Here is a 57273-nt window from a genome sequence, read left to right as displayed (position 1 = left end):
GCCATGCCGTCCGGCTTATGCTTGCCGGGTATGAGCGTCACCTGCTTGAGCGAGGCCGATTCGATTGTCTCACCGGGATAGATGACCCGGTTGGGGATCAGCACGGCCTCGCCGACCGCCTGGCCGGCGACGATCTGGTTCGCCGACTGGCCGGTGGTGTCCTGCGCGATAGCCGGCATGCCGGCGGCCACCAGGACGATGGCCAGCATGGCGCGGCGGAGTGCGGAGGAGATCGGCCCGGCCATCATCCGTTACCTGATGTTCTTGGAGACAACCGAGGCCATGTCGTCGGCGGCCTGGATGACCTTGGAGTTCATTTCATAGGCGCGCTGCGCCGAGATCAGCTCGGTGATTTCCTTGACCGGGTCGACGTTGGATGATTCCAGATAACCCTGCTGGATCGTGGCGAAGCCGGGGTCTCCAGGGACGCCGACATTGGCCGGGCCCGAGGCAGCCGTTTCCTGGAAGAGGTTGTCGCCGAGCGGGGCCAGGCCCGCCTCGTTGGCGAAATTGGCGATCTGGAGCTGTCCGAGAAGCTGGAGGTCGGTCTGACCGTCCAGGCGGGCAAAGACCTGGCCGGTCTTGTTGACGATAACCTCGATGGCGTCGGTCGGCACGGTGATGGCCGGGATGACGTTGGCGCCGTCCACCGTCACGAGCTGGCCGGTGGCGTTGGTGTTGAAGGCGCCGGCGCGGCTGTAGAGCGTGCCGCCGTCGGCGCCCTCGATCTGGAACCAGCCCCTGCCGGTCAACGCCAGGTCGAAGCTGTTGCCGGTGCTGGCCAGTTCGCCCTGCGTGTGGACGTTGCGCACGGCGGTCGTCTTGACGCCAAGACCGATCGAAACGCCTTCCGGCACCAGCGAGGTGTTGGAACGGTTGGGCACGCCTTGCGTGCGGTCGACCTGGTAGAGCAGGTCGGAGAATTCGGCCCGCGCCCGCTTGTAGCCGGTGGTGTTGATGTTGGCGATGTTGTTGGCGATGACTTCCAGGTTGGTCTGCTGGGCGTTCATGCCGGTGGCGGCGATGGCGAGTGCTTTCATGACGCGGTTCCTAGATACTCATGCGACTGATCTCGAGGTAAGCCGAGACGACCTTGTCGCGGATGGCGATGGTCGTCTGCAGCGCCTGCTGGGCGCTCAACACCGCATCGACAACCTGACGGGTGTCGGCGTCGCCCTTGAGCGCCTGTATCGACATCTGCTCGGCACCCTGCAGCGTGTTGACGGTCTTCGTCGCGGCCTGGCTGAGGACGTCGGCGAAGCTGCTGCCGATGCTTTCGCTGGCCTGCGTCCCGACACCGCCTTGAAGCAGGCCCGGCGCGGCCGAGTCGGTGCCGTCGATTGCCGGTTTGAACTGTAGTGCCCCAATACCGCCAATCATTACTGGTTCCTCATCAGGTCGATGGTCATGGAAATCAGATCGCGAGCCTGCTTGATGACTTGCAGGTTGGCTTCATAAGAGCGGTTCGCCTCGCTCATGTCGGCCATTTCGACCAATGTGTTGACGTTGGGCATCTTGACGTACCCTTTGGCGTCGGCGGCTTCGTTGCCGGGCTGGAATTCGATCGGGAAATCCGAAGGATCGCGATTGATGCCGCTCACTTCCACCAGCGAGCCGCCGGTTGCGCGGTCGACCTCGGATTGAAAGGTGATCGTCTTGCGGCGATAGGGATCGGCGCCGGGCGTGCTGCCGGTCGACTGGGCGTTGGCGAGGTTTTCCGAGACCACGCGCAGGCGCTCCGACTGGGCACCAAGGCCGGAGGCCGCGACTTTGAGGGCTGCGGTGAGGGCGTCCATGGTCAGCTCTTCACCACCATCGTCATCATCGAATGGAAGGCCTTGACGATCGCCGTGTTGAGCTCGAAGGAGCGGCGAACCTCGCCGGCTTTCATCAGCTCCTGCTCGAGAACGACGGTGTTCTTCGACGGCATGATCGCGCCGTCTGGATCCTCCGGCTTGACGTTGAAGCCGGCATTGGTGGTTTCGGCGCCGAGATGGCCCGTCTGCGTGGCAGCCAGCGTCACCGCGGTGCGGTCGAGGACCTTTTCGAACGGCTCGACATCATTGGCCGTATAGCCCGGCGTGTTGGCATTGGCGATGTTGGAGGCAATCGCCGACTGGCGCACGGTCAGCCATTGCGACTGCCGCGTGGCAAGGTCGAAAAGATTTACGGGTTCCATGGGAATCTCCCGGACAAGTACGCACAAGACTAGGCGGCCAGTCTTGCGCGGACCTTGCGCGGGCGGGGCTGTACGGCCCGGCTCCGTTACTTCGAGAGCTGGATCACCTTGTCTGTGCTGGTGACGATCACCCACTTGCCGCCGCGCTGCTCGATCGAGGCGACGCGGCTCGAATCCGGCAGGACGGAGCCGCGCTGAACGACCCACAGACCCGTATCGTCCTCGATCATGGCGCGGCCGTTGGCGACATGCACCATCTTGAATTCGGAAGCGGCGGCCGGGAAGGGCTGGTCGGCGGGCGGCGGGGCGGGATCATCCTGCACCGTGCCGGTCGCAAACAGGTCGATATCGGGATTGGGAACGTCCTTGGCCGTCAGCGGTCCGCTGCGTTGAGCCACAACGCCACCGCCCTCACGTCCGGAATTGCTGCCGCTGCCGCCGAACTTGATGGTCTGGACGCCGAACTGCTCCTGGTTGAAGAAGATGTACCAGGGGAACAACGCGCAGATGAGGCCGAGCGTGATGCCGAGCGCGGCGATGACGAAATCGCTGCGGCGGTCGGCGCTCCTGTCGGCCAGGCGCGGGAACTGGGCTTTCGGTGGCTCCGGCCACTCGGTGCGGGGAAAAAGCCCGTCGAGCACGGAATCGCGGCTGGCCTGCGCGACATCGGCGCTCCCGGCGGCGGATGTCCGCGGCGGATGCGGCCTGTCAGCTCTGTTCAGGAGAGCCGCTGTCTTCTGTGTCTTGGCATTCGCGACCTTGTCCTTGGCGGATCTTGCCGCGTCGGCCTCGGCCCTTTCCGCCGCCTCGGCCTCGGCAAGCATGTCGCGCAACATGCGCTCGGTATATTGGAGCTCAGTCTCCTTGATCGCCATTCAGCTTCCCCTTGAGATGGCGGGCGAGGTCGGCGAACGGATCCGCCGACGCGCGGTCCCTCGGCGATTGCGTAAGCGCCTCATAGATCAGCGGCACCTGGCGCACGGCGTTGTCGAGCTCGGCATCGGCGCCGCTTTGGTAGGCACCCAAAAGACGGATGTCGCGCGTATCCTCGAAGCGCGCGATCATCGATTTCAGCCTGGTCACCAGCACGCGCTGTTCCGGGCTCCAGGCCTTGTCGGCAAGGCGCGAGATGGACGACAGCGGATTGACCGGCGGATAGCGGCCCTGCTCGGCAAGGGCGCGGTCGAGCACGACATGGCCGTCGAGGATGCCGCGCACCGAATCGGCGACCGGGTCGTTGTGGTCGTCGCCGTCGACCAGCACGGAAATAATGGCGGTGATCGAGCCTTTTCCCTCGGCGCCCGGGCCGGCGCGTTCGAGCAGCTTCGGCAGGTCGGTGAAGACCGAGGCCGGATAGCCGCGTGCGACCGGCGGCTCGCCCGTTCCGGTCGCCACCTCGCGTAGCGCATGCGCGAAGCGGGTGATGGAATCCAGCACCAGGAGCACGCGATGGCCCTGGTCGCGGAAATGCTCGGCCACGCACATGGCAGTGTCGGGCGCACGCCGGCGCATCATGGCGCTTTCGTCGCTGGTGGCGACCACGGCGACGGTCTTGGCCATGCTCTCGGCGCCGATCGTATCCTCGAGGAACTCGCGCACCTCGCGGCCGCGCTCGCCGATCAGGGCCACGACCACGGTATCGAAGGCCTCGGCGCCGGCGAGCATGGCAAGCAGCGTCGACTTGCCGACGCCGGAACCGGCGAAGATGCCAAGCCGCTGGCCGAAGCAGAGCGGGGTGAAGATGTCGATCACCCGCACCCCGGTGAGGAAGCCGGTGCCGACGCGCTGGCGCGACAAGGCGCCCGGCGTCGCGCCATGCGTGACATCGGCGGCATTCGGCCGGATCAGCGCGGGACCGCCGTCAATGGGGCGGGTCAAGGCGTCGATGGCACGCCCGCGCCAGGAGACATGCGGCGTAACGGTGAGCGGGCCGCGACGAAAGACGGCGCCGCCGATACCGGCATCGGCGCTGCGCTCGAAGGGAGCTATCACCACCTCGTCGCTGCCGATCTTGACGATCTCGCCGCGTCGCGCGCCGGCCTTGCCGCGCTGCTCGACGATGTCGCCGAGCCTGGCAATCCCGGACAGGCCGCGGACCTTGTAATGCGTCGGCGATATCTCGGCGATGCGGCCGCCGCGCGCAAGCAACGCCTGCGGATCGTCGAACCGGCGCCAGATGCGTTCGAGCGCGGCCAGCCGGTCCGTCCTTCCGGAATTGGCCGGGCTCTCGGAAGCGCGCAACAGGGACGAGCCGGTCGTCATGCCGTCACTTCGAGCCGAGCGTCTTGATGGCGTCGTCGGTGGAGGAATCGGTCTGCCGCATCAGCGCCGCCGTGTTCTCGAAAGCGCGCTGCACTTGGATCAGCCGGGTCATTTCCAGCACCGGGTTTACGTTCGACTCTTCCAGAAACCCTTGTGCGACACCGAGGTCCGAACGATCGGTGACCGGTTCGGGCGTGCGCGCCGGAACGATGCCCGAATTGCCGTAGCGGACGAAATTCTCGCCGGGGTCGAAATTGTAGAGACCGATCGCTCCGACCAGCTGGTCGTTCTGCCTGAGCGAGCCGTCGGCGCCTGCCTTGGGCGGCCCGTTGCGCGGATCGAGCTGGATGGGAGCGCCGCCGCCGTCCAGCACCGGATAGCCTTCGATCGACATCAGCTCGCCGTTCTCGTTCATGGAGAAGCGGCCGTCGCGCGTCATCACCGTGCCGGCGGGCGTATCGATGGCGAACCAGGCGTCGCCCTGGATGGCGAAGTCGAAGGGGTTGCCGGTTTCGGTCAGCGCGCCATGCGCGCCGGAAAGATAGGTATTGCCGGAGGAGGCGAAGGAGACCGACTTCGGCCCGGTGCCCGAGACCACGTCCTCGAACTTCACGCCGGTGGCGCGAAAGCCGATGGTCGAGGCATTGGCGACGTTGTCGGCGATGGTGTCTAGACGGCGCTCGAGCGCGATCTGAGAGGAAAGGGCGACGTAAAGACTGTCCTGCATGATCTCAGAACTTCAATTGCTGCATGGCCAGCATCAGATCCGTGGAGATGCCGACACTGGTGGGCTGCGCGAAGAGCACGCTGACCGACGTCACCGCCGTCGAGGTCGGGTGGGCGACCTCGTACATGCTGGTGAAGCGGGTCAGGAACTTGCTGAGCTTCTCGGGGTCGGTGAAGTCCTTGATGTCGAGCTTCTGCCCGAAGAGCTGCGCCTGCTTGTCGATGTCGGCGGTGGCGAAGGAATCAGGCAGGCCGAGCGCGGTGCGCACCACGCTGGCCAAAGCGGTGTCTGCCAGCACGTCGTACCAGCTGGTGATGTCGGGCGCCTTGCGCTGGAAATAAAGCGCCAGCCGCACGCCCTCGTTGGTCTTGCCGGCATCCTCCTCCAGCGTCTGGCGCATGTAAATGTCGACGGTCGGCTGCTGCGCCTGAACATAGGTGGTGGTGTTTGCGCCGTATTGCTCGAAGTTGAAGGCAGAGGCCAGCCCGGCATAGGCCTTGTTGGTCTGCTGGTTGGCGACGCTGTCGGGATCACGCGCGCCGCCTTGCAGGACCGACTTGATCAGGTCCTTGTCCTCGGTTGCTGAATCCAGGCCGTAGGCCGCCAGTGCATAAGTATAGAGCCGGTTGTTCGACATCAGATCGTCGACAGATTTCACCTTGGTGATGTTGGCGAGATAGTAGGTCGTCTCGCCCTTCACATAGTCCGAATTCGGGTCAAGGCCGGCGATCTGGGCCTGGATGGCGTAGTTTTTCGTCACCAGCTGCTGCGCCGGGTTGTAGACGGTCGCATTGGCGCCGTCCGCCGCGAAATTGAAAGCTTTGACGAACTGGGCATAGCGCTTGTCGGTCAGCTTGTTGGCGAAGCTGTCGGGATCGGAAACGCCTTCCTTCAGCGCCTTGACCATGAAGGCCTTGGCGTAGTCCATGTTCTCCAGCCCGTAGGCCTTCATGGCGTATTTGAACAAGCGATCATTGTTGACGAAATCGTCGATCGATTTCACCTTGGTGATGTTGGCCAGATAGTATTGGGTGTCGCGATCGACCGTCGGCTGCTGCTCGATGCGGGCGATAGACTTGGGGATGTCTTTGGCGATCAACTGGTAGCTGATATAGGTACTGAGCAAGGGCATGCCTCCGGCCGAAGCTATCCCGGAACAATAACGTCACTTCCTTGCGCGAAGCTGAATCGTGTCCGGTGCCCTCGATTCAAGCCTCACACAAGGCACGGGGACTATCCCTGATCCACGACGTGACATGCGGAAGGACCTGCCGTGGGCATTCTGATCGGACTTGTGGTGACGCTCGGCTGCGTTCTCGGCGGCTTCATGGCCATGGGCGGCCATCTGCACGTGCTGCTGCAGCCCTGGGAAGCGGTGGTCATCTGTGGCGCGGCCCTCGGCACCTTCCTGGTCGCCAATCCGATGAAGACGGTCAAGGACACCGGCAAGGGCATTCTCGAGGCCTTCAAGCAGGCGGTGCCAAAGGAGCGCGACTACCTCGAGACGCTGGGCGTCCTGCACAGCCTGATGCGCGAACTGCGCTCGAAATCGCGCAGCGAGGTCGAGGCGCATATCGACAATCCGGAGGAGTCGGCCATCTTCCAGGCTTTCCCGACCGTGCTCAAGAACCATGACCTGACGAATTTCATCTGCGACTATTGCCGCATCATCATCATCGGCAATGCCCGCTCGCACGAGATCGAGGCGCTGATGGATGAAGAGATCCAGACGATCCGCAGCGACAAGCTGAAGGCCTATCACGCGATGGTGGCGGTCGGCGACGGCCTGCCGGCGCTGGGCATCGTGGCTGCCGTGCTCGGCGTGGTGAAGGCGATGGGAGCGCTGGACCAGTCGCCCGAGATCCTCGGCGGCCTGATCGGCGCCGCGCTCGTCGGAACCTTCCTCGGCATCTTCCTGTCCTATGCGGTGGTCGGTCCGGTCGCCACCAAGATCAAGACGGTGCGCGAGAAGAAGAACCGCCTCTACATCATCGTCAAGCAGACGCTGCTTGCGTATATGAACGGCGCCTTGCCGCAGGTGGCGATCGAATTCGGTCGCAAGACCATCTCCTCCTATGAGCGTCCGACGATCGATGCCGTCGAGCAGAGCACCATGAACGCCGGCTCCGCCGAGAAGAAGGCGGCCTGAGCATGCTCGATCCGAGACAGGGCCGCCTGCCGCCATGACCAGTCCGGCCAGTCCGTCAGAAACGCGGGCCTTGATCATCGAGCGTCTCGTCGGCGACAGTGGCGAGGCGGCGCAGGTGATCGGCGTCGGCCGCGGCATGGCCGAACGGGCGGTCCCGGTGCTGCAAAAGGCGCTTGCAAGCGAGCTCGGCGCGCCGGTGACCGTCGACCTGCAGGCGGTGGAGGTCGGCCGCGTTCCCGAGGCGCGTTCGCGCGCCGGCGATGCCTTTGCGCTGACCATCGTTTCGTCGCCGACCTCGGCCGACGCCATGACGCTGGTGATGGATGCGCATGCGGTCGCCGTCATGGTGAGCGCGCTGTTCGGCGGCGATCCCGACCAGCCGGTGGCGCCGATCGAGCGCGACCTGTCGCAGATCGAGGCCGATGTCGCGACCACCGTGTTCCAGGAGGTCGCGACGGCGCTCAACGGATCGGGCCGGCGCTCATTGGATTTGCGTCTGCCGGTGCCTCGCGCAACGTCTGGCGGCGAAGCGAGGCGGCGCATCCTGCGCGACGGCGCCGCAGTCCGCATCGTGTTTGGCATCTCCACGCAGACCGATACCGGCATGATCACGGTCATGATCCCACAGCGCATCCTTCTCTCGACGCGTGGCGCAAACGCCAAAGTCGAGGAAGGCGAGAGCAGCGAATTCGACTGGCGTGCCCGTTTCTCGGAAGAGGTGATGCGCTCGACCGTCCGGCTCGAAGCGACGATGCCGCTCGCCCGGCTGACGCTCGGCGACCTCGCCGCGTTCGAGCCCGGCCAGGTGATAGAATTCGAGGAGAATGCGCAGCTCAACGCCAGACTCAGCGCCCGCGACAAGACATTGTTTGTCTGCGAGTTCGGCAAGCTCGGACAGAACTACACCGTCCGCATCAGCCATCCGCACGATGCCGGGCAGGATTTCATCGACGGACTGATGCCGGGCTGACGCCAGGCCCGGTTTTTATGGAGACGACAGATGGCACAAACCAAGGTGGAAGCCGAACCCGACCAGCCCGACGAACAGCTCGACCGCGCCATCGAGGAACTGCGCGGCGTGCTGCGGGAGGAGGAAAAGCGCCCGGACGACGCCTTTCAGTCGGGCGCCAATTCCTCGATCATCATGACCATTCCGGTCGACGTGCAGATCATCCTCGGCAGCACGGAAATGCCGGTCTCGGAGCTGATGGCGCTGCAGAAGGGCTCCACGGTCGCGCTCAACCGCCGTATCGGCGAGCCGGTCGACGTGGTCGTCAACGGCCGCAGAATAGCGCGCGGCGAGATCACCGTGCTGGAAAGCGATCCGACGCGCTTCGGCATCAGGCTCACCGAGATCATCGCCGCGACGAAGAGCGCCTGAGAATGGTCGGCGGGCGGACCAATCGGCAGCGAGGGCAACACGCATGACGACGGCATTGGCGCTGACACGTCCGCAAAAGGCGGCAGCCATACTGGTGGCCATGGGCAAGCCCGCGGCCAGCCGGCTGCTCAAATTCTTCAAGCAGGATGAGCTGAAGGCGCTGATCGAGGGCGCGCGTCTCTTGCGCACCATCCCGCAGGCCGATCTGGAGCGCATCGTCGCCGAGTTCGAGGCCGAGTTCACCGAGGGTGCGGGCCTGCTCGATTCGGCCGACCGGATGGACACGATCCTCAACGAATCGCTGTCGCCCGAAGAGATGAGCGCCATCATGGGCGAGAAGAAGTTCGAGCCGGTCGCGGAAGGGCCCGCGCCGATCTGGCCGGACCTCGAGAAGCTCGAACCGGCAAGGCTCGGCGCCTTCCTTGCGGGCGAGCATCCGCAGACGTCCGCGATGGTGCTTTCGAAGCTGGCGCCGCAGGCCGCCGCCAATGTTCTGCTCACCATGGAAAAGCCGATGCGCAGCCAGATCATCAAGCGCATGGTGACGATGGCCAACATCCCGGACGCGGCATCCAGGATCGTCGAGAACCAGCTGCGCGTGAGCGTGCTGTCGCAGAAGGCCAGCAGGGACACCACGGCCGGGCAGGAACGCGTCGCCAGCATGCTCAACGAGATGGCGAAGCCGGAACTGGACGACCTGATGCAGGACCTGGAGGAAGCCGGCACGCCCGATCTCGCTGGCGTCAAGTCGCGGCTGTTCGCCTTCGACGATCTGCCGCTGCTGCCGCAGAAAGCCCGGGTTCTGCTCTTCGACGGGCTGTCGACCGAACTCGTCACGCTGGCGCTTCGCGGCGCGTCGCCGGAGCTGGCCGAATCGGCACTGTCGGCGATCGGCGCGCGCTCTCGCCGCATGATCGAATCCGAGCTTGGACAGGGATCGGAAGGCATTGCGCTTGCCGACATCATGGCGGCCCGCAAGAGCATATCGAGCGCCGCCATCCGGCTGTCGCGCGAAGGCGCCTTCGAGCTGCCTTCGATGCAGGCAGCCACCGCCGAAGCCGCCTGACGACAGCCACACGGTCAGAGCGTCATGGCGGAAGCGGTCGACAAGGATTCCAAAACCGAGGAAGCCACAGAAAAGAAGATCCGCGACACGATCGAACAGGGCAAGCTGCCCCATTCGCGCGAGACCGCGATCTTTGCGTCCTTCCTCGCCATCCTGGTTTTCGCGGTCTTCTACGCCAAGGATGCGATCGTCGACCTCGGCATGTTCCTGTCGACCTTCCTGGAAAAGCCGGAAGCTTGGCCGATGGACACCGAGACCGACGTCATCTCGCTCTACAGGCAGGTGATGAGCGAGATCGGCCGCGCCGTCGTCAGCCTGCTCGTGCTCCTGACGGTTGCCGGCATCGGCGCTTCGGTTTTCCAGAACCTGCCGCAGATCGTCGGTGAACGGATCAGGCCGCAGCTGTCGCGCATCTCGATCGCCAAGGGCTGGAGCCGGATGTTCGGCGTGCAGGGCTGGGTCGAATTCCTGAAATCGCTGGCAAAGCTTGGCTTCGCGATCGCGGTGCTGAGCTTCACGCTCTCGCAAGATCATCGCAAGCTGCTCGCCGGCATGATCACCAACCCGGTCTCGTTCGGCCTGGTGATACGCGGCATCTTCGTCGACATTTTGGTGGCGATCGTTTTCGTCATGGGCCTGATCGCGGTGGTCGACATCGTATGGTCGCGTTTCCACTGGCGGCGCGACCTGCGCATGACCAAGCAGGAAGTGAAGGACGAGCTGAAGCAGTCGGAAGGCGATCCGATCGTCAAGTCGCGGTTGCGCTCGCTGGCGCGCGACCGGGCGCGCAAGCGCATGATGACGGCGGTCCCGCGCGCGACGCTGGTGATCGCCAACCCGACGCACTATTCGATCGCGCTGAAATATGTGCGCGGGGAGGATTCCGCTCCCATCGTGCTCGCCAAGGGGCAGGATCTGGTGGCGCTCAAGATCCGCGAGATCGCCAGGGAGAACAACATCCCGATCTTCGAGGACGTGACGCTTGCGCGCTCCATGTACAAGCAAGTTTCGGTTGATAGCGTGATCCCGTCGCAATTCTACCAGGCGGTCGCCGAATTGGTGCGGATCGTCTACTCGAAGAAGGCCTCGCGCAAAGCAACCCAATGAACGGACGCCGCTAATCCATGGACCGGCAACCACACGCCAATTCCCGCGAGCTGATCGTCGCCAGCGCCATCGAGCCTGTTGTGGGCGAGTTGAGGCTGATCGACGTTGCCGACTATATCGCCTTCATCCGGCTCGAGCATTTCGCCTGCCTGTCGGACCTGGTGGATTCGGCGGCCGAGCTTTACTTCCGGCCGGGCACATTGCGGCTCGGCCATGGCGGCGAGGCGCATGTCGACTGGAGCGGCAGTCCGCGCATCGTGCTCGATCTCGAGCTGCGGCCGCGCGGCGTGACGGTCTATTTCCAATTGACGCTGACCGAGCGCGGGCCTTCCGTGGTGGTCAACTACGTGTCGTTCGAGAAGCCCGGCGAGACGCCTGAGCACAACACTGCCTTGCTCGAGGACGCCGTGGAGGAGGCCCGCATCCGCAGGACCGAGCCGCTGGCTTTTCCGTAACGATCTGATTGCAGCCGAGCCAATTTCGCTGCGGCACGTTTACAACGCCGCAGGCTCGGTGTTGCTACTCGATCAGGCCGAGCCGCAGCGCCTTGGCGACCGCCTGGTTGCGGTTGACCGCGTTGAGCTTCTGCGTCGACTGGGTGAGGTACTGGTTGGCAGTGTGCACCGAGAGCTTGAGAAGCTTGGCGATCTCTTCGCTGGTGTTGCCGTTGGCGGTCAGCTTCAGGCATTCGAGCTCGCGCTTGGAGATCGAGCGCATCCGGCCGCTGTCGCTGGGGCGGATGCGGGCGACGGCCGCGAAAAGCGCGAAGGAGCGAGCGTGGATCTCGCACAGCGTGTCGTTGGACAACGCCATCTCAGAGCCCAGGAAGACGACCAGCCCGCATTGCCCGCGGTCGGCATGCACGGGAAGGGCGATGCCATTGGTACCAGGCGCCAGCGGAGCAGTCGGCTCGGCCCAGGCGAGCGACTGGAAGATCTGCCGCGATCCGGCGATGCTGTCATCGGCCCACCAGCGCGGCGCCGTCGAGATGCGGCTGTGGCGCACCACATCCTCGCCATTGGCGCCGGAGATGAATTTGGTCGCGACCGCGGTGCTCGGATAGTCGGAATCGAAGCACGCTACGAGACGCGCGCGCTCAGGCGAGGGGCTGACGAAATAAAGGCCGAAGGCCGAGGCGTTGATGTCGACCGCGATCCAGCGGCAACGGCGCACGGCATCCGGAATGGTGGCCGCATGATGCGTCTCCGAGCCCAGCGAGAAGGCGCCGAAGGGATTGCGCTGATCGTTGAAAAGGGCGGCGGCCGCCTCTTTGACCTGTGCGTGCTTCAAATGATGCCGCTCCTGATCGCCGTCGCGATCGCCATCGCGCGGTTCGAGGCCGCGAATTTCTGGATGGCGTGCGTGATGTAGCTGTTGACGGTGTTGGACGAGACGCCGAGGATGACGGCCACCTCGTCGGTGGTCTTGCCTTCCGAAACCCAGAACAGGCATTCGCGCTCGCGGTCCGACAACGGGTCCTGCATGGATGCCGCCGCGATCAACTGCGGAATGCTGGAAAGCGCATAGCAGCATTTGAGCTGCGCCTTCATCAGGGCGGTCAGGTCGATCTTGCCTGCCTCGGCGGCCGAGAACAGCACGAACAGGCGCTGGCGGCCGACATTGAGCCGCAACGAGTAGATTTCGGCATGGCCGAGCACGTCGAGCAGGCGGGCCTCTTCGCCGGTCAGCAATGCGCCGGCGTCGGGCGCGTGCGCCGCCACCAATGGCTTTGGGCGCACCCCGGGCGCCACGGTCAGAGGGCCAAGCGCCAGGTTGGCGATCAGCCTTTTGCCGATCAGCTCTATGGCATCGAAGATCCAGTTCGAGGACACGATGCGCGCGTCGTTGCGGTCCTGGTCATGCACAATGGCGACCAGCATATAGCTGTCGGCGCCGATGTCGGCCGCAAGCTGCATGAAAAAACCGGTGAGATCGCCGCGGGACGTCAGGTGCGGGCCTGAAGCATCGGGTTGGAGAAGCGCGGCGGGACTGCTCATTTCCAATTCTTGGATTCTTGCCGGAATCGATCCTTGTGCCCGGTGCTGGCGAAGCCGGCGGCCGGACCCGAAACACATCACGTTTACGAAGACACACTCACGGACGCGAACGGCGCCCCAACCGCGCCGAATCCCTCCAGGGAACGCGAAACCGTCCGCGTCTGGTGCCGGCCTGGCGCCGGAACTTGAGACTTTGGGTGGTCGCCGCGCCCCCCGTGGACCGGCTGATTCGGGTCTAATCTACCCGCAGATGAATCCGACATCAAATGCGATTTGACAAAATCGAATCCGATGGACTCACGTTGCGACTCAGCAGCCGGTTTTCGCGTTGCTTGGCGGTGGTTCCAAAGCCGAATGAGGCGATGATTTCCCGGCCGGGTCGCAAAAAAAGACGCCCCCGGTTGCATCCGGGGGCGTCTGCCTTTCGGTTCGAATTGCGGTTTAGCGATCTTCGAAGCCGGTCAGCACGCCGACGGCGTTGATGCCGATCTCTTCGACCGCATAGCCGCCTTCCATGACGAACAGCGTCGGCAGGCCGAGCCTGGCGATGCGGTGGCCGATCTTGGGGTAGTCGACGCTCTTCAGCTTGAACTGGCTGATCGGGTCCTTCTCGAAGGTGTCGACGCCGAGCGAGACGATGACGACATCGGGGGCGTAGGCGGTGAGCTTGCCGCAGGCATCCTCCAGCGACGCGCTCCAGCCGTCCCAGTCGGTGCCGAAGGGCATCGGGTAGTTGACGTTGAAACCTTCGCCTTCGCCTTCGCCGCGCTCATCGGCGTGGCCGAGGAAGAAGGGATACTCGACCATTGGGTCGCCATGCAGGTTGAGCACCTGGATGTCGCCGCGGCGATAGAAGATCTCCTGCGTGCCGTTGCCGTGGTGATAGTCGACATCGAGGATCGACACGCGCCTGGCGCCCTGGTCGCGGAACCATTGCGCGACGACGGCGGCGTTGTTGATGAAGCAATAGCCGCCCATGAAGGCAGCACCCGCATGATGGCCGGGCGGGCGGCAAAGCGCGAAGGCGGTGCGCTCGCCGCCCTTGACGAGGGCGGCGGCGGTCAGCGCGACATCATAGGATGACTTGATCGCCGCCCAGGTGCCTTCGACGAAGGTGGCGCCGGCATCGAAGGAATAATAGCCGAGCAGGGCGTCGACGCGCTTCGGCGGAACGTCGCCGCGCAGGCCGCGCGTCGGCCAGGTGAAGCCCATGGCCGAGCCCGTGAAACCGGCGGCGACCCATTCCGGCCAGACCGTCGGCAGGAAATCGATGTAGTGGGCATCATGCACGCGCTTGGCGGCGGCGAAGTCGTGCTCGACGGGTCCGATGATCGGCCCGAGCTTCTCGCTCTCCACCCGCGCCTTGATGAATTCGGCTCGCGACGGTTTCTCGAAACCGGGCACGATGGCCGATGTGACCAGTTCCATCTGGCCTGAATGACCGGCGTGAAGCGGCGAAAAGACAGTCTTCATGGAATTCCCCTGGAAGTACGAAAACAGTTGGAGGTGCGAAATCAGTCGAGGTTGAGATAGGGGGTCACGAGAGCCAGCCACATGGCTTCCACATCGTCCTCTATGAGGTCGAATGTCTTGCGATCCCGCTTCAGTCCGACAAGCCTGCAGGCGTGCCCGACCTCCATCATCACCAGGCCCAGCCGCTTGGCGGTCTTTTCCTCGAGCGCCGGGTTCACATGCTGCAGCCAGGCTGCGTACAGCGCGATGATCTCCTTGTCGTATCCATCCTGGATCGGCCTCAGGTCGGCATTGCCGGATATCGCCTCGATCACCGGCATCAGCGTGACGTTGTCGAGATAGAGCCTGGATGTGTCGATGAAGAGCTTGCGCACTTCGCGCTGAAACTCGTCGCGGTTGGTGGGCTGGGCAACTTTGATACGCTTGGCAATCACCTCGGGAAAGGAAGACAGCCAGCGCCTGCCGAGTTCGAGAAGGATGGCTTCCTTGTTGGGGAAATATTGGTAGACCGAACCGACTGATAGGCCGGCGCGCTGCGCGATGGCGAGCGTCGTCGGGGTCTTGGTTCCTTGCTCGCGGGTCAGGATCAGCGCTGCGTCGAGAATCCTGTCGACCACCTTGCTCGACCGTTGCTGCCGTGGCTGCTTGCGCGGCTCGAGCGCTATTTTGGTCTTGCGGTCGAGACTGCGCTTCACTGCTCGTTGCCCCCATTCCCCGCTCGGCCTCACGCGGTGCAGTCCACTATACATGCCAAATTCCGGCTGTTGACAAACGCGAATAAACAGTCGCATTCTTTATCCACGCTGTCTTCAACGATAACAAGGGGAATTTCGAAGACGGCGCATCGGCATCGACTTTGTCCCACGGCGCCGCCCCGGTGGAGCGGCGGCTCGCAGGACTTCGCGCTGTCGGTCCCTCAGCAAATGTGGAGTCGCGATGTCGGTTGGTGGTGCGGATCTGGTGGTCGTCAACGGTCGAGTGCTGACCATGGACGATGACAATCCTGCCGCCGAGGCTATCGCCGTCAAGGACGGCGTCATCATCGCCATCGGCAGCCGCGCTTCCATCGAAGAACTCAAAGGACCGGCGACAAAAATTGTCGACGCCCAGGGCGGCTCGGTGCTGCCGGGTTTCATCGAGGCGCATATGCATCTGTTCGGCGGCGCGGCCGAGCTCGACAATCTGCATCTGGCGGGCGTGCATGGCTTCGACGCGCTGCGCGACGCGATCCAGGATTTCGCCGCGAAGCGCCCGGACGCCAAGCTGCTGATCGGCGCCGGCGTCGACTACGCGATTCTGCCCGAGCCGGTGACGCGCCACGATCTCGACCGCATCATTCCTGACCGGCCCTTCGTCATGTCGGCATCCGACCACCATACGATGTGGGCGAACACCAAGGCGCTGGAAGAGGCCGGCCTGCTGCATGGCAAGGAGGTCGGCCAAGGCAACGAGATCGTCATGGGCGCGGACGGGCTTGCCGCAGGCGAGCTGCGCGAGAGCGAGGCGTTCGGGCCGGTCCTCGACCACTACGGGGCAAATCGCGCGCGGCTTGGCCTGGAGGGAGTCGAGCCGGATCCTCATCCTTCGCCAAGCGAGCTGGCGGCCGATCGCGATCTGATGCATCGCGGGCTTGAATGGTGCGCCAAGCAAGGCATCACATCGATCCAGAACATGGACGGCAACTTCTACCAGCTCGAGCTGCTGGCCGATCTGGAAAAAGAGGGACGGTTGCTTTGCCGCACCAAAATCCCGTTCCACTTCAAGAACTTCATGAAGCTGGACATGCTGGAAAAAGCCTCGCGGATGGCCGCAACCTACAAGTCCGAGTGGCTGTCCTCCGGCATGGTCAAGGTCTTCTATGACGGCGTGCTGGATTCCTGGACCGCGGTGATGGTCGACGACTATGCCGACCGTCCCGGTTGGCGCGGCGAGCCGCTGTTTTCGCCGCAGCATTTCGCCGAGGTCGCGGTCGAGGCCGATAGGCGCGGGTTGCAGATCGCCGTGCATTCGATCGGCGATGGCGCGGTTCGCGCGGTGCTCGACGGCTATCAGGCGGCGGCGAAGAAGAACGGCAGGCGCGACAGCCGCCACCGCGTCGAGCATATCGAGGTGATCACGGCGCCCGACGTGCCGCGCTTCGCCGAACTTGGCGTTCTGGCTTCGATGCAGCCGGCGCATCCGCCGGGGGCGATGAACTTCCCGCTGGAGCCGACGATCTCGCGCATCGGCCGCGACAAGTGGCCGTCGAGCTATGCCTGGCGCACGCTGAAAAACGCCGGCGCGCGCGTGGTGTTCGCGTCCGACTGGCCAGTTTCTCCGGTCGATCCGATCCTGTCCATCCAGGCGGCAGTCATGCGCAAGCCTTGGGCGGAAGGCATGCCCGACCAGAGCTTCTCGTTGCGAGAAGCGATCCAGGGTTACACCGTCGAGGGCGCCTATGCGGAGTTCATGGAAGATCGCAAAGGTCGCCTGAAGACCGGCTATCTCGCCGACATCGTCGTCTTGTCGGCCGATATCGAGGCGACCGCGCCGGAAGCGCTGCACACGGTGCGCCCGGTCACCACCATCTGTGGCGGCAGGGTCACCTATCAGGCCTGAGGTGCGGCATGGGAATTGCATTTGAAAATCAGGTAGCAGCTCCGCAGTTGCCAAGCCCCACGGCTTATGGTCACAATCAAACAGGAACACACCTCCGGAAAGAGCAGGCTCTCTCAATGGGGTAATCGTGCCGGAACAACCGGGTAAGAACGCGATCGAAGTTCGCGGTGTTCGCAAGGTTTTCGGAACCGGCGAAAACCAGGTAGCCGCCCTCGACACGGTTTCGGTGTCGATCCGCGAAAATGAGTTTTTCACGCTGCTCGGTCCGTCTGGATGCGGAAAGACGACGCTGCTGAGATTGATTGCCGGCTTCGATTTCCCGAGCGCCGGCGAGATCCTGCTGCACGGCCAGGACATCGCGCCGCTGCCACCGTTCAAACGTCCGGTCAACACCGTCTTCCAAAGCTATGCGCTGTTCCCGCACATGACGGTGGCGCAGAATATCGGCTTCGGGCTGGAGATGCTCGGCAAGCCGAAAGCGGAGATCGAGGCCCGCGTCGCCCAGATGCTGAAGCTGGTCAAGATGGAGGCGCTGAAGGCGCGCCGCACCAGCCAGATCTCCGGCGGCCAGCAGCAGCGCGTGGCGCTGGCCCGGGCGCTGGCGCCGCAGCCGAAGGTGCTGCTGCTCGACGAGCCTTTGTCGGCGCTGGACTACAAGCTGCGCAAGGAAATGCAAATCGAGCTGAAGCGGCTGCAGCACGAGACCGGCATCACCTTCATCTTCGTGACCCATGACCAGGAAGAAGCGCTGACCATGTCCGACCGCATCGCGGTGATGTCGGCCGGCAAGATCCTGCAGGTCGGCGCGCCGCGCGACATCTATGACCGGCCGGCCGAACGTTTCGTCGCCGACTTCATCGGCGAGACCAATTTCCTGCCGGGCACGGTGGTATCGAAGCAGGCCGGCGTGGCGACAGTCAAGTTCGCCAGCAACGCGACGATCAGCGCCGGCTATCCGGAAGGCTTCGATCCGACCGGCGAGGTGACGCTGGTGGTTCGTCCCGAGCATGCCGATCTGGTCCCCGATCCGGCCAAGGGCACGATCGCCGGCACGCTCTCCAACATCGTCTATTTCGGCACCGACACGCACTACCACGTCAAGCTCGATGGCGGCGGCGAGAATTTCATCGTGCGCCACCAGAACAGCCGTTCGAGCGCGGTGACCTACGAGACCGGCGTCAAGGTCGGCATCCAGTTCGAGGAGGACGCCGCCCGCGTCCTGAAAGACTGATGACGACAGCTGCTCTCTCCTCAGGCCCGCCCTCCAAGGCCGCGTTGTTCGAAGCCAAGGCGGTGAAGACCAGCGCGCGACGCAACCGACTCCTGTCGCTGCCGGCGCTGATCATCATCGGCATTTTCGGCGTGCTGCCGCTGATCATCATCTGCGTCTATTCGTTCCTCGTCGCCGCGCCTTATGGCGGCGTGCAGTGGCAGTTCTCGACCGACGCCTATCTGAACTTCCTGTTCCAGCGCGACATTTTCGACGACACGCTGCAATTCACGCCGGACTTCCTGATCATCTATCTGCGTTCGTTCCTGTTCGCGGCGGTGACGACTGTCATCTGCCTGCTGCTCGGTTTTCCGACCGCCTATTTCATGGCGACGCGGCCGCCGGCGCAGCGCAATTGGTGGGTGCTTCTGATCACCATCCCATTCTGGTCGAACCTTCTGGTCCGCACGCTGGCGATCATGTTCATCATCCGTGACGAGGGCCTGATCAACAACGCGCTGATCGGGCTGGGGGTGATCGATAAGCCGATCACCATGCTCTACACCAACTTCGCCATCCAGCTCGGCCTGCTCTACGCGTTCCTGCCGTTCATGGTGCTGCCGCTCTATTCGAGCCTCGAGAAGCTCGACTTCCGGCTTATCGAAGCGGCCTACGATCTTTATGCGACGCGCCGGCAAGTGCTGTGGCGGGTGATCATTCCGCTGTCCAAGCCCGGCATCATCGCCGGATGCCTGCTCGTCTTCATCCCGGCCCTCGGCGCCTATGTGACGCCACTCATCCTCGGCGGCGGCATCCACCTGATGATCGGCGACCTGATCGCCCAGCAATTCGGCTCGGGGCGCAACTGGCCGCTCGGCTGCGCGCAGGCGCTGATCCTGATGGCCGCCGTGCTGGTTGCGCTTTACTTCTATGTCCGCAACACGTCGGGCAAGGTGCAGCATGGCTGAGCCCCGCGTCATGGATATCAAGGACCAGCCGGGGTTCCGATCGATCGCCATCATCTGCCTGCTGGTGCTCTATGTGCCGGTGCTTATCCTGATGATCTTCTCGCTGAACAGCGGCTCACTGGTCACGCATTGGGAAGGCGTCACGCTCGGCTGGTACGGCAGCGCCTTCCTCAACGAGGAATTCCATGCCGCGGCCAAGAACACGCTGATCATCTCGGTGACCGCGACGATCGTCTCGACGATCTGCGCGACGCTGGCGGCGATCGGAATGACCCGGGTGAAGCCGTGGCGTGGGCTGGCGGCGGCATTCATGGTTATCAACCTGCCGCTGATGGTGCCCGAGATCATCACGGCGGTTGCGACGCTCTCCTTCTTCGCGCTGATCGCCGGTGCGTTCAGGCTGAATTTCGGCATCGGCAATCTGATCCTCGCCCACACCGTGTTCTGCATCCCCTTCGCCTATATGCCGATCCGGGCGCGGCTGGAGGACATGGACCTGACGCTGGAATATGCCGCAGCCGATCTTTACGCGACGCCGTGGAACGCCTTCAGGCGCATTACGCTGCCGCTCTTGGTTCCCGGCGTTATGTCGGGCGCTGCGCTCGCCTTCATCGTCTCCTTCGACGATTTTACCATCACGCAGCTCGTCGCAGGTCCCGGCCAGACGACACTGCCCCTCTATATATGGAACCAGATCCGGCGGCCGATGACGCCCGAGATCAACGCCATCTCCACCATCCTGCTTATGGTGTCGATCCTGTTCGTCTCGGTCTCTTTCCTGATTGCGCGCCGACGCGCCAAATGAGCTCCAACACACAACAATGGGAAGGCAAGGAGAACATAAAATGTCTGGAAAACTGATGGCGGCCGTTTCCGCGGCAGTGCTTTTATGGGCAGTGCCGGCGCTCGCCGACGGCGAACTGCACATCTACAATTGGGGTGACTACACCAATCCGAAGCTGATCGAGAAGTTCGAGAAGCAGTACAACATCAAGGTGACGCTGGACGATTACGACTCAAACGAAACCATGCTGTCCAAGGTGCGCGCCGGCAATTCCGGCTACGACATCGTGGTGCCGTCGGACTACACCGTGAAGATCATGATCGAAGAGGGCCTGCTCGAAAAGACCGAGCCCAACGCGATGCCGAACGGCAAGAACCTCGACCCGCGCTTTGTCGACATCTACTGGGACAAGGGGCGCCACTACACCGCGCCGTGGCAGTTCGGCACGACAACGTTCTCGGTCAATACCGACAAGTTCAAGGGCGACATCGACACGTTGGCCATCCTGTTCAACCCGCCGGATGAGCTCAAGGGCCAGATCAACGTCCTCGACGACGTCAACACCGTCATGCATGCGGCGGAGCGTTATGCCGGCGTGCCGCGCTGCGGCGCCGACAAGGCCAATCTGAAGAAGGTCAACGACATCCTGGTGGCTGCCAAGCCGTCGTGGAAGACGTTCAGCTACGACACCATCACCAAGATCACCTCGGGCGACGTGATCGTCACCGAGCAATGGAATGGCGCGGCCTATCGTTCGCGCCAGAAGATCCCGGCAATCAAATATGCCTATCCGAAGGAAGGCATCGAAGGCTGGATGGACAATGTCGCGGTGCTGAAGGGCGCCAAGAACCTGGAGAACGCCAAGCTATTCCAGGACTTCGTCATGGCGCCTGAGAACGCGGCGCTGATCTCGGACTTCGCCGGCTACGACAACGGCATTGCCGGCAGCCACAAATTCCTGCCGCCGGAGTTCGCCAACTCACCGGAACTTAATCCGCCGGCCGGCGCCCCGACGCCGGAATTCGTGCCGCCATGCCCGCCGGAAGTGGTGGAGATCTATAACAAGATCTGGACCAACCTGCGCAAGTAATTTTGCAGGTGGGCATGAAAGGAGGGGAGGCTCCGGCCTCCCTTTCTTGTGACTGTGCATGTCGTTCGCCCAAACCGGCGCACGCATTTGGGTGACATGCATCGAGGAGGAAATCTTGTCGTCTTACCGCAACTCCGATCCGCGGCCGCCGATTATGCAGGGCTCGCCGCCCAAGCTGTTGTCGCCGAAGCTCGATTGGGACCGGCCCCCCTGGAATCGCTGGGCCTTTCAGCACATCCGCGAATTCCTGCCGACGGTCGAGGTGTGGCGCGGCAGCGGCCACCGCCGTCGCCTGGAGCGCGCGGAGGTGGACCTCGACGAATTGCCGGTGGTCGATAGCAACGGAGCGCCGACGACGCTCGCGGGCTTGCTGGACGAAACCTTTACCGACGGCTTCCTGGTGCTGAAGAACGGCAAGGTCGCCTATGAGCGCTATTTCAACGGCATGGACGAGCGCACGCTGCATCTGTCGCAGTCGATGGCGAAATCGGTCACGGGTTCGGTGTGCGGCATACTGGTCGGGCGCGGCCTGATCGATCCGGCGAAGCTCGTCACCGACTATCTACCGGAACTCGCCGAAACCGGCTGGGCCGGGGCCACCGTGCAGCATGTGCTCGACATGACGACGGGCGTGCGCTTTTCCGAGGAATACACCGATCGCTATTCCGAGATCGGCCAGGTCGATGTCGCAACCGGCTGGAAGCCGGTCCCACCGGGCGGCGATCCGGAGTTCGCGTGGCCCTCGCACATGTTCGAGCTGATCCTGCGGCTGAAGGACCAGGTGCGCCCGCATGGCGAGGCGTTCGAGTACCGCTCGATCGAGACCGACGTGCTCGCCTTCGTCATGGAGCGGGTGAGCGGCAAGCGCCTGGCGCAGCTCGTCTCGGAGGAGCTCTGGCAGAAACTCGGCGCCGACGAGAGCGCCTGCTTCACTGTCGACAGCGCCGGCTATGCGCTGGCCGATGGCGGCTTCAACGCGACGCTGCGCGACTATGGCCGCTTCGGGCAATTGATCCTCGACAATGGCGGCGGGGTGATCCCGGCCGACTGGATCGAGGCGACGCGCAGCGGCAGGCATGGCCCGAATTTCAGCCCTAGCCTTCCGGACGGGAGCTACCGCAACCAGTTCTGGATCGAGGATTCACACTCGCGCTCGCTGATGTGCCGCGGCGTGTTCGGCCAATTGATCCATATGAGCTGGGAACACAGGATGGTCGTGGTGAAGCTTTCGACCTATCCGGATTTCACCAACAAAGCCTATTCCGTGGCGACGCTGAAGGCCGTCCATGCCATAGCCGCGGCGCTGGCCTGAAAACCCCCAACATAGCAGCCGCGAGAGCATCATGACCGGCAAAACCGCGTTCGAGACACAGTATGGCTTTGCCCGCAAGGACGTGCGGCTTGAGACCTGGCGGCTTTCGCCGTTCAACCGATGGTCGTTCCAGAATGTCGGCGAACTGGTGCCGAGCGCGCATGTCGCGGCGGCGCCCGGCGGCGAGGAGCAGGCAAAATCGGTCGGCACGTTGCTCGAAGAGAAGGTTTCGTTCGCCGGCGGCAGCGAAACCGTCGGGAACTTCTTGAAGCGCTCCGATACGGACGGGCTGACGATCCTGAGGGGCGGCAAGCTGGTCGGCGACTGGTCGGCGCCGCATATGCCGTTCGGAGCGCGTCACATCATCTTTTCGATCAGCAAGTCGGTGACCGCCATTCTTGTCGGCATATTGGAAGGCGAGGGGCTGTTCGATCCCAACGCACCCGTGACGCACTACATCCCGGAGGCCAAGGGCTCCGCCTATGGCGATGCGAGCGTGCGCAACGTGCTCGACATGACGGTCAGCCTCGATTTCGAGGAAGCCTATCTCGATCCGGAAAGCGCGTTTGCCCGTTATCGCCGTTCGACCTTGTGGAATCCGGGCGGCGGGTCGGAAAGCCTCGCGGCATTCCTGCTGACGCTGCAGCGTCTCGTTGAGCCGCACGGGCAGACCTATCGCTACCGCTCGCCCAATTCAGACATGCTTGGCATCCTGGTGGAGCGGGCATCAGGCAAGCGTGTCAGCCAATTGCTCAGCGAAAAGCTGTGGCTGCCGCTGGGCGCCGCAAGCGAAATGTCTGTGACGGTCGACATGGAAGGCACGGCGCGCACCGCCGGCGGCATGTCGATGACGCCACGCGATCTTGCCCGTATCGGCGAGATGATGCGGCAGGGCGGCACGGCCAACGGCCGCCGCATCGTCCCGGAAGCCTGGGTGCGCGACACGGTCGCCACCGGCGGCAGCTTTGAGGCCTGGCAGCGCGGCACGATGGCGTTCCTGTTCCCAAAGGGGCGCTACCGCAACAAATGGTACCAGACCGGCCATGACAGCGGCGCCTTCTGCGGCATCGGTATCCACGGCCAGTGGCTTTACGTCAATCCGAAGACGGAAGTGGTCATCGCCAAGATGTCGTCGCAGCCGGAACCTGTCGATGATCGGCTCGACCTCGACCTCGTCAGCTTCTTCGAGGCGCTGAGCACGATGGTCTGAACCGTTCGGCGGGTCGCATTCATAGCTGTTTCCTGTGGACCTCCAGGGGTAGTTGAAAACGGCGTGGTTGGCGCGGCCGGCATCCCGGCCTATGGTCGCCGCTCTTTTCGACAGGAACGAGCATGGCATCGGACATCAAGCGCATCGCAGCAATCATCGCGGCCGAGATCGGCGCACGGCCGGAACAGGCCGCGGCGGCGATCGGGCTGCTCGACGAGGGCGCCACGGTGCCTTTCGTGGCGCGTTACCGCAAGGAAGTCACCGGCGGGCTCGACGACACGCAGTTGCGCGATCTTTCCGAGCGGCTCGCCTATCTGCGCGAGCTCGACGCGCGGCGCGAGACGATCGTCAGCTCCATCCGCGAGCAGGGCAAGCTGACCGAGGAGTTGGAGGCCAAGATCGCCGCGGCCGCCACCAAGGCCGAGCTTGAGGATATCTACCTGCCCTACAAGCCGAAGCGGCGCACCAAGGCCGAGATCGCCAGGGAACGCGGGCTCGGGCCGCTCGCCGAAGCCATCCTCGCCGACCGCTCCAAAATTCCGGCCGAGCTTGCGCTCGCCTATGTCACGGAAGAGGTGGCCGACGCCAAGGCGGCGCTTGAAGGCGCGCGCGACATCCTGTCCGAGCAGTTCGCCGAGAATGCCGATCTGGTCGGCAAGCTGCGCGCCTATATGAAGGAACGCGCCTTCCTGCGCGCAAAAGTCGTCGACGGAAAGCAGGAGGCCGGCGCGAAATTTTCCGACTATTTCGACCATGTCGAGCGCTGGTCGGGCGTGCCCAGCCACCGTGCGCTCGCCATGCTGCGTGGCCGCAACGAAGAGGTGCTGTCGCTCGACATCGAGGTCGATGCCGACGACGCCTCGCCGGTGAAACCGGTCGAGCGCATGATCGCCAATGCCTATGCCATCGGCGGCACGCTGCCCGGTGACAAATGGCTGATGGAGGTCGCCGGCTGGACGTGGCGGATAAAACTGTCGCTGCATCTGACGCTCGACCTGATGCGCGACTTGCGTGAACGGGCCGAGGAAGAGGCGATCCACGTCTTCGCCCGCAATCTCAAGGACCTGCTGCTCGCCGCTCCCGCCGGCTCGCGGCCGACGATGGGTCTCGACCCCGGCATCCGCACCGGCGTCAAGGTGGCGGTGGTCGACGGCACCGGCAAGCTGGTGGCGACCACGACGGTCTATCCCTTCCCGCCGAGGAACGACATTCGCGGCACGCAGGCCGAGCTTGCGGCGCTCATCCGCCAGCACAAGGTCGAGCTGATCTCGATCGGCAACGGCACCGGCAGCCGTGAGACAGAGAAGCTTGTTGCCGACATGCTGTCGGACCTGCCGGCTGGCGCCGGGCCGAAGCCGCTCAAGGTGATCGTCAGCGAAGCGGGTGCTTCCGTCTATTCCGCGTCGGCCACGGCAGCAGCGGAGTTCCCGGGCCTCGATGTCTCGCTGCGCGGCGCGGTGTCGATCGCCAGGCGCCTGCAGGATCCGCTGGCCGAGCTGGTCAAGATCGAGCCGAAGTCGATCGGCGTCGGCCAGTACCAGCACGATGTCGACCAGTACCGGCTCGGCCGCTCGCTCGAAGCGGTGGTCGAGGATGCGGTGAACGCCGTCGGCGTCGACCTCAACACGGCGTCGGCGCCGCTTTTGGCGCGCGTGTCGGGATTGGGGCCGTCGCTGGCCGAGGCGATCGTTGCGCATCGCGATGCGGCCGGGCCGTTTGCCAGTCGCAAGGATCTGCTCAAGGTGGCGCGGCTCGGGCCGCGCGCCTTCGAGCAAAGCGCCGGCTTCCTGCGCATTCCGAATGGCGCGGAGCCGCTCGATGCGTCCTCGGTGCACCCGGAAGCCTATGGCGTGGCAAAGAAGATCGTTGCCGCTTGCGGCCGCGACGTGCGCGCGCTGCTAGGTGACAGTGCCGCGCTCAAGGCGCTGGATCCACGCGTCTTCGTCGATGAGCGCTTCGGCCTGCCGACGGTGCGCGACATCATCGCCGAATTGGAAAAGCCCGGACGCGATCCGCGCCCCGGCTTCAAGACCGCGACTTTTGCCGAGGGCGTCGACGACATTAAGGATTTGAAGCCAGGCATGCTGCTCGAAGGCACCGTCACCAATGTCGCGGCCTTCGGCGCCTTCGTCGACATCGGCGTGCACCAGGACGGGCTGGTGCATGTCTCGCAACTCGCCGACCGCTTCATCAAGGACGCGCATGAGGTGGTAAAAGCCGGCGACGTGGTGAAGGTGCGGGTCGTCGATGTCGACATCAAACGCAAGCGCATCGGGCTGTCGATGCGCAAGGATGGCGGCGAAGGCGGCGCGCTGCGTGGCGGCCAGCGCGATCACGGCGGCGGCAAGCCCGCCCCGCGCTCGCCGGCGCCGCAGCGCCAGCCGGAAAAGCCTTCGCAGGGCGCGTTCGGCGCGGCGCTCGCCGAGGCGATGAAGCGGAAGTAGCTACCAGGCGAGGACAGCCGGCTCCTTGCCGATCTGGGCCAGCAGCCAGTCGCGAAAGCTGGCAACCGGCGGATGTCCTCGCTTGTCATTCGGCACGACCAGATAATAGGCGCTGCGGCTCTGCATCGGTTGGCCGGGCGCCGGCAGCAACTGGCCGCGCTGCAATTCGCCTGAGATCAGGATTTCCGGCAGCAGCGCCACGCCAAGGCCGGCCATGCAGGCCTGCGCAACCGTTCCGAACTGCTCGAACTGCATGCCGGGCCCGGTCGGCGCCTCGAGCCCCTGGTGTTCGAACCATTCACTCCACGCGCCGGGGCGGGTCGCCATATGCAGCAGCGGCAGGCGGCTGATGTCGGCCGGGGTGGCGATGTCGCGGGTGGCGAGAAATCCGGGCGAGACCACCGGCATCACGGTCTCGCGCATCAGAAGCGTGCAGTCAGCGTCCGGCCAGTCGGGCATGCCGTGATGAATGGCGGCGTCGAGCCGTTCGCGGGCGAAGTCGAACCGTCCGATGCGGGTGGCGAAGTTGATGGTGATATCGGGGTGGCGCGTTACGAAATCCGGGATCAGCGGCATCAGCCAGCGCGTGCCGAAGGTCGGCAGGATGGCAAGGTTCAAGGCGCCGTTATGCCGATTGCTCATCAATCCGAGTGCTGCGTCGCGCAACTGGCCAAGTGCGGAGCGCACCGCTTCGGCATAGATTTCGCCCGCCGCGGATAAGCGGACATTGCGGCTGTCGCGCTCGAATAGCCGCCGGCCGAACTGTTCTTCCAACAGGTTGATCTGCCGGCTGACGGCGCCCTGAGTCAAATCGAGCTCGCGCGCGGCGGCGGTGAAGGAGCCAAGCCGCGCCACCGCCTCGAAGGCGGCAAGCGCGGGGGTGTTCGGCAAGAGGCGGCGCTGAACGTTCATGATCCATTACTAACGCTCATTGATCCGCGATGCAATTTCGTTTGATTTTTCGCGTGCGCAAGCGGATAAGCCGGACACATCAAAAATACTGGGAGCCCGAGGCCATGGCCGCCGATAAGAACGCTTTCGTGTGGAATGATCCCTTCCTGATCGAGGACCAGCTTTCCGAGGATGAGCGCATGGTGCGCGACGGCGCAGCCGCCTTCGCCGCCGACAAACTCGCGCCGCGCATCGAGGAAGCCTATGCCGACGAGAAGACCGATCCCTCGATCTTCCGCGAGATGGGCCAGGCGGGTCTGCTCGGCATCACCATCCCGGAGGAATATGGCGGGCTCGGCGCCGGATACGTGACCTATGGGCTGGTGGCGCGCGAGGTCGAACGCATCGATTCCGGCTACCGCTCGATGATGAGCGTGCAGTCGTCGCTGGTCATGTATCCGATCCATGCCTATGGCTCGGAAGTGCAGCGCAAGAAATACCTGCCGAAGCTGGCGTCGGGGGAATGGATCGGCTGCTTCGGCCTGACCGAGCCGGATGCCGGCTCCGACCCGGGCGGCATGAAGACGCGCGCCGAGAAGACCGCCAACGGCTACAAGCTCTCCGGCTCCAAGATGTGGATCTCCAACGCGCCGATCGCCGATGTGTTCGTCGTCTGGGCGAAGCTGAAGGGTGAGAACGGCAAGGACGAGATCCGCGGCTTCGTGCTGGAAAAGGGCATGAAGGGCCTGTCGGCGCCGAAGATCGGCGGCAAGCTCTCGCTGCGCGCCTCGATCACCGGCGAGGTGGTGCTGGAAGGTGTCGAGGTCGGCGAAGAGGCGCTGCTGCCCAACGCCAGGGGTCTTGGCGGCCCGTTCGGCTGCCTCAACCGGGCGCGTTACGGCATCTCCTGGGGCTCGATGGGCGCCGCCGAGGATTGCTGGCACCGGGCGCGGCAATACGGCCTCGACAGAAAACAGTTCGGCAAGCCGCTCGCCGGCACGCAGCTCTTCCAGAAGAAGCTCGCCGACATGCAGACGGAGATCGCGCTTGGACTGCAGGGCTCATTGCGCGTCGGCCGGCTGATGGACGAGGGCAAGATGGCGCCGGAGATGATCTCGATCGTCAAGCGCAACAATTGCGGCAAGGCGCTCGACATCGCCCGCCAGGCCCGCGACATGCATGGCGGCAACGGCATCCAGATCGGCTACCACGTCATGCGCCACGCGCAGAACCTGGAGACGGTGAACACCTATGAGGGCACGCATGACGTGCATGCGCTGATCCTCGGAAGGGCGCAAACCGGCATCCAGGCGTTTTTCTAAGCCGGCAAGGCTGCTTAAATTAGTTGCAGCGCAACATCTCTGCTTGGAGAATGGCCAGCATCTATGTCAGGGTTCGGCGGAGTGAAACGCCGAACTCCGGGGTACCATGGCAATTCTGGCAGCCGTTCATCACCTGACCCACTACAAATATGACCGGCCGGTGGTGCTTGGTCCCCAGGTGATCAGGCTGCAGCCGGCGCCGCATTCGCGCACCAAGGTGCTCAGCCATTCGCTGAAGGTCGAGCCGAAGAACCACTTCGTCAACCTGCAGCAGGATCCCTACGGCAATTTCCTCGCCCGCTTCGTCTTCCCTGAGCCGGTGACCGAACTCAAGATCGAAGTCGACCTAGTCGCCGACATGACGGTCTACAACCCGTTCGATTTCTTCGTTGAGGAGAGCGCCGAGACCTTTCCGTTCGACTATCCGGAAGAAATCAAGGAAGACCTCGCCATCTACCGGACGCCAGAGCCGGCGGGACCCTTGCTGTCGAAATTCCTGGAAAGCATCGACCGCAGCCCGACAAACACCGTCAATTTCCTGGTCGATCTCAATGCTAGGCTGCAGCGCGAGATCGCCTATATCGTGCGCATGGAGACAGGCGTGTTCTCGCCGGAGGAGACGCTTGCCGCTGCCAAGGGCTCGTGCCGGGATTCGAGCTGGCTGCTGGTGCAGATCCTGCGCAATCTCGGCATCGCCGCACGCTTCGTCTCCGGCTATCTGATCCAGCTCAAGCCCGATCTGGTGTCGCTCGATGGGCCGTCCGGAACGTCGGTCGATTTCACCGACCTGCACGCCTGGTGCGAGGTCTATATTCCAGGCGCCGGCTGGATCGGTTTCGATCCGACTTCCGGCCTGCTCACCGGCGAGAGCCATGTGCCGCTGGCAGCGACGCCGCATTATCGCAATGCAGCACCCATCTCCGGCATGGCGAGCTTCGCCAATGTCGATTTTGGCTTCGACATGCGGGTCGACCGCATCGCCGAGCATCCGCGCATCACCAAGCCGTTCTCGGATGAGAGCTGGAAAGCGCTCGATGCTCTTGGCAACAAGGTCGATGCCGTTCTGCGCGAGCAGGACGTGCGGCTCACCATGGGCGGCGAGCCGACCTTCGTGTCGATCGACGATTTCGAATCCGCCGAATGGAACACCGCCGCCGTCGGCCCGACCAAGCGTGACAAGGCGGACCAGCTCATCCGCCGGCTGCGCGAGCGCTTCGCGCCGGGCGGTTTCCTGCATTATGGCCAGGGCAAGTGGTATCCGGGAGAGAGCCTGCCGCGCTGGACCTTCTCGCTCTACTGGCGCACCGACGGCGAGCCGGTGTGGCGCGACCCGTCGCTGATCGCGCGCGAGAATGGCAATGCCGCGATCGGTCCCGAACAGGCCGAAAGCCTGCTCACGGCGATCGCCGGCGAGCTCGGCATCGACAAGGCGATGGTGAGCGAGGCCTATGAAGATCCGGCCGAATGGCTGCTCAAGGAAGGCAAGCTGCCGGACAATGTCGATCCGTCCAATTCGAAGCTGGAAGACCCGGAAGAGCGCAGCCGCATGGCGCGTGTTTTCGAGCGCGGGCTGACCAAGCCGTCGGGTTATGTGCTGCCGGTGCAGCGATGGAACAGCCAGGCCGCTGGCCAGCGCTGGCGCTCGGAGAAATGGAAGACGAGGCGCGGCCGCCTGTTCCTGGTGCCGGGCGACTCCCCGGTCGGCTATCGCCTGCCGCTCGGCACACTGCCTTATGTTCCGCCGGCGCAATTCCCGTATATCGTGCCGGTCGATCCCTCCGTGCCGCGTGGCGCGCTGCCGACGCGCGAGGCCATCTTGCCCCAGCCGTCGCCAGCTGAATTGGAAGGCGCGGACGAAATGGCACGCCGCCAGCAGACCGTGTCTTTCACCGCTGCGAGCGCACAGCAGGACCGCGTCGAGCAGCAACTGACGGAGATCGGCGGCGCGGTGCGCACGGCGCTCACCGTCGAGCCGCGCGACGGCCGGCTCTGCGTATTCATGCCGCCGGTCGAGGCGTTGGAGGACTATCTCGAACTGGTGGCGGCGGCGGAGAACGCGGCGAAGGCCATCGGCCTGCCGGTGCATATCGAAGGCTACGCCCCGCCGCACGATCCGCGCCTCAACGTCATCCGCGTGGCGCCGGATCCCGGCGTCATCGAGGTGAACATCCACCCGGCCGCCAACTGGACCGAATGCGTCGCCACCACTACCGCGATCTACGAGGAAGCACGGCAGTCGCGGCTCGGCACCGACAAGTTCATGATCGATGGCCGCCATACCGGAACCGGCGGCGGCAACCATGTCGTGGTCGGCGGCGCGACGCCCAATGACAGCCCGTTCCTGCGCCGGCCCGACCTGTTGAAGAGCCTGGTGCTGCAATGGCAGCGGCATCCGTCGCTGTCCTATATGTTTTCCGGCCTGTTCATCGGTCCGACCAGCCAGGCGCCGCGCTTCGACGAGGCGCGGCACGATTCACTTTACGAGCTGGAGATCGCGCTGGCGCAGGTGCCTCATCCGGACAAGGGCAATGCACCGTTGCCATGGCTGGTCGACCGGCTATTCCGCAACCTCCTGACCGACGTGACCGGCAATACGCACCGTTCGGAAATCTGCATCGACAAATTGTTCTCGCCGGACGGCCCGACCGGCCGGCTGGGACTGGTCGAATTCCGCGGCTTCGAGATGCCGCCCAATGCGCGCATGAGCCTCGCCCAGCAGTTGCTGGTCCGCGCGATCATCGCCCGCGCCTGGAAGAACCCGCTCGACGGACGCTTCGTGCGCTGGGGCACGTCGCTGCACGACCGCTTCATGCTGCCGCATTTCGTCTGGGCGGATTTTCTCGACGTGCTGGAGGACCTGCAGCTCAACGGCTTCGACTTCCGCCCCGAATGGTTCGCGGCCCAGCTCGAGTTCCGCTTCCCCTTCTGCGGCGAGGTTCAGCATGCCGGCGTGAAGCTGGAGCTCAGGCAGGCGCTGGAGCCCTGGCATGTGATGGGCGAGCAGGGCGCGATCGGCGGCACGGTACGCTTCGTCGATTCCTCGGTCGAGCGGCTGCAGGTGCGGACGGAAGGCCTCAATCCGGAGCGTCACGCCATCGTCTGCAACGGCCGCATCGTGCCGATGAAGGTTACCGACACCAGAGAGGTCGCGGTGGCCGGCGTGCGCTTCAAGGCCTGGCAGCCGGCCTCCGGGCTGCATCCGGCGCTGCCGGTCAACACGCCGCTGGTCTTCGACATCTATGACCGCTGGTCGGGCCGCTCGGTCGGTGGCTGCGTCTATCACGTCGCGCATCCGGGCGGCCGCAACTACGACACCTTCCCGGTCAACGGCAACGAGGCCGAGGCCCGACGCCTCGCCCGCTTCGAGCCACGCGGCCATACGCCGGGCGGCTATGTGCTGCGCGACGAAGAAGCCTCTGAAGAGTTCCCGATGACCCTTGACCTCAGGCGGCCGGCGAGACTCTGATCGACAATGGCCAAGGGGAATCAGAAACGGGCGGGCGGCAGGCCGCGGGCGCAGAGCCTGCTGGAACGCTACCGGCCGATCGAAGGCGTCGTCGACGAGATGGTCGACGCGTCGGGCAGCCCGCGTCCGGCCTGGCGCTCCTTCATCGACGCACTCGACGTTTTGGGGGCGGAGCGGCTTGGGCAGCGTTTTGCCCGGGCCGACCAGTATCTGCGCGACGCCGGCGTCTATTACCGCGTCTATGACAAGGCAGGTGCCAATGAGCGGGAATGGCCGCTCGCCTATGTTCCGCTGCTGATCGATGAGCAGGAATGGGCCGAGATCAGCGCCGGACTGGTCCAGCGCGCCGACCTGTTCGAGGCGATCCTGGCGGACATATACGGGCCGAACCGGCTGATCGAGAAGGGCATCTTGCCGGCCGGGCTGATCGCGGCGAGCCCGGAATATCTGCGCCCCATCGCCGGCGTGAGGCCGGCCAGCGGGCATTTCCTGCACATGGTCGCCTTCGAGCTCGGCCGTGGCCCGGACGGCCGCTGGTGGGTGCTGGGCGACCGCACCCAGGCGCCGTCGGGCGCCGGTTTCGCGCTGGAGAACCGTGTCGCCACGACGCGGGCGCTGTCGGACATCTATGGCGAGATGCATGTGCACCGCCTTGCCGGCTTCTTCCGCCGCTTTCGCGACGCGCTGAACGGCATGGCCAAGGATTCCAGCGGTCGTGTCGCCATCCTGACGCCGGGGCCGCTCAACGAAACCTATTACGAGCATGCCTATATCGCCCGCTATCTCGGCATCATGCTGCTCGAGGGCGAGGACCTGACCGTCTCCGGCGGCAGGCTGATGGTGCGCACCGTTTCCGGCCTGATGCCGATCGGCGTCTTGTGGCGGCGGCTCGATGCGGCCTTTGCCGACCCGCTGGAGCTCAAGCCGGACTCGCAGATCGGCACGCCGGGGCTTGTCGAGGCGATCCGGCGCGGCACGGTGTCAGCCGTCAATGCGCTGGGCTCGGGCCTGATGGAGACGCGGGCGCTGCTGTCCTTCCTGCCCAGGATCGCGCGGGAACTGCAGGCTGACGACCTCAAGCTGCCGAACATCGCCACCTGGTGGTGCGGGCAGGAGAGCGAGCGCGCCCATGTGCTTGCCAATATCGACCGCATGGTGGTCGGCCCGGCGCTGTCGACCAGACTCGCCTTCGAGGATGACGGCGCGACCCGGCTCGGATCATCCCTGTCGGCCGGCGAGCGGGCCGAGCTCGTCGCGCGGATCGAAGCGGATGGCGCCGGTTTCGTCGGCCAGGAAGCGGTGACGCTGTCGACCACACCGGTGTTTGTCGGCGGTTTGCTGGAACCACGACCCGCCAGCCTGCGCGTCTATCTGGCGCGCACGCCGGAAGGCTGGACCGTGATGCCCGGTGGCTTCGCCCGCGTCGGCTTCTCGCTCGACCCGACGGCGATCGCCATGCAGCGCGGCGGCCAGGCCGCGGATGTCTGGGTGGTCAGCGACAGGCCGGTCGAGCGCGAGACGCTGCTGCCGCAGGAACATGAGAGCTTCACCCGCAGCATGCCGGGCAGCCTCCCCAGCCGCGCGGCGGAGAACCTGACCTGGCTAGGACGCTATATCGAGCGCTCGGAAGACACGTTGCGCGTGTTGCGCGCCTATCACGTGCGGCTTGCCGAGACGTCCGATCCGGACATGCCGCTGCTGGCCGATATCAGGGACTATCTCGAGCCGTACGGCATCGACGTCGGAACGGCGATACCGCCGGGGTTGATCGGGACCTTGGACAGCGCGGTCTACAGTGCTGGCCAGATTCGTGACCGCTTCTCGCCCGATGGATGGCTGGCGCTTAAGGATCTGTCGAAGACTGTTCACAAGTTCGCGGAGACGGTAGCGCCCGGAGACGACGCGACGCGGGCGATGACGGTCATGCTGCGCAAGCTCGCCGGCTTTTCCGGCCTGCTGCATGAGAACATGTACCGCTTCACAGGCTGGCGTTTCCTGGAGATCGGCCGCAGGCTGGAACGGGGTATCCAGATCGCCCGCACGCTCAGCCGGCTGACCAGGAAAGGGGCGCCGGAGGGCGCGCTCGACATGATGCTGGAGATCGGCGACAGCGTCATGACCCATCGCCGGCAATATCCGGTGCAGGCCGGGCGGCGCACGGTCATCGACCTGCTGGCGCTCGACCCGCTCAATCCGCGCTCGGTCCTGTTCCAACTCGAGCGGCTGAAAACCGAGATCGGCATGCTGCCTTCGGTCGGCGGCGAGGGGCATATGTCGACGGCCGCCAAGGAAATCCTGCAGCTCAACACTGCAATCGCAGTGAGGGAACCATCGGACATGACGGCGGATGTGCTTGATGATCTCGCGACCGAGATCGGCAATCTCTATAACAGCCTCGCCAAAGCCTATTTTGGTTAGCATGCTGTACGATATCAGGCTTCACCTCAGCTACGACTATGACGCCGCGGCCGGTGGCAGCCGGCATCAGGTGCGGGTGCTGCCGCCGACTATCGCGGGCGTGCAGCGCGTCGTGGTCGCCTCGCTGTCTTTCGTGCCAAACCCATCCGAGCGCACGGATTTTTTCGATTTCTTCGGCAACAACGTCACCGCGATAGCCTTTCGTGATGTCCATGACGGCCTCGACATCAAGATGAGCGCGCGTGTGTCGGTGTCGCGTCCGGAACCCGGCCTTGACGTCTCGCCGGATCTGCAGCAGCTCAAAGAGGAACTCGGCTCGGTCCGCTCCTTGTCGCCATCCGCGCCGCATCATTTCCTCGCCGGCAGCGATCATGTCGGCATCGATGCCGCGATCACGGCCTATGCGCGGGAAAGCCTGGCCGGCTCAACGGTGGCTACGGCGGCCGATCTGTGCAATCGCATCCATCGCGATTTCACCTATGACGGCAAGGCGACGACGGTGCAGACGCGGGCGGGCGACGCCTTCGCGCTGAAGCGCGGCGTCTGCCAGGATTTTTCGCATATCATGATCGCCGGCTTGCGCGGGCTGGGCATCCCCGCCGGCTATGTCAGCGGCTTCCTGCGCACGATCCCGCCCAAGGGAAAGCCGAGGCTCGAGGGCGCCGATGCCATGCATGCCTGGGTCAAGGTTTGGTGCGGCCGCGATGCCGGCTGGCAGGAATTCGACCCGACCAACGGCATGCGGGCGAGCAACGACCATATCACCGTCGGCTATGGCCGCGACTATTCCGATGTGGCGCCGATCGTCGGCGTGCTGAAGACGACGGGCGGGCAGGTCGGCGAGCAGGCGGTCGACGTCATTCCGGTTGCCATGGAAAAGGTGTGACGGCAATCCCGATTGCCCTATAGACGCTTCTCAACTGCGCCTGCCGTCGGTATCCTGGGTATGGGATTGACGGGGGGCGCGCCTGCGTGGGTGTGGTGTGCGGCGACAGGGTTTGGAAGAGGTCAGCATCATCATTGCGGCGCACAATGCCGCTCAGACAATTGCTCGGACGCTCGCTTCGCTGGTCTCGGAAAAGGAGGTCATCGGTGAAGTGCTGGTGGTCGACGATTGTTCCTCCGACGCCACCGCTGCCGTCGCCACGGAGACGGCGTTGCGGTTTGCCTTGCCGATGCGCGTCATCAAATCGAGCTGCCGCGACGCCGGGGGCTCCAGGAATTCGGCTCTGGAGCAGGCCCGTTGTCCCTGGGTCTACATGATCGACGCCGACGACCGTCATCTGGAAGGCGGCCTGCGTACATTGCTGGCCACGGCCACCAAGGCCCAACCCACGGCCGACATGGCGGTCGGCGCCTTCCGTCGGCGGGCCGACGGCGAGGAGCGGTCGACCAAGATGCCGGGCGTCTACACAGCCAGCGGGCTTGCCAATGCCTGCGCCTATCTCGATGGGCGGATACGGTCGATTGCAGTCGGTAGCGCGCTGGTGTCGCGGCGGGTCATTGGCGAAACGAGATTCCCGGTCGGGCTTGCCTATGACGAGGACACGCTGTTTTGGGCGCGCGTCATCGCCAAGGCATCGGTTGCCGTCGTGAGACAACCGATCTTCATCTATTTCGTGTCTGCGGAGCGCTCCGACGATCGTTTCACGGTCAGATCTGCCGGGCGCTTTTTGGAATGGCGCCTGGCGCTGCGCCGGCTCCGGTCCTGCGGCATCGCGGAGCGGTCGCTGAAGGTCAGGGAAGGCCTCGTTGCCTTGAAAATCGCGCGCGTTCATAACGCGCGCGGCGATTTCGCCAAGGCGGCAAGATTCCTCAACGTGGCCGAGGCCGCGCCACCGGCGGGCGCGAACGTCTGGCGTTGCATGCGCTATCGATTGAAGGTGACGCTACGGCGCCGGTTCTCGGCGCCAGCCGCCCAACCGCAACGGGCCTGATGGCCGAGAGGCCCGACCTCACGATTATCTGGCAGCCGGCAATGGATCCTCAAGCCCATGCCGGCCGGTAATACCTTCCACCCATGTTGGTGAAGGAAGGCTGTTGGATAGCGGACGTATCGGTCAGCCGGCAGGGCTGACGCCCTTCTGGAACAAGTCACCGGCGCGCGGCTTTATCTACGGGTCATTTCGCGGAGCCGGCATGTTGCAGCATTTACAAGCGTCATCAGACCGTTTGGCGCGGGACGATGAAACCCGAAGGAACGGCACCAGCAGCTTGGCCGGGAGCACGTCGCTCAACTATGTAACCGATGCCGATCCCGGCATCCGCAGATTGAGGAAAGGCGCGGGATTCTCGTATCTAGGCCCCGATGGCAGAGCCGTCGACGAAACGACTCTTGCCCGCGCCAAGGCGATCGTCATTCCGCCGGCTTGGACGGATGTATGGATCTCGCCCGATCCGGACGGCCATATCCAGGCAACCGGCAGGGACCAGCGTGGCCGCAAGCAATACCGCTACCACCCGCAATGGACCGAGGAACGCGACGGCGTCAAATATTCCAGCCTCGTGGCCTTCGCGGAAAGCCTGCCTGGCCTCAGGCGCCAGATCGATGCCGATCTGCGCCGGCGCGGGCTGCCCCTGGAGCGCGTCGTCGCCTCGGTGGTCTGGCTGCTCGACAACACCATGATCCGCATCGGCAACGCGGCCTATGCGCGCGACAACAAGAGTTTCGGGCTGACCACGCTGCGCGACCGCCATGTCGAGATCAACGGCTCCAGCCTGCGCTTCGCCTTCAAGGGCAAGTCGGGCAAGGAATGGAAGCTGAAGCTGGTCGATCGCCGCATCGCCAAGGTCGTGCGCGGCGCCCAGGATCTGCCTGGGCAGAAGCTGTTCCAGTATCTGGGTGAGGATGGCGACCGGCGGCCGGTGCGTTCGGAGGACGTCAACCGGTACATCCGCGAGGCGTCCGGCGCCGAATTCAGCTCAAAGCATTTCCGCACCTGGGGCGGCACCATCCATGCCGCGTCGCTGTTTGCCGGGACCGAGCTGCCGGAAAGCAAGACGCAACAAAAGCGGGTGATCAACAGCGTCGTCGACAAGGTCGCCGAGCGGTTAGGCAATACCCGTGCCGTCTGCCGCAAATGCTACATCCATCCGCTGGTGTTCGAGGCATGGACCGAGGGACGCCTGCTTGACGAGATGGCCGAAGCCAACAAGCGCAAACGGCTGATACAAGGCCTCGACGAGGAAGAAACGCTGGTGCTCAGATGGCTGCAGGCGCATGGCGCCTGACGGTCAGGCGCGAGGGACAGCCAAGTCCGTGATTACCCGCCGAATTTTTTTATCGACCTTGTGTCGGGAAGGGTCCTAGTGTCGCGTCCTTTGATACGGAAAGGACCTGCCATGCTATATGCCATCCTCTGCTACGCCTCCGAAGACGTCGTCTGCTCCTGGAGCAAGGAACAGGACGACGAGGTCATGGCGAAGATCCTCGACGTGCAGGACAAATACGCCAAGGCCGGCCGGCTCGGGCCCGTGGCGCGCCTTTTGCCGACGACGGCCGCGACGACGCTCAGAAAGGTCAAGGGCGAGGCGGTCGTGCTTGATGGCCCCTTCGCCGAGACCAAGGAACAGTTCCTCGGCTTCTACACGCTCGAATGCCGCGACCTCGACGAGGCCGTCGAATTCGCCCGCGAGCTGTCCGAGGTCAATCCGAGCGGGGGCTCCTATGAGATCCGGCCGGTCTCGGTCTTCAATCCGACAAAGGTCGCGGTATGACGGACCTTGCCTGGATAAGCACGGCGATCAGCAACGCCCGTCCGCAGGCGATGGGCGCGCTGCTGCGCTACTTCCGCGATCTCGACGCCGCGGAAGAGGCTTTCCAGGACGCGTGCCTGAGGGCGCTCAAGAACTGGCCGAAGAACGGGCCGCCGCGCGATCCGGCGGCCTGGCTGATCTTCGTCGGCCGCAACAGCGGCATCGACGCGGTGCGCAAGCGCGCCAAGCAGGCGCCGATGCCGGAAGAGGACCAGATCTCCGATCTGGAGGATGCCGAGGGCGACATGGCCGAGCGGCTGGACGGCGCGCATTACCGCGACGACATCCTGCGGCTTCTGTTCATCTGCTGCCATCCGGATCTGCCGGCGACGCAGCAGATCGCGGTGGCGCTGCGCATCGTCTCCGGCCTCACCGTCAAGCAGATCGCGCGCGCTTTCCTGGTCGGCGAAAGCGCCATGGAGCAGCGCATCACCCGCGCCAAGGCACGCATTGCGGACGCCGGCGTGCCGTTCGAGACGCCGGGCCCGGTCGAACGCTCGGAGCGGCTCGCCGCGGTCGCCGCGATGGTCTATCTGATCTTCAACGAAGGCTATTCGAGCAATGGCGGCGAAGCGCCGGCCCGCGCGCCGCTGTGCGAAGAGGCGATCCGGCTCGCGCGCCTGCTGCTCAGGCTGTTCCAGGCCGAGCCGGAGATCATGGGGCTGACCGCGCTGCTTTTGCTGCAGCACGCACGGGCGCCGGCGCGCTTCGACGAGCATGGCGAGATCATCCTGCTCGAGGATCAGGACCGCTCGCTGTGGAGCCGCAAGATGATCGACGAGGGCCTGGCGCTGGTCGACAAGGCGCTGCGCCATCGCAAGCCCGGCCCCTACCAGGTGCAGGCGGCGATCGCGGCGCTGCATGCGCGGGCGGCGACGGCCGAGGATACCGACTGGACCGAGATCGACCTGCTCTACGGCCTGCTGGAGCAGATGCAGCCGTCGCCGGTGGTGACGCTGAACCGCGCCGTCGCGGTCAGCAAGGTACGCGGCCCGGAAGCCGCGCTTGCCATGATCGAGCCGCTGGAAGAGCGGTTGTCAGGCTATTTCCACTTCTTCGGCCTGAGGGGCGGGCTGCTGATGCAGCTTGGCCGCAACGAGGAGGCGCGCGTCGCCTTCGATCGCGCCATCGCCTTGGCCAACACCGCAGCCGAGGCGGCGCATATCCGCATGCATATCGATCGGCTAATCAAGGAAAGCGCCGAGCGGACTCCCGCCAAAAAAGCGCATTGATCCTCCGGCTTCACCCTCTGGCCCAATTTCGCGATCGGGCCTTGGACCATGCCGGGGTGGCGGTTTTTCACCGAAACGAGTAATGCCACGTCATCAAAGCGCCTAGGCGTTCCTATCGGCACGTCAAGGACATGGCGCATGGCTCCATTCCCACCCTTCGAGGTGGAACCTGAAAGGGACAAAAATGACATTGGCGAAGGAAACGGCTTCACTTCTTGAGAAACTCGGCGTCGCCAAGGAGGCGCTTTCCGGCGGCGACCTCATCGTGCACAGCCCGGTGACGGGCGAGCAGATCGCGGCGCTGAAGCAGATTTCGGCCGCCGATGCCGGCAAGGCCATCGATGCCGCGCACAAGGCTTTCCAGGCCTGGCGCCTGGTGCCGGGCCCGAAGCGCGGCGAACTGGTGCGGCTGCTGGGCGAAGAACTGCGCGCGCATAAGGACGAGCTCGGCCGGCTGGTGTCGATCGAGGTCGGCAAGATCCCGTCCGAGGGTCTCGGCGAAGTCCAGGAGATGATCGACATCTGCGATTTCGCCGTCGGTCTTTCCCGCCAGCTCTATGGCCTCACCATCGCCACCGAACGCCCCGGACATCGCATGATGGAGACATGGCATCCACTCGGCGTCGTCGGCGTCATTTCGGCCTTCAATTTCCCGGTCGCGGTGTGGTCGTGGAATGCGGCGCTCGCCTTCGTCTGCGGCGATGCGGTGGTGTGGAAGCCGGCGGAAAAGACGCCGCTGACCGCGCTTGCCTGCGAGGCGATCTTCAAGCGCGCCGCAAAGCGTTTCGGCGCCGATGCGCCGGCGGGTTTGCTGCAGGTGCTGATCGGCGATCGCGTCGCCGGCGAGGTGCTGGTCGACCATCCGAAGGTGCCGCTGGTCTCGGCCACCGGCTCGACCCGCATGGGCCGCGAGGTCGGTCCTCGGCTCGCCAAGCGCTTTGCCCGCGCGGTGCTCGAGCTTGGCGGCAACAATGCAGGCATCGTGACGCCCACCGCCGATCTCGACATGGCGCTGCGCGCGATCGCCTTCGGCGCCATGGGCACCGCTGGCCAGCGCTGCACGACGCTCAGGCGCCTGTTCGTGCATGACAGCGTCTATGACGCGCTGCTGCCGCGGCTGAAGAAGGCCTATCAGAGCGTCTCGGTCGGCAATCCGCTGGAAGGCAAGGCGCTGGTCGGTCCGCTGATCGACAAAGCGGCCTTCGACAACATGCAGAAGGCGCTCAAGGAGGCCGAGGCGCATGGCGGCAAGGTGACGGGCGGCGCGCGCGTCGAAAACGGTCATCCGGACGCCTATTACGTGCATCCGGCGCTGGTCGAGATGCCCAGCCAAGTCTCGCCGGTGACGGAAGAGACCTTCGCCCCGATCCTCTACGTGATGAAATATTCCGATTTCGACGAAGCGCTCGAATTGCACAATGCCGTGGGCGCCGGCCTGTCGTCGTCGATCTTCACCCGCGACCTGCAGGAATCGGAGCGCTTCCTCGGCGTCGACGGATCGGACTGCGGCATCGCCAACGTCAATATCGGCACCTCGGGCGCCGAGATCGGCGGGGCTTTCGGCGGCGAGAAGGAGACGGGCGGCGGCCGCGAGAGCGGCTCGGACGCCTGGAAGGCCTATATGCGCCGCGCCACCAACACGGTGAATTTTTCCAAGGCGCTGCCGCTCGCGCAGGGCGTGTCCTTCGACATCGATTGAACAAGCGAGCGGTTCGGCTTGGAGAAGCCGAACCGCTCGATATTGCTCCTCAGAAAGCCTTGCCGGTCGCCGGGTCGAACAGGCGCAACGCGTCTTCGTCGAACGCAAACCTGCATCGCTCGCCCTTTGCAACGCGGGCCTGCGGCGGCAGGGTTGCCGTCAGCCTTTGTGCGCCGATCCGGGCGGTGGTGACCTGTTCGGGGCCTGTCAATTCGACGACCTCGATCTCGACCGGCAACGACAGGTCCGTGCCGCTGCCGGGCCCGAGGCGGAGCGCTTCCGGCCTGACGCCGACAATGACCTGGGCCCCGTCACCGGCTGCGCCTGTGAAGCGTGCCGGCAGCGCCAGACGCGCATCCGTGCCGGTGATGGCGAGCTTGCCGCCCTCGACGGTGGCTTCCAGCATGTTCATCGCCGGCGCGCCGACGAAACCGGCCACATAGAGCGTTGCCGGCTGGTTGTAGATCTCTTCCGGGGTGCCCAACTGTTCGATGCGGCCGTCGCGCATGACGGCGATCCGCGTCGCTAGCGTCATCGCCTCGATCTGGTCATGGGTGACGTAGACGACCGTGGTCCTGAGCATCTCATGCAGGCGCTTCAGTTCCGTGCGCATTTCCAGGCGGAGCTTGGCGTCCAGATTGGAGAGCGGCTCGTCGAACAGGAAGACCTGCGGCTTGCGCACCAGCGCCCTGCCGATGGCGACGCGCTGGCGCTGGCCGCCGGACAATTGGCCAGGCTTGCGGTCGAGCAGGGTCTCGATCTGCAGGAGTCTCGCGGTCTCGCGCACGGCCTTGTCGCGCTCGGTGGCGGGAACCTTGCGCATCTCCAGGCCGAAGCCGATGTTGCGGCTGACGGTGAGGTTCGGATAGAGCGCGTAGGATTGGAACACCATGGCGATGTCGCGGTTCTTGGGATGCACGCCAAGCACTGAACGGCCGCCGATCAGCACGTCGCCGCTGGTTGCTTCGGCGAGACCGGCGATGATGTTGAGCAAGGTGGATTTGCCGCAACCCGAGGAGCCGAGCAGCACCAGGAACTCACCATTTTCGAGCGCGATGTCGATGCCTTTCAGCGTCTCGACGCTGCCGTAGTTCTTGCGGACGTCGCGGATCTCAAGCGCGCTCATGGACGGCATCCTCGAATTGGGTCGGCCCGCCATAGTCGCGGGGCAAGGTTGAGATGGCGCGCGAGGCCACGCGGATGGCGGCGGACAGGCACTTTTCAAGGGAGCGTTCCTGTGCCAGGGCGGCCAGGAAGGCGGCGTTGAAGACGTCGCCGGCGCCGATCGTGTCGACGACAGCGACGCGCGGTGCCGGCACTTCGATGAGACCACCATCGGCGCCGATGGCGATCGCGCCGCCCGGTCCGCGTTTGACCACGACGATCGCCCCGTCCTTCATGCCGTTGCGGATCTTGCGCGCGGCCGCTACGGGACTTGCGAGGCCGGCCAATGTCGTCGTCTCGACCTCGTTGAAGAGCGCCAGTTCGCAGCGCGACAGCCAGCCGCGCGCCGCCGCGCAGTTCGCCTCGGTCCAGCCGTCGATCGGCCATCCCGTGTCGAGCGCGACGGCGATGCGGTGCGCTTCGGCCCAGTCGAAGAGCGCGCCATAGTCGCGCGTAAGGTCGTCGGTGAGAAAGGAGCCGCTGAGCAGCGCATAGCCGCCGGCGAGCCGGTTGCCGTCGAGCACCGAAAGCACATCGTCCAGGCTGAACCGAGGCAGGTGGCCGCGCGTGGTGAAGAAGGTGCGCTCGCCATCAGGATGGGTCATGCCGACCGACAATGTCGTGCCTTCAGGACGAACCGGCCATTTCTGCGCGCGGTGCCCGAACGCCTCGCGCAGCCAGCGGCCGAACTGGTCGTCGCCGAGATTGGCGGCGATCTCGAAGTCGATGCCCAGCGCCTGCCAGGCAAGCGCGGTGTTGCCGGCCTGGCCGCCGACGCGCAGGTCGTCATGGTCGACGACGGTCTCGGTGCCGGCCTTCGGCCAGGGCGCGACCGGGCCGACGATCAGGTCGACATTGACGTTGCCGATCACCGCGAGCGGCCGCATCATTCGCTCCTGGTGATCTTGGTGGTGCGCACCGGCGTTCCGGCATTCTCGACGCGGGAATCGGCGAAGGCGATCATCAGGCGTTGCGCCACGGGCAGCATGGCGAAGATCGCCGCCAGTCCGGAGGCGGGTTTGAAGGCCAGGGTCACGGCGCCCGCGACCGGCGGCTTGCCCGAAGCGTCGAACACGATCAGCGGCGCGCCGGTCTCGACGACGGACAGGGCCATCGCGGTGACGAGGTCGGCGGTCGGATCGTTGCCGCGGAAAAGGACGACGCCGATCTTCGGCCCGAGCATTTCCATCGGCCCGTGGCGAAGCTGGCCGCCCTCGAGGGAAAAGCAGGGCAGGCGCGACAGTTCGGTGAAGCCGAGCGCAAGCGCTTCAGCCACGCCTTGAAGCTTGCGGCCGGAGGTGACGATGGTCGCGACCTTGCTCAGCGCGGCCAAGGCTGCATCGATCTCGACCGTTTCGGGCGCCTGGAGCGCCGCGAGCGCGGCGGCGGGGTCTTCGCCAAGCGCTGCGAGGATCGCCAGATGTAGCGCGAAGGTCACTGTCAGGCTGCGGGTCGCGGCAAAGGCAAGCTCGGTGCCGCCGGCGCCGACAAGGCAAGTCACCGTGCGGCCAAGAAACGAGCCGGCCTCCAGCGTCAGCCCGAAGGTGTCAGCCTGCGGAACCGCTTCGGAGAACCAGCGCAGCACCTCGGCGCTCTCGCCAGACTGCGAGGTCACGAGCACCGTCTTGCCGGCAAGCGGCAATGGCTGTCCGAGCTGCTCCGACAGCGGCAGCGCGATGGCGTCGATGCCATGCGCGCGATAGAGCGGCTCGACGGCGCGGGCGACGGCATGCGAGGCGCCCATGCCGAGCAGGACGAGTCGGCCGGTCTTGCTGATGGAGGCGGCGACCTTGGCGGCTGCCTCCCGATTGCCCTCGAAGGAGGCGAGCGCATCCTCATGCTGGCGCGCCATCTCGCGGTCGATCGCAAGCAGGCCGGAGGGACGTGGTTTTTGAGCAGTCATCATTATCCTTTCACGCCGCCGCTGGTGAGGCCCGAGATCAGCGCGCGCTGCATGACGAGGCCGATCAGCACGGGCGGCAAGGCCGCCAGCACGCCGGCGGTGGCGATCAGCCCGTAATCGGAGACGCGGCCGCCGGCGAGATCGGCGATGGCGACGGTTAGCGTCTTTGCCCGCTGATCGGAGGTGAAGAGCAGGGCATAGAAGAACTCGTCCCAGGCGAGCAGCACGGCAAACAGCGCCGATGTCGCGACCACGGGCGCCGCCAGCGGCAAGGTGATGATGCGCCAGGTCTGGAACAGGCCAGCCCCGTCGATCATCGCCGCGGCCTCGATCTCGCGCGGGATGGAATCGAAACCCGATTTCATCAGCCAGGTGGTGAAGGGCGCGAGGATGGTCAGATAGATCAGCGCCAGGCCGAAGACGTTGTTGAGCAGGCCGAGCCAGGACAGACCCATGTAAAGCGGCACGGAGAGCGCCACCGGCGGCAGCATATAGGTGGCGATCACCATCGACAGCGACCAGCCGACCGAAGGCGTGCGCGAGACGGCCCAGCCGGCCGGCACGGCAAGGACGATAGCGGCAAGCGTCGCCATGCCGGCGACTTCCAGGCTGTTGCGCAGCGAGGCGGTAAAGGCAGCACCCGCGCTGTTTTCGGCCGTCGACAGGAGCTGCGCGTAGCGCGAGAAGTCGGCCGCCTGCGGCCACCAGCGCAGCGGCTTGGCGGCGAGGTCGGCCGCCGGCGATATGCTCATGACGAAGAGCCAGGCGAGCGGCGCCAGGATGACGATGGCGAGCAGGATGGCGCAGATATAGACGAAGGCGGTGAAAACCGGGTTCCTGCGTTCCATCAGGTAGCGCTCCCCGCAGTCTTCCTCACCAGCGTCGCATAGGCGAAGGCGAGCACCGTGACGAGCAAGGTGACGATCAGCGCCAGCGATGCGCCGGAGCCGGCGCGCTGGAAGGAGAAGGCTTCCTGGTAGACGAGGATCGACAGCGAGCGCGTGCTGTTGGCCGGACCGCCGCGGGTCATGACCCAGATGATGTCGAAGACCTTGAAGGCCTCGATGGTGCGCAGCACCAGTGCCACCATCAGCGGGCCGGCGAGATAGGGCAGGATGACGAAGCGGAAGCGGTTGAACGGCCCGGCGCCGTCGACAAGTGCTGCGGCGGTGATGTCGCGCGGCACGGCCTGCAGGGCGGCCAGCGCGATCAGCGCGACAAGTGGAAAATTCTTCCAGCAGTCGGCGACGATCAGCGCCGCGAGCGCCGTGCCCGGCTCGCCCAGCCAGGAGCGGTAGTCATCGATGAGGTGGAGTTGCGTCAGCGCCGCGTTCAGCGCGCCATATTCCGGATTGTAGATCAGCCGCCAGAGCGTGGCGTTGACGACGGTGGGCAGCGCCCAGGGCAGGATCATCAGCCCGCGCAGCACGGCGCGGCCGCGGAACTCCTGGTTGAGCAGAAGCGCTGCCAGCACGCCAAGCACCATTTCGGCGGCGACCGAGACGACGGCGAACCAGGTGGTGGTCGAGAGCGTGCGGGTGAAGTTCGAACTCGTCAGCATCTTGGTGTAGTTGTCGAAGCCGACGTAGTTGCCCGCCGTGCCGACCAGCTGGGCGTCGGTGAAGGAAAGCCTGACCGTATCGACCAATGGCCAGCCGATGACGGCGACCATGATCACCAGCAGCGGCAGCATCAACAGCCACGCGCGAGTCGTCATCCAGGTGCCCGACATCAGAGGCGCCTCTTTCCCTTCATCCGGTCAGAAACAGCACAGGCGGCGCTCGTGGATGAGGCCGCCCGCGTCGAGGAATGCCAGATCAGAGGCCGCTGTTTTCGGCGGCGGTCTTGAGCGCGTCTTCCGGCGTCGTCTGGCCAAGCAGCGATTCCTGGATCGCCTGCTGCAGGGCCGTCGACAGCTGCTGGTATTTCGGCGTGGTCGGGCGCGGATACATCGCGGCGAGACCCAGCTTGGCGGCGGCGATCAGCTCTTCCTGGCCCTTGGTGACGCCCGGGTCGTCATAGGACGAGGCCCAGATCGGCAGCGAGAGCTTGGCATACTGGTTCTGCGTCGCCTGCGAGGTCATGAACTCGATGTATTTCCAGGCTTCGTCGGGGTGCTTCGACACCGCCGTGATGCCAAGACCCATCGAGCCGTTGACGGCCGAGACCTCGCTGGTGCCGGCGACGCCGGGCGCCGGCACGACGCCGACCTTGCCGGCGACCTTGGAGTCCTTCGGATCGTTGGCCATGTTGTACATGTAGGTCCAGTTCAGCGCGAAGGCCGCGTCGCCGTTCTCGAACACCTTGCGGACGTCCTCTTCCAGGAATTCCTTGGAGTTCGGATTGGTGAGGCCCGATTTGTAGCTGTCGACCATGTATTTCAGCGCCGATAAGCCACCGCCATTCTGGAAGTCGGGCTTGCCGTCCTTTAGGAAGTCGCCGCCATAGGCGCTGACCAGCGTGGTGTAGTCGCAGACAGCGGCTTCAGCCTGTGACCAGCTCCAGGCGATCGGCGTCTTCAGCAGCCCCTTGTCCTGGATGATCTTGGCCTGCTGGCCGAGCTCTTCCCAGGTCTTCGGCGGCGCCTTGATGCCGGCCTTTTCCAGGATTTCCTTGTTGTAGAACAGGTATTTGGTGTCGAGGATCCACGGCATGCCATAGTACTTGCCGTCATATTGCACGGTGGTCCAGGCGCCGGGCAGCACGCCCTTCTTCATGTCGTCGGTGATCTTCGAGGATACGTCGACCAGCACCTTGTTGGTCGCGTATTCGGCCGGCCAGATCACGTCGAACAGCACCACGTCATAGCCACCGCCCGAGCCTTGGGCGAGCACGGTCTTGTCGTGCAGGCCTTCATAGGGAACGAATTCGAGGTTCACCTTGATGTCGGGGTTGGCCTTGGTGAAGGCCTCCGTCATCGAGCGCACGTCGGCCTCGCTATAGGCGGCCTGCGCCATGAAGAGGGCGTTCAAGGTGGTCTCGGCGAAGGCGTGGGGGACGAACAGCCCGCCGACGAACACCGCGCCCAGAAGTGTCTTACCGATCGATTTCAGCATTTGTCTTTCTCCCATTTCGACAGCTGCAAGTCGGCGGCGAAGCTTATGCCGCCGCTTTCTCGAATTGCATCGCGTGTGACCGGATCTGTCCTGAACGGCGCGCGGCGGGAGCTTGAGGCTTTGCCGTCTTCTTGTGGAGCCGCCCGGGTTTCACCTATTAAGTCAATTCGCTTGACTTAATTAGTCGATCAATCCTTTAATCGAGTCAAGAGGGGAAAAGACGGTGCACGATATCAGCCCGATCCGCGCCAAGAGCGGCACCAACCAGGAAGGCACCAGCGCGCACAACCGCCGTGTCATGATCGAGGCGCTGCGGCTCAACGGCGCGCTGTCGCGTGCTGACCTGGCGCGAGCGACGCAGCTTACCAAGCAGGCGGTTTCCAACATCATCGAGGATCTCGAGCGCGATGGGCTGGTTGTCGCGCTGGACGCGGTGCGCAAGGGCAGGGGGCAGCCCTTCACACCATACCGGCTGGTGCCCGAGGGCGCCTTCGCCATCGGGCTGCAGATCGACCGACATTTGACGCGCGTGGTGGTGGTCGACCTCGTCGGCAAGGTCATCGCGCGCGCCGAGGCAGGTCTGCCGCTCGACGAGCCATCAGCCGGCGTCAAGACCATCCTCGGCCTGGTCGACCGCGTCAGGCGCGAGCTGGCTTCCTTGTTCGCCCAGTCCGAGCGGCGGCTGGTCGGCCTTGGCGTCGCCATGCCGGGGCCGTTCGGCCTAAGGGAATCCGACGACACATGGATGATGCCTGCCTGGCAGCAATTCCCGCTGCTCGAGACGCTTGCCGCCGGCACCGGACTGAATGTCGGGCTGCAGAACGATGCGGCGGCCTGTGCAACGGCGGAGCGCATCGTCGGCGCCGCGCATGGCGTCGATCACGCGGTCTGCCTGTATGTCGGCTACGGCATAGCCGCCGGGCTGATCCTCAATGGCGAGCTCTACAATGGCGGCAGCGGCAATGCCGGCGAGATCGGCAGGGCGCTGCTGTCGCCGGCCGGTCCAGGCTCGACGCCGTTGGAGCACCGCGCCTCGCTCGCCTCGCTCTACCAGCATCTCGGCCTCGATCCCGCCGAAAGGGGGCTTTACGAGAAGCTCGGCGCGCTGGCGCTCGCGCAGGACGCAAGGGTCATGAGCTGGGTCGAAAGAGCCGCGTCCGACCTGCGCTGGAGCGTGCATCTGATCGAAACGATCTTCGATCCGCAAACCGTCATCCTCACCAGCACCGCGCCCGAGGCGCTGGCCCAGCTTCTGCACCAGGCCATGCATCCGCTTCTGCCGTCGATCGCGGATCGGCCCGCCCGCCGCCTGCCGCGGCTGCAACTGGGCACCACCGATCCCTGGGCGATCGCGGTGGGCGCCGCCGCCGAACCGATCAGCCGGGCCTTCGACCCACGTTTTTCCGCTATCCTGAAGGCCGGATAGAACGCTGACGATTAGCCGGTCGCCTGCTCCATACAGGTGGCCAAAGCCGCGTCGATGATGGCGAGCTTGACCGCCTGCGCGGTGAGGTACTCGCTGTAGAATTCGTTCGAAATCCACATGACGGAATGGCCGCGCCGCCCAAGCCAGCCGACGCTGCCGAGCGCCTCGGCGTCGCGCAGCTTGCGCGCAAGGTGGGTACGCGACAGCTTCAGCCACCTGGAGAAGTCGCCGATCGACAGCACGCCAGTCGGAATGCGCTCCTGGCCGGCATCCTGTGGGTCGACGCCGGCGATCAGCCAATCCATGACGACGCCGCCATTGTTGAGCCATGTGAACAGCGAAAAAGTCTGTTGCGGCTCCCGCACCGGCACCGAGGAGATCAGCCCATCCGCGATCAGCGGCTGCAACCGCACCAACATTTGCGGCCGTGCCTGGAACATTTGCAGCCGGCTCCCGCCGTCAAGAGCATCAAGCGTGATCAGATGCATATGAAGCCAGCCGATCAACAGCTCCAGGGTTGTGGCGGGCAGGTGCAAGGGGCGAATGCGGCCGTCGTCGGCCATTGGACCGACTTCGATGAAATTATAGTGCTGCATTTCCTTGATGAAGGCTGGGCCGTGTTTCGGCTTGCAACTGCATGCTGAACGGTGACGTCGACAAAACGCGCCGCCGTCAGTTCCTTCCGGTAGTCGCTGGGATCCCTGCGGAAATGCAGGGCAAGACAGATATGCGCCATCAGCCAGCGCTGCTGGGTGGCAAAGACCGAGGACGCGCGCGGGTTTCCTTCATAGGCCTGCTGCATCGCCCGGGCCTGTGCCTGGACGGCGGCATTCAGCGCCGGATGACCGACAATGTCTTCGAAGTTCAGCGCCATCCCCCCAGACTCCGCCAAATATCGCAATATGCGGATGCGGATAGCAGTTTTGGCCGGCGCCTGCCAGCGCAACCAGCGGTATTTGTCGGCTGGGTCCGAGAAGCGACCGTTGCGCCGGTCAGCTCTCGTCCGCCTGGGACAAACTGTCGTCGAAAGCCAGGTCGACTACGGCGAGCTTGGACGTCTGCATGACCATGTATTCGTCGAAGAACTGGCGTGAAACCCACATGACGGAATGACCGCGCTGGCCGACCCAGCCGATGCTGCCAAGCGCCTCGGCATCATTAAGTTTCCGCGCCAGGTGGGTGCGTGACAGCTTCAGCCAGTGCGCGAATTCGCTGACCGAGATGACGCTGGTCGGTATCCTGTGGAGATGAACGTCCTCCGGATCGATACCGGACATCAGCCAGTCCATGACGATGCCGCCATTGTTTAACCAGATAAACAACGAGAAAGTCCGCCCAGGCTCCCGCACGCCCTGGCTGGCCAGCAATCCGTCGGCGATGAGCGGCTGCAGCCTGGACAGCATCCCGGGTCGATCGAGGAAAGTTGTCAGCCGGTTTCCGCCATCTATGCGGTCGAGCGTCCTCAGATGTGCGTGGATCCAGCCGGTGAAGGTTTCGATGGTGCCTTCGGTGACCCGCATGGGGTGGGCGCGGCCGTCACCGCTGGCCGAAATATACTCGGCGATGTTGTAGCGAAGCATCTCCTTGACGAAGGCCTCGGCCGTGTTGCGGCTGGCCAGGGAATAGCGGCGTACGACGTCGATGAACCGCGCCATCGTCATTTCGGTGCGGCGGTCATTGGGATCGCGCCGGAAATGCAAGGCCAGACCGGCGTGACCGAGCAGCCAGCGCTGCTGGGTGGCGAACACAGCAGCCAGCCGCGGGCTTGTTTCGTATATGTGGATGAGCGCGCGCGCCTGCTCCTGGATACAGCGAAGCGCTGCCGGATGATGGGCGATCTCTGCGGCACTCAGCGGCATTTCCTGCGGTACTCCAGGCGATTTTCGAAGAACGGCAAATCAAGATTCCCAGTGTTCACCGGTTGTGTCCAGTTGCCTATTGGAACAACGAACGATCAAGCGACGCGTTTGTTGCTAACTCGTTGCGTCGGTTCGGGAAACCCGTCCCAATAATAGTCCGGCCCGCAGCCCTGCGTTGAATTGGCGGCGTTCTGCCGAGCCATGGGAATGGTCTCCACCATATGTCTCCCGGCCTTGGCCGAGCAGGGGCGCCGGCAGGTGGTCGGCGCCGGCCGATAATCGAAGGTGAACCGAAGTTCTCGTGTGGACTTTGCAGCGAGGAAGCGGCTACCTATCGTGATGCCTTGACGCCATTTGCCGAGGCCGCCCGGGTGAAATGATGCCGAGAACAATCCGGACACTGACCGCCAGCGAAGTGGAAACGCTCGTCGACTGGGCGGCTGGAGAAGGCTGGAACCCGGGCATCGGCGACGCCGCGGCGTTCCAGACAGCCGATCCCGACGGATTCATCGGCGCTTTCGTCGATGGAGAGATGGTGGCCGGCATTTCGGCCGTCGCATACGGCACGGGCTTCGGCTTCATCGGCCTCTATATCTGCCGGCCCGACCGGCGCGGCGAAGGCCATGGCAAGGCGGTCTGGGATGCCGGCATGGCACGCCTCGGCGACCGCATCATCGGTCTCGACGGGGTGGCCGAGCAACGGGCCAACTACCAGCGCATGGGCTTCGTGCCCGTCTACGAGACCGTGCGCTACAGCGGTCGCCCCGCCGGATTGCCGGGGGGAAGCGACATACGGCCAGTGATGGCCGGCGACATGGCCGGGATACTCGCCTATGATCGCCAGCGTTTCCCGGCGCCGCGGGAAGCCTTCCTCCGGGAGTGGCTGCGGCAGCCCCGGATTGCGCTGCTCTGTGGCGGATCGGCCGGCATTGCCGGCTATGGCGTGGCCCGCCGATGCCGGGAAGGCTTCAAGGTCGGACCCCTGTTTGCCGACAGGACGGACCTTGCCCTGGCATTGCTGGCGGACCTTGTGGGCAGGATCGGCAACGATACATTGCATATCGACGTGCCGGCCAGCCAGGTTCAATTCACCGCCATGCTTCAGGCCGCCGGCTTGGTACCGGGCTTTGCGACGACACGCATGTACAAGGGCGGCAAACCCGGTAACGCCCCCTCTACAGTTTTCGGCATCACGACGCTCGAGCTGGGATGATCGGGGGCCGGCGAAGCCGCTGAGGTCATTGTTTTGCCTCGCTGTCCATGCGACAGGGCCCCATGACATGATCTAGGGACATTGTGTGCCTTGCCGGGCGCTGCGTGGCGTGGAGGTTGTCAAATGGCTGGCAGGACGGTTCTGATCGCCGGTGGCGCCGGGGGCATGGGGCTTGCGACCGGACTGCGCCTCGCGGCCGACGGTGAGCGGATCGCGCTCGCCGACCTTCCCGGTCCCAAGCTCGACGCAGCCGTGGCCAAGATTGTCGCGACCGGGGCGGATGCGGTGGGTTTGCCGCTCGACATCCGCTCCGTCGCTGCCTGCCGCGACGTGGTGGCCAAGGCCAGGAACTGGGGCGGCGGCATGGACATCCTGGTCAACGCCGCCGGCGTCTGGCTCGAGGGGCCGGCGAGCGGGGTCGAGGAAGATCAGTGGGACCTTGTGCTGGACGTCAATCTCAAGGGAGCGTTCTTCCTGATCTCGGCGGCTGTCCCGCATCTGGCGGCGGCGCAAGGCGTGATCGTCAACATTGCGTCCGACGCCGGGCTCGTCGGCAACAATGGGGCGGCCGTCTATTGCGCCTCGAAGGGCGGGCTGGTTCTGCTGACCAAGGCACTCGCGCTGGAACTCGCCCCGCGAGGCATCAGGGTCAACGCCGTTTGCCCCGGCGATACGGCAACGCCGATGATCGAATATCAGGCCAGGACCTATGGCGGGGACGATCCCGACGGCTACAAGCGCCGGCTTCTCGGGCACTATCCGCAAGGGGGCAAAGCAAGGTTCATTCAGGTGGAAGAGATCGCATCCTTCATCCACTACCTCTGCCAGCCGGGCGCGGCGCCGATCACCGGGGCCGCGCTGTCGATCGATTTCGGCGTCAGCGCCGGCTATTGAAAAAGCCTGGGCAGTTTCATCGCGGGCATGATTGCCCGCGTCGACATGCCGGCATTCCAATCGTGGAGAGGAAATGATCGTGTTCCGCAAATCCCGCAGGGCGCTGGTGACCGGCGCGGGCGCCGCCGACGGCATCGGCGTAGCGGTCGCGCGTGCGCTGGGCGAGGCCGGCCTTTCGGTCGTCATCACCGCTTCGTCCGCGCGCGTCGAACAGCGGGCCGGGGAACTGCGGGCGGAGGGGCTCGATATAAGCGCCGTTGTGGCCGACCTGACGGTTTCGGGCGATGTCGAGCGCTTGTGCTCGCAGGCCGGCGAAATCGACGTCCTCGTCAACAATGCCGGGATGGGCGCGGTCGCGCAGCCGGCGTTGCAGCGGCGGTTTCTCGACCTCAGCGAAAGCGATTGGGACCGCGGCATCGACGTCAGCCTCAAAACCGCGTTCCTGAGCACGCGCGGATTCCTGGCCGGCATGGTGCAGCGCTGCCATGGGCGCGTGGTCAACATGGCTTCGGTGACCGGACCTTACGTCTCCAATGAAGGCGAGGCCGCCTATTCGGCGGCGAAGGCCGGCATGGTCGGGCTGACGCACGCGCTCGCCCTGGAGGTTGGCCGCAGCGGTGTCACGGTCAACGCCGTGGCGCCGGGCTGGATCACGACCGGCGCATCGACGCCGGAGGAACTCGCCGCTGCCCGCAACACGCCGCTCGGGCGCGCGGGCAGTCCCGAGGAAGTCGCCGCCGCCGTGCTGTTCCTGGCGTCGGACGGAGCCAGCTATGTCAACGGCGCCGTTCTCGTCGTCGACGGCGGCAACATCCTGCAGGAACGCAAGGGATGAGCGCTGGGATGCGCGAACGATGGTCAGGAGCGGCACTGTCGCCTATATAGGCGTTTTTTCAGCCTGATCGCCGTTCCGTGACCCCTGCCGCCCGCCTGCAAGCCACAATCGAACTTATGGATGAAGTCGATAGCGTCGCGCGTCCCGCGGATGCTGTCGTCTCGGCGTGGTTTCGGGCTCGGCGCTATATCGGCGACAGGGACCGTGGCCAGATTTCGAAGTTGCTTTATGCGCTTCTGCGACACCATGCACGGCTTGGTTGGTGGCTGGCCAGGCATGGGCGCGAGGATAGGCCCCGCAACCGCCTGCTCGCGTGGCTCACGCTGAAGGAAGGCGAGACGGCCGATCAGATCAAGCGCCTGTTCAACGGGGCGAAATTCGCGCCTGCCATCCTGACGGATCACGAGCACGCGCTGCTGGTCAAATTGCGGGGAGGCACGATCGACCATCCCGGCATGCCGGAAGAGGTGCGCCTTGAATGCCCGTCCTGGGCGGCCGATCCCCTGCGGCGCCGTTTCGGGGAAGCGTTCGGCCAGGAGATGTCCGCGCTTCTGGCGCCGCCGCTCCTTGATCTGCGCGTCAACCCGATCAAGTCGACGCGCGAGGCCATGCTCAACGCGCTGAAGGATCTCGGCTTGCGGGCGCAGCCATCTGCCATCGCTCCTTACGGCATTCGTGTGCATGAACGCCCCTCGCTGGCGAGCCTGCTGATGCTCAGGACCGGTGAGGTCGAGATCCAGGATGAGGGCTCGCAGCTTGTCGCCATGCTGGTCGATGCCCGGCCGGGCGAGCGCGTGGTCGATTTCTGCGCCGGAGCCGGCGGCAAGACGCTGGCGATCGCCGTGCAGATGAACAACAAGGGCCATGTTGTCGCCTGCGAAGTCCTGGAAGGCCGTTTGAAGCGCGGCGCCGAGCGCTTCCGGCAGGCAGGATTGCACAATATCGAGACACGGCTCCTGGCCGGCGAAACGGATCGGTGAATCAAGCGCCACAAAGGTGGTTTCGATCGCGTGCTGGTGGACGCGCCATGCAGCGGCACCGGTACCTGGCGACGCAACCCCGATGCACGCTGGCGCGCGCAGGAGGAACAGGGTCTGGACAATCTCGTGTCGCTGCAGGCCCGGATTCTGGCGAGCGCGGCGCGTCTGGTGAAGCCCGGTGGACGGCTGGTCTACGCGACATGCTCCATGCTGTCCGAGGAGAATGAGGAACAGGTGGTAGCGTTCCTGGCGGCACATCCCGGTTTTCGTGTGGTGCCGCTTCACGAGGCCGCGCCGCAACTGACGAACTCATCTCATCCGGACTATCTGTCGCTGACGCCCGCGCGCAACGATACCGACGGCTTCTTTGCCGCAGTCATGCAGCGAGAAGGTGCGCTCCCAGGTGGGCGCCCATAGCCATTCGCGCGATCCATTTTTTTGAATGACCCGAATGGGGCCGAGAGCAGTCCGGCAGCGTTCGGACTGGCGAGCCGGGAAACCGACGTTCCATTCGGCGCACCACGCCATCAGCATCGGAGCCATGCTCTGCTTGGCTTCAGGTAGGCAGACCTGCCTCGGGCTCTGTTCACTCCGTTGGCAGTGGCACAAGGTCGAGCTTCGGCACGATTTCCTCTGTCGCATCGTCAAGCGGTGGCGGTTCTTCTTCAGCTTCCTGCTTCGGTTCGACCATCAGCAGGCCTACCACGATCAGCGCTAACGAAACCCAGGTGAGCGCCGGTATCGCTTCGCCCAGCAGCAACATGCTCCACCCTATACCGGCCGCGGTTACGGCGTAGGCGTTCTGGCTTGCGAACACAGCACCTGTGCTGGAGATCAGCGCAATGAAGAGCAGCATGGCCAGATTGCCGGCAACTGCCATCAAAATGACAATGATGCCAAGCCTTCCGGTCAACAAACCAACCGGTATGAAATCCCCATAAAAGGCCGCGAGCGGAATCAGCATCAAAAGCGAAGCAACCAGGACCATGCCGAACATGGCGACGCTGTCGACGGCAGCGGGTTTGAACTCCGAAAGATAGATATCCTCAGTGGCATAAGTGACCGGGATCACAAGCGCGATGGCAAGCCACAACCAATTCGTGTTCATTTCCCCCGGCTCGCCAAAGAAAAGGATGATGACGATGCCGACGAGACCCAGTCCAAGCCCCAAGAACCGTTTCATGCTCGGCGCTTCGGTCCGCATCAAGGCCGCGAACAGGAATACGGCGAACCCTTCAAGTACGATGACGATGGAGACGATAAAGGCCGGAAGCTTGCTTGCCAGCCAATAGACCAGCACCTGATTGACCACCGAGCTGATGAACGCGAGGATGATAACGAACCGCCAATCCGAGCGCGTGAGAGCAGACAGCCTCGGCATGGTCCTGCGCTTGAGGCTAATCCCGAGGCAGAACGCAGCTCCGATGAGGTCAATAAGGATCGCTAGTCCAATCGGGTGAGCTTCAACGAGCGAAGCCATTTTCGACAGCGGGACGACAAGGCCCCACAGTCCTCCGCAGGCCAACAGCAGCAAGGCTCCGCGGAATGTGCGGATATTTTGCCGCATTTTGCGTTCGCGCTCGTAAACCTTTTGGGCCATCGTTGCGAACACACTGGCGAGCTTGCCCAGACCATCGGTTCGGGCTGCCACATCGCGGATGCCCAGCTTCGAAGGGTTGAACCTCCCACTTTCCAGGGTCGCGGCCGCTTTCGTCAACTTGGCTACCTGACGCAGATATTCCTTCTCTACGTCACGCAGTCGCTTTTTCTCGATGCACGTGGAAATCCGCGCCTTGAGAAGCGCCAGCTCGAAATCCTTGGGCAAGAAATCCTCGGCGCCCAATTCAATCGCCTTCACGACGCTGCTCATCTCATCGTCGAGCCCGGAAATCACAATCACCGGCACATCCCGGGTCCGGGGCGAGCTCTTGAGGCTCGTCAGCACCTCGAAGCCGTCCATCACCGGCATCATGATATCGAGAAGAACAAGATCGAAATTTTCAATTGCGAGCAGATCGAGAGCCGCTCGCCCGTTCTCTACAGCCTCGGCTTCATGGCCGAGAGCCTCCACCGATTTTTTGAGCTTGATCCTTATGGTCCGAGAGTCGTCGACGATGAGAATTCGGCCAGGGTTGCTCACGCTAATTCCCCAGGTTGAAGATTGCTCGAAGCTCGCTGCTGGCGACGTCGAAGGCACGCTGTGCATCGCCGATCTCGGCAAGACTTGCGGGTTCGCCGCTTGCGCACCGCGCCTCCACCCCGGCGCAGATCTGGCTGAGATCAGTCGCACCCATATCCCGCGCATTCGATTTCAGGGAGTGGGCAGCCCGTCGGACGGCAGCGTGGTCGGAGGCCTGACATGACGACCACATGCCCTGCATGATGGATGGCCCTTCCTCCAAGAAGGACTCCACAAGCTCCAGAAGGTCGGCTTCCTCGCCACCGACAAGCTCACGCAGCTTGTCCAGCGCCCCTCTGTCGATCGCCACAACATTCCCCGATGTATGCTTCTTCGAACCAAAACCAGCGACAAAACATCTGCCGGCGCTGGCAAAAACGAGCGAAGTCGAACTCTCTGCTCCCCTTCTTTCAGAGTTCCATCGCGTTGAAAAGACAGATTATCGCACCAATGCTAAATTAGCGAGATCCCTATTCCCGGCGATGCTGCCGCGACGCTAATCTCGATTACTCCGACGCCGCTGTTCCACCTAGGCACGACCGGGCGCGCTGGCATCTTCAAATTCACCCGCTGCACCCCGCGAACCTTCACCCAAATTCACGACGGCCTTGTTCAGGGAGGCTATAAGATCTTCGACACGCAACGGTTTGCTCAGATAATCGTCCATTCCAGCATTCAGGTATCTCTCGCGATCACCCGCCATCGCGTTGGCGGTCAGGGCAATGATGAATGGTCGATGCACGGGTTCGGCATTGATACGGCGGATCAATCTTGTCGCTTCGAGCCCATCCATGTCAGGCATTTCGATATCCATTAGGATAACGTCATGGCTGCCCTGGCTGTAGGCAGCGATCGCCGACTGGCCGTCGATTGCCAGGTCCGGCTTATATCCCAAGCGCTCGAGCACCTTAGAGCCAAGCTTGCGGTTGGTGGCATTGTCGTCGACCAAAAGAATCTGCAGTGGAAACGTGTTCGCCATCGAACCGTCAAAAGCGGGAGCCTTCGGTTGATCGGCTCGGGTGG

53 protein-coding genes and 1 pseudogene (2 of these 54 running past the window's edge) are annotated in these 57273 nt (G+C 64.4%); 28 read left to right on the top strand and 26 right to left on the bottom strand.

What is annotated here, in order from left to right; all coding sequences use genetic code 11:
- From flgA to EJ068_RS06900, 9 genes are all read right to left on the bottom strand, one after another.
- Positions 1-248: the 5' portion of a flagellar basal body P-ring formation chaperone FlgA gene (flgA, locus tag EJ068_RS06940; RefSeq protein WP_127253672.1), read on the bottom strand. 277 nt of this gene lie to the left of the window's left edge; only the first 248 of its 525 coding nucleotides appear in the window; its start codon is at positions 246-248; its stop codon lies beyond the left edge, outside the window.
- A gap of 3 nt (positions 249-251) precedes the next feature.
- Entirely contained in the window at positions 252-1040 is a 789-nt protein-coding gene (gene flgG / locus EJ068_RS06935) for a flagellar basal-body rod protein FlgG (protein ID WP_126081526.1), read from the bottom strand.
- 10 nt (positions 1041-1050) lie between these two features.
- Positions 1051-1380, bottom strand: coding sequence for a flagellar hook-basal body complex protein FliE (locus EJ068_RS06930; RefSeq protein ID WP_126081527.1), 330 nt, complete (start codon positions 1378-1380; stop codon positions 1051-1053).
- A complete protein-coding gene (gene flgC, locus EJ068_RS06925; protein WP_042640471.1) occupies positions 1380-1796 on the bottom strand; it encodes a flagellar basal body rod protein FlgC in 417 nt (138 codons plus the stop codon). Before flgC ends, EJ068_RS06930 begins: the two co-directional genes overlap by 1 nt.
- Before the next feature lie 2 nt (positions 1797-1798).
- Positions 1799-2179, bottom strand: a complete 381-nt coding sequence (gene flgB, locus EJ068_RS06920) for a flagellar basal body rod protein FlgB (RefSeq protein ID WP_126081528.1) — start codon at positions 2177-2179, stop codon at positions 1799-1801.
- 86 nt (positions 2180-2265) lie between these two features.
- Positions 2266-3054, bottom strand: a complete 789-nt coding sequence (locus tag EJ068_RS06915; RefSeq protein WP_128315342.1) for a hypothetical protein — start codon at positions 3052-3054, stop codon at positions 2266-2268.
- Complete coding sequence (fliI, locus tag EJ068_RS06910) at positions 3035-4441, bottom strand: flagellar protein export ATPase FliI (protein ID WP_126081530.1); 1407 nt, start codon at positions 4439-4441, stop codon at positions 3035-3037. The genes EJ068_RS06915 and fliI overlap by 20 nt, the downstream gene beginning before the upstream one ends.
- A 4-nt stretch (positions 4442-4445) precedes the next feature.
- Entirely contained in the window at positions 4446-5168 is a 723-nt protein-coding gene (flgF, locus tag EJ068_RS06905) for a flagellar basal-body rod protein FlgF (RefSeq protein ID WP_127252125.1), read from the bottom strand.
- 4 nt (positions 5169-5172) lie between these two features.
- Entirely contained in the window at positions 5173-6294 is a 1122-nt protein-coding gene (locus EJ068_RS06900) for a DUF1217 domain-containing protein (protein ID WP_127252126.1), read from the bottom strand.
- Positions 6295-6441: 147 nt separating this feature from the next.
- On the opposite strand from EJ068_RS06900, the gene motA reads away from it, so the two are divergent.
- From motA to EJ068_RS06870, 6 genes are read left to right on the top strand one after another with little or no spacing between them, the layout of a single operon-like run.
- The gene (gene motA / locus EJ068_RS06895) at positions 6442-7317 is read left to right on the top strand and encodes a flagellar motor stator protein MotA (RefSeq protein ID WP_042640459.1); all 876 of its coding nucleotides are present in this window, start codon (positions 6442-6444) and stop codon (positions 7315-7317) included.
- A gap of 34 nt (positions 7318-7351) precedes the next feature.
- Positions 7352-8287, top strand: coding sequence for a FliM/FliN family flagellar motor switch protein (locus EJ068_RS06890; RefSeq protein WP_126081533.1), 936 nt, complete (start codon positions 7352-7354; stop codon positions 8285-8287).
- A gap of 30 nt (positions 8288-8317) precedes the next feature.
- On the top strand, positions 8318-8698 hold the full coding sequence (fliN, locus tag EJ068_RS06885; RefSeq protein WP_126081534.1) for a flagellar motor switch protein FliN: 381 nt from the start codon (positions 8318-8320) through the stop codon (positions 8696-8698).
- Between the two features lie 43 nt (positions 8699-8741).
- On the top strand, positions 8742-9764 hold the full coding sequence (locus EJ068_RS06880; protein ID WP_127252127.1) for a flagellar motor switch protein FliG: 1023 nt from the start codon (positions 8742-8744) through the stop codon (positions 9762-9764).
- 24 nt (positions 9765-9788) lie between these two features.
- Positions 9789-10871 carry a flagellar biosynthesis protein FlhB gene (gene flhB, locus EJ068_RS06875; protein ID WP_126081536.1) on the top strand — a complete coding sequence of 361 codons (1083 nt, stop codon included), beginning with the start codon at positions 9789-9791 and terminating at the stop codon, positions 10869-10871.
- Positions 10872-10888: 17 nt separating this feature from the next.
- Positions 10889-11326: a hypothetical protein gene (locus tag EJ068_RS06870; protein WP_042640450.1), complete on the top strand. Its 438-nt coding sequence runs from the start codon at positions 10889-10891 to the stop codon at positions 11324-11326.
- Between the two features lie 64 nt (positions 11327-11390).
- Here the strand turns inward: EJ068_RS06870 and EJ068_RS06865 are convergent, their stop codons facing one another.
- The 4 genes from EJ068_RS06865 to EJ068_RS06850 form a co-directional block, all read right to left on the bottom strand.
- Positions 11391-12161 (bottom strand): helix-turn-helix transcriptional regulator, encoded by a 771-nt coding sequence (locus tag EJ068_RS06865; RefSeq protein WP_127252128.1) that lies wholly within the window; start codon positions 12159-12161, stop codon positions 11391-11393.
- The gene (locus EJ068_RS06860) at positions 12158-12868 is read right to left on the bottom strand and encodes a helix-turn-helix transcriptional regulator (RefSeq protein ID WP_126059636.1); all 711 of its coding nucleotides are present in this window, start codon (positions 12866-12868) and stop codon (positions 12158-12160) included. The genes EJ068_RS06865 and EJ068_RS06860 overlap by 4 nt, the downstream gene beginning before the upstream one ends.
- 441 nt (positions 12869-13309) lie before the next feature.
- Entirely contained in the window at positions 13310-14341 is a 1032-nt protein-coding gene (locus EJ068_RS06855) for a histone deacetylase family protein (protein WP_127252129.1), read from the bottom strand.
- Between the two features lie 41 nt (positions 14342-14382).
- On the bottom strand, positions 14383-15036 hold the full coding sequence (locus tag EJ068_RS06850; RefSeq protein ID WP_126081538.1) for a TetR/AcrR family transcriptional regulator: 654 nt from the start codon (positions 15034-15036) through the stop codon (positions 14383-14385).
- 241 nt (positions 15037-15277) lie between these two features.
- Here EJ068_RS06850 and EJ068_RS06845 point away from each other — a divergent pair, with 241 nt between their 5' ends.
- The 8 genes from EJ068_RS06845 to EJ068_RS06810 all read left to right on the top strand — a co-directional run bounded on the left by EJ068_RS06845 (position 15278) and on the right by EJ068_RS06810 (position 25957).
- Entirely contained in the window at positions 15278-16939 is a 1662-nt protein-coding gene (locus tag EJ068_RS06845; RefSeq protein ID WP_127252130.1) for an amidohydrolase, read from the top strand.
- A gap of 127 nt (positions 16940-17066) precedes the next feature.
- Entirely contained in the window at positions 17067-18170 is a 1104-nt protein-coding gene (locus EJ068_RS06840) for an ABC transporter ATP-binding protein (protein WP_127252131.1), read from the top strand.
- Positions 18170-19117, top strand: a complete 948-nt coding sequence (locus EJ068_RS06835; protein ID WP_127252132.1) for an ABC transporter permease — start codon at positions 18170-18172, stop codon at positions 19115-19117. Before EJ068_RS06840 ends, EJ068_RS06835 begins: the two co-directional genes overlap by 1 nt.
- Positions 19110-19922, top strand: coding sequence for an ABC transporter permease (locus EJ068_RS06830; RefSeq protein WP_127252133.1), 813 nt, complete (start codon positions 19110-19112; stop codon positions 19920-19922). Before EJ068_RS06835 ends, EJ068_RS06830 begins: the two co-directional genes overlap by 8 nt.
- 40 nt (positions 19923-19962) lie before the next feature.
- Positions 19963-20991 carry an extracellular solute-binding protein gene (locus EJ068_RS06825; protein WP_189341978.1) on the top strand — a complete coding sequence of 343 codons (1029 nt, stop codon included), beginning with the start codon at positions 19963-19965 and terminating at the stop codon, positions 20989-20991.
- 115 nt (positions 20992-21106) lie between these two features.
- Positions 21107-22303, top strand: coding sequence for a serine hydrolase (locus EJ068_RS06820; protein WP_128298098.1), 1197 nt, complete (start codon positions 21107-21109; stop codon positions 22301-22303).
- A 31-nt stretch (positions 22304-22334) separates the two neighbouring features.
- Positions 22335-23513: a serine hydrolase gene (locus EJ068_RS06815; RefSeq protein WP_127251399.1), complete on the top strand. Its 1179-nt coding sequence runs from the start codon at positions 22335-22337 to the stop codon at positions 23511-23513.
- 122 nt (positions 23514-23635) lie between these two features.
- Positions 23636-25957 (top strand): Tex family protein, encoded by a 2322-nt coding sequence (locus EJ068_RS06810; RefSeq protein WP_127251398.1) that lies wholly within the window; start codon positions 23636-23638, stop codon positions 25955-25957.
- On the opposite strand, the gene EJ068_RS06805 is transcribed toward EJ068_RS06810, so the two are convergent.
- Complete coding sequence (locus EJ068_RS06805; RefSeq protein WP_127251397.1) at positions 25958-26869, bottom strand: LysR family transcriptional regulator; 912 nt, start codon at positions 26867-26869, stop codon at positions 25958-25960.
- A gap of 104 nt (positions 26870-26973) precedes the next feature.
- Between EJ068_RS06805 and EJ068_RS06800 the strand changes: the two genes are divergently transcribed.
- The 9 genes from EJ068_RS06800 to EJ068_RS06760 all read left to right on the top strand — a co-directional run bounded on the left by EJ068_RS06800 (position 26974) and on the right by EJ068_RS06760 (position 40741).
- The gene (locus EJ068_RS06800; RefSeq protein WP_127251396.1) at positions 26974-28170 is read left to right on the top strand and encodes an acyl-CoA dehydrogenase; all 1197 of its coding nucleotides are present in this window, start codon (positions 26974-26976) and stop codon (positions 28168-28170) included.
- 106 nt (positions 28171-28276) lie between these two features.
- The gene (locus EJ068_RS06795; RefSeq protein ID WP_127251395.1) at positions 28277-31636 is read left to right on the top strand and encodes a transglutaminase family protein; all 3360 of its coding nucleotides are present in this window, start codon (positions 28277-28279) and stop codon (positions 31634-31636) included.
- Positions 31637-31642: 6 nt separating this feature from the next.
- A complete protein-coding gene (locus EJ068_RS06790; RefSeq protein WP_127251394.1) occupies positions 31643-34054 on the top strand; it encodes a circularly permuted type 2 ATP-grasp protein in 2412 nt (803 codons plus the stop codon).
- Between the two features lies 1 nt (position 34055).
- Positions 34056-34940, top strand: coding sequence for a transglutaminase family protein (locus EJ068_RS06785; protein ID WP_127251393.1), 885 nt, complete (start codon positions 34056-34058; stop codon positions 34938-34940).
- A gap of 97 nt (positions 34941-35037) precedes the next feature.
- Complete coding sequence (locus tag EJ068_RS06780) at positions 35038-35991, top strand: glycosyltransferase family 2 protein (protein WP_245463358.1); 954 nt, start codon at positions 35038-35040, stop codon at positions 35989-35991.
- A gap of 277 nt (positions 35992-36268) precedes the next feature.
- Positions 36269-37285, top strand: coding sequence for a DNA topoisomerase IB (locus EJ068_RS06775; protein ID WP_348527555.1), 1017 nt, complete (start codon positions 36269-36271; stop codon positions 37283-37285).
- Positions 37286-37396: 111 nt separating this feature from the next.
- Positions 37397-37771, top strand: coding sequence for a YciI family protein (locus tag EJ068_RS06770; protein ID WP_042640414.1), 375 nt, complete (start codon positions 37397-37399; stop codon positions 37769-37771).
- On the top strand, positions 37768-39042 hold the full coding sequence (locus EJ068_RS06765; RefSeq protein ID WP_127251391.1) for an RNA polymerase sigma factor: 1275 nt from the start codon (positions 37768-37770) through the stop codon (positions 39040-39042). The genes EJ068_RS06770 and EJ068_RS06765 overlap by 4 nt, the downstream gene beginning before the upstream one ends.
- A gap of 184 nt (positions 39043-39226) precedes the next feature.
- Entirely contained in the window at positions 39227-40741 is a 1515-nt protein-coding gene (locus EJ068_RS06760) for an aldehyde dehydrogenase family protein (RefSeq protein ID WP_127251390.1), read from the top strand.
- A 49-nt stretch (positions 40742-40790) separates the two neighbouring features.
- On the opposite strand, the gene ugpC is transcribed toward EJ068_RS06760, so the two are convergent.
- The 6 genes from ugpC to EJ068_RS06730 all read right to left on the bottom strand — a co-directional run bounded on the left by ugpC (position 40791) and on the right by EJ068_RS06730 (position 46864).
- Positions 40791-41867 carry a sn-glycerol-3-phosphate ABC transporter ATP-binding protein UgpC gene (ugpC, locus tag EJ068_RS06755; RefSeq protein ID WP_127251389.1) on the bottom strand — a complete coding sequence of 359 codons (1077 nt, stop codon included), beginning with the start codon at positions 41865-41867 and terminating at the stop codon, positions 40791-40793.
- Positions 41854-42792: a PfkB family carbohydrate kinase gene (locus EJ068_RS06750; protein ID WP_127251388.1), complete on the bottom strand. Its 939-nt coding sequence runs from the start codon at positions 42790-42792 to the stop codon at positions 41854-41856. Before EJ068_RS06750 ends, ugpC begins: the two co-directional genes overlap by 14 nt.
- Positions 42792-43808, bottom strand: coding sequence for an SIS domain-containing protein (locus EJ068_RS06745; RefSeq protein WP_127251387.1), 1017 nt, complete (start codon positions 43806-43808; stop codon positions 42792-42794). The genes EJ068_RS06750 and EJ068_RS06745 overlap by 1 nt, the downstream gene beginning before the upstream one ends.
- A 2-nt stretch (positions 43809-43810) precedes the next feature.
- Positions 43811-44656 carry a carbohydrate ABC transporter permease gene (locus EJ068_RS06740; protein ID WP_127251386.1) on the bottom strand — a complete coding sequence of 282 codons (846 nt, stop codon included), beginning with the start codon at positions 44654-44656 and terminating at the stop codon, positions 43811-43813.
- Positions 44656-45540 carry a sugar ABC transporter permease gene (locus EJ068_RS06735; protein WP_127251385.1) on the bottom strand — a complete coding sequence of 295 codons (885 nt, stop codon included), beginning with the start codon at positions 45538-45540 and terminating at the stop codon, positions 44656-44658. Before EJ068_RS06735 ends, EJ068_RS06740 begins: the two co-directional genes overlap by 1 nt.
- 85 nt (positions 45541-45625) lie before the next feature.
- Positions 45626-46864: an extracellular solute-binding protein gene (locus EJ068_RS06730; RefSeq protein WP_127251384.1), complete on the bottom strand. Its 1239-nt coding sequence runs from the start codon at positions 46862-46864 to the stop codon at positions 45626-45628.
- A gap of 223 nt (positions 46865-47087) precedes the next feature.
- Between EJ068_RS06730 and EJ068_RS06725 the strand changes: the two genes are divergently transcribed.
- Entirely contained in the window at positions 47088-48290 is a 1203-nt protein-coding gene (locus tag EJ068_RS06725) for an ROK family transcriptional regulator (protein WP_127251383.1), read from the top strand.
- A gap of 11 nt (positions 48291-48301) precedes the next feature.
- Here EJ068_RS06725 and EJ068_RS33810 read toward each other — a convergent pair whose 3' ends face one another.
- From EJ068_RS33810 to EJ068_RS06715, 3 genes are all read right to left on the bottom strand, one after another.
- Positions 48302-48853, bottom strand: coding sequence for a hypothetical protein (locus tag EJ068_RS33810; RefSeq protein ID WP_348527554.1), 552 nt, complete (start codon positions 48851-48853; stop codon positions 48302-48304).
- Entirely contained in the window at positions 48793-49164 is a 372-nt protein-coding gene (locus EJ068_RS33805) for a hypothetical protein (RefSeq protein ID WP_190237920.1), read from the bottom strand. The genes EJ068_RS33810 and EJ068_RS33805 overlap by 61 nt, the downstream gene beginning before the upstream one ends.
- Positions 49165-49282: 118 nt before the next feature.
- Positions 49283-50149 (bottom strand): hypothetical protein, encoded by an 867-nt coding sequence (locus EJ068_RS06715; protein ID WP_127250692.1) that lies wholly within the window; start codon positions 50147-50149, stop codon positions 49283-49285.
- A 379-nt stretch (positions 50150-50528) separates the two neighbouring features.
- Between EJ068_RS06715 and EJ068_RS06710 the strand changes: the two genes are divergently transcribed.
- From EJ068_RS06710 to EJ068_RS33800, 4 genes and pseudogenes are all read left to right on the top strand, one after another.
- Entirely contained in the window at positions 50529-51362 is an 834-nt protein-coding gene (locus EJ068_RS06710; protein ID WP_127250693.1) for a GNAT family N-acetyltransferase, read from the top strand.
- 123 nt (positions 51363-51485) lie between these two features.
- Complete coding sequence (locus tag EJ068_RS06705; RefSeq protein WP_127250694.1) at positions 51486-52256, top strand: SDR family NAD(P)-dependent oxidoreductase; 771 nt, start codon at positions 51486-51488, stop codon at positions 52254-52256.
- Between the two features lie 79 nt (positions 52257-52335).
- On the top strand, positions 52336-53091 hold the full coding sequence (locus EJ068_RS06700) for an SDR family NAD(P)-dependent oxidoreductase (RefSeq protein ID WP_245463357.1): 756 nt from the start codon (positions 52336-52338) through the stop codon (positions 53089-53091).
- Between the two features lie 116 nt (positions 53092-53207).
- A pseudogene (locus EJ068_RS33800) lies at positions 53208-54488 on the top strand (RsmB/NOP family class I SAM-dependent RNA methyltransferase).
- Between the two features lie 169 nt (positions 54489-54657).
- Here EJ068_RS33800 and EJ068_RS06690 read toward each other — a convergent pair.
- From EJ068_RS06690 to EJ068_RS06680, 3 genes are all read right to left on the bottom strand, one after another.
- Positions 54658-56211 carry a response regulator gene (locus EJ068_RS06690; protein WP_210212039.1) on the bottom strand — a complete coding sequence of 518 codons (1554 nt, stop codon included), beginning with the start codon at positions 56209-56211 and terminating at the stop codon, positions 54658-54660.
- 1 nt (position 56212) lies between these two features.
- On the bottom strand, positions 56213-56560 hold the full coding sequence (locus EJ068_RS06685) for an Hpt domain-containing protein (protein ID WP_126081566.1): 348 nt from the start codon (positions 56558-56560) through the stop codon (positions 56213-56215).
- A gap of 219 nt (positions 56561-56779) precedes the next feature.
- Positions 56780-57273: the end of a GAF domain-containing protein gene (locus tag EJ068_RS06680; protein ID WP_127250697.1), read on the bottom strand. It continues 3925 nt past the right edge of the window; the window shows 494 of its 4419 coding nt (coding positions 3926-4419); its start codon lies off the right edge, out of view — the gene reads right to left on this strand; the stop codon is at positions 56780-56782.

The organism is Mesorhizobium sp. M2A.F.Ca.ET.043.02.1.1 (genome assembly GCF_003952405.1).
Taxonomy (GTDB): Bacteria; Pseudomonadota; Alphaproteobacteria; order Rhizobiales; family Rhizobiaceae; genus Mesorhizobium.
This window is presented reverse-complemented; position numbering and strand designations above follow the sequence as displayed.

Bases quoted from the DNA above. Each gene is read 5' to 3' on its own strand.
- flgG (WP_126081526.1), bottom strand. From the start codon at position 1,040: ATGAAAGCACTCGCCATCGCCGCCACCGGCATGAACGCCCAGCAGACC.
- EJ068_RS06930 (WP_126081527.1), bottom strand. From the start codon at position 1,380: ATGATTGGCGGTATTGGGGCACTACAGTTCAAACCGGCAATCGACGGC.
- flgC (WP_042640471.1), bottom strand. From the start codon at position 1,796: ATGGACGCCCTCACCGCAGCCCTCAAAGTCGCGGCCTCCGGCCTTGGT.
- flgB (WP_126081528.1), bottom strand. From the start codon at position 2,179: ATGGAACCCGTAAATCTTTTCGACCTTGCCACGCGGCAGTCGCAATGG.
- EJ068_RS06915 (WP_128315342.1), bottom strand. From the start codon at position 3,054: ATGGCGATCAAGGAGACTGAGCTCCAATATACCGAGCGCATGTTGCGC.
- fliI (WP_126081530.1), bottom strand. From the start codon at position 4,441: ATGACGACCGGCTCGTCCCTGTTGCGCGCTTCCGAGAGCCCGGCCAAT.
- flgF (WP_127252125.1), bottom strand. From the start codon at position 5,168: ATGCAGGACAGTCTTTACGTCGCCCTTTCCTCTCAGATCGCGCTCGAG.
- EJ068_RS06890 (WP_126081533.1), top strand. From the start codon at position 7,352: ATGACCAGTCCGGCCAGTCCGTCAGAAACGCGGGCCTTGATCATCGAG.
- fliN (WP_126081534.1), top strand. From the start codon at position 8,318: ATGGCACAAACCAAGGTGGAAGCCGAACCCGACCAGCCCGACGAACAG.
- EJ068_RS06880 (WP_127252127.1), top strand. From the start codon at position 8,742: ATGACGACGGCATTGGCGCTGACACGTCCGCAAAAGGCGGCAGCCATA.
- flhB (WP_126081536.1), top strand. From the start codon at position 9,789: ATGGCGGAAGCGGTCGACAAGGATTCCAAAACCGAGGAAGCCACAGAA.
- EJ068_RS06870 (WP_042640450.1), top strand. From the start codon at position 10,889: ATGGACCGGCAACCACACGCCAATTCCCGCGAGCTGATCGTCGCCAGC.
- EJ068_RS06860 (WP_126059636.1), bottom strand. From the start codon at position 12,868: ATGAGCAGTCCCGCCGCGCTTCTCCAACCCGATGCTTCAGGCCCGCAC.
- EJ068_RS06855 (WP_127252129.1), bottom strand. From the start codon at position 14,341: ATGAAGACTGTCTTTTCGCCGCTTCACGCCGGTCATTCAGGCCAGATG.
- EJ068_RS06845 (WP_127252130.1), top strand. From the start codon at position 15,278: ATGTCGGTTGGTGGTGCGGATCTGGTGGTCGTCAACGGTCGAGTGCTG.
- EJ068_RS06835 (WP_127252132.1), top strand. From the start codon at position 18,170: ATGACGACAGCTGCTCTCTCCTCAGGCCCGCCCTCCAAGGCCGCGTTG.
- EJ068_RS06830 (WP_127252133.1), top strand. From the start codon at position 19,110: ATGGCTGAGCCCCGCGTCATGGATATCAAGGACCAGCCGGGGTTCCGA.
- EJ068_RS06825 (WP_189341978.1), top strand. From the start codon at position 19,963: ATGTCTGGAAAACTGATGGCGGCCGTTTCCGCGGCAGTGCTTTTATGG.
- EJ068_RS06815 (WP_127251399.1), top strand. From the start codon at position 22,335: ATGACCGGCAAAACCGCGTTCGAGACACAGTATGGCTTTGCCCGCAAG.
- EJ068_RS06810 (WP_127251398.1), top strand. From the start codon at position 23,636: ATGGCATCGGACATCAAGCGCATCGCAGCAATCATCGCGGCCGAGATC.
- EJ068_RS06805 (WP_127251397.1), bottom strand. From the start codon at position 26,869: ATGAACGTTCAGCGCCGCCTCTTGCCGAACACCCCCGCGCTTGCCGCC.
- EJ068_RS06800 (WP_127251396.1), top strand. From the start codon at position 26,974: ATGGCCGCCGATAAGAACGCTTTCGTGTGGAATGATCCCTTCCTGATC.
- EJ068_RS06795 (WP_127251395.1), top strand. From the start codon at position 28,277: ATGGCAATTCTGGCAGCCGTTCATCACCTGACCCACTACAAATATGAC.
- EJ068_RS06790 (WP_127251394.1), top strand. From the start codon at position 31,643: ATGGCCAAGGGGAATCAGAAACGGGCGGGCGGCAGGCCGCGGGCGCAG.
- EJ068_RS06785 (WP_127251393.1), top strand. From the start codon at position 34,056: ATGCTGTACGATATCAGGCTTCACCTCAGCTACGACTATGACGCCGCG.
- EJ068_RS06770 (WP_042640414.1), top strand. From the start codon at position 37,397: ATGCTATATGCCATCCTCTGCTACGCCTCCGAAGACGTCGTCTGCTCC.
- EJ068_RS06765 (WP_127251391.1), top strand. From the start codon at position 37,768: ATGACGGACCTTGCCTGGATAAGCACGGCGATCAGCAACGCCCGTCCG.
- EJ068_RS06760 (WP_127251390.1), top strand. From the start codon at position 39,227: ATGACATTGGCGAAGGAAACGGCTTCACTTCTTGAGAAACTCGGCGTC.
- ugpC (WP_127251389.1), bottom strand. From the start codon at position 41,867: ATGAGCGCGCTTGAGATCCGCGACGTCCGCAAGAACTACGGCAGCGTC.
- EJ068_RS06750 (WP_127251388.1), bottom strand. From the start codon at position 42,792: ATGCGGCCGCTCGCGGTGATCGGCAACGTCAATGTCGACCTGATCGTC.
- EJ068_RS06745 (WP_127251387.1), bottom strand. From the start codon at position 43,808: ATGACTGCTCAAAAACCACGTCCCTCCGGCCTGCTTGCGATCGACCGC.
- EJ068_RS06740 (WP_127251386.1), bottom strand. From the start codon at position 44,656: ATGGAACGCAGGAACCCGGTTTTCACCGCCTTCGTCTATATCTGCGCC.
- EJ068_RS06735 (WP_127251385.1), bottom strand. From the start codon at position 45,540: ATGTCGGGCACCTGGATGACGACTCGCGCGTGGCTGTTGATGCTGCCG.
- EJ068_RS06730 (WP_127251384.1), bottom strand. From the start codon at position 46,864: ATGCTGAAATCGATCGGTAAGACACTTCTGGGCGCGGTGTTCGTCGGC.
- EJ068_RS33810 (WP_348527554.1), bottom strand. From the start codon at position 48,853: ATGGCCGACGACGGCCGCATTCGCCCCTTGCACCTGCCCGCCACAACC.
- EJ068_RS33805 (WP_190237920.1), bottom strand. From the start codon at position 49,164: ATGGCGCTGAACTTCGAAGACATTGTCGGTCATCCGGCGCTGAATGCC.
- EJ068_RS06715 (WP_127250692.1), bottom strand. From the start codon at position 50,149: ATGCCGCTGAGTGCCGCAGAGATCGCCCATCATCCGGCAGCGCTTCGC.
- EJ068_RS06710 (WP_127250693.1), top strand. From the start codon at position 50,529: ATGCCGAGAACAATCCGGACACTGACCGCCAGCGAAGTGGAAACGCTC.
- EJ068_RS06705 (WP_127250694.1), top strand. From the start codon at position 51,486: ATGGCTGGCAGGACGGTTCTGATCGCCGGTGGCGCCGGGGGCATGGGG.